Genomic DNA, 55,518 nt, shown 5'->3' on the forward strand with positions numbered 1-55,518 from the left:
CGCGATAGCCGAGGCGGCCGCCCGGCTTCAGCCACGTGAACGTCCAGTTGATCATCCCGAATACCATCATCGTCACCGATGTCTGGTTTTCCTTCGAGATGCGGTCCGGGTACGCGCGGGCGAGCTGGCGCGTGAACGCCGCGACGATGTCGCGCTGGCGGTCGAGCACGATTTCGCGCTGCGCATCCTCGAGATACTTCACGTCGTTGAGCAGCGCGACGTGCCGGCTGTGCGACGTCTCGTACTCGGCGAGGAATGCGCGCACGAGTTCGGCGAACGCGTCGCGCTCGCTGAGGCCGTGCCGCTGGCTCGCACCTTCCACCTCGGCGATGATCAGCATCAGCCGTTTGGTGTAGCGGTCGAGCAGGTCGAACAGGATCGCTTCCTTGCTCTCGTAATAGTGATAGAGGCGTGCCTTCGACGTGCCGCTCGCGGTCGCGAGATCGGACATCGACGTGCTCGGGTAGCTCGTCTGCGCGAATTTCTCGGCGGCCAGATCGAGGATCTGTTCGCGCTGGGATTCGTGGTCGGGCGCTCGGGTACGGGCCATGGTCGAATGCGGAAGATTAGCGGTGCGCGAGAGCCGCGCGGGCCGTGCGCACCTGCGTGGAAGAGAGGGCGTCGGGCGCGTCGTCCTGCAGCTCGAGCCGGCCGGCGGCCGCGAGTTCGCGGCAGCGCCACCAGGCGATCGAATCGCTGACGAACAGCCCGCCGCGGTCGGCGGCAGCCATGATGCTGCCGACGAGGCGTCGTGCGGGCAGCCAGTCGGCTTCCGCGCGCGAGACGATCAGCGCGTCGAGATCGGCGTAGTGGCCGCTCTTGATCGTGTTGCTGACCCAGTAGCGCAGTTCGGCGTTCAGGTGTTTCGCCTCCTGCCATTCGAGTGCGAGGCGGCCGATGCGCAGCACCGAGATCGGCGCGGCCACCGGGCGTTTGCGCGCCAGTTCCGCGGGCGAGAACATCCCGGTCGAGCAGGCCTGGTCGGTGCGCGACAGCGCCGCGCGTTGCGTCGAGTCGAAATCGGCGGCCGACAGCCGTACCTCGTTCAGGCGCTGCGGTACGTTGCGCAGGTGGTAGGCGACGCGGCGCAGCAGCAGCTTGTCGCCGACGCTCGGCGCGTGCCACACGACCACCTGGCCCGACTCCATCGCGAGCTGGTCGAGACGAGCGAATTCATCCTCGATTTCCGCGTTCCAGTCGGGGATCTGGTCGCCGAGCACGTGGTGCCAGAAGGCGGCGCGCGTGTCGGGCGTCTCGTCGGCGCCCTTGAGCGGTCCGACGCCGAGATCGTCGAGCAATCCGACGACGCGCTCGTCGCGTCCGGCTTGCGCGAGTGCCTCGCGCAGCGACGCGGCGGCGGTGCCGCCCTGAATCACATGAATGGTACTCATCGGCCTGTCGTCAACAAAAGAAAACCGCCGGCCGGGCGGACATTGCGATGTCCAGCCGGCCGGCGGCCCCTAGTGTAAGCGAGATGTGTGACGGCGAGAAACCGTTCGGCGGCGCGACGCAACGCCGCTCAACGCTCGTCGTAGCTCACGACGACCTTGTCGCTGATCGGGTGGCACTGGCACGTGAGCACGAAGCCGTCTTTCACTTCATGCTCCTCGAGCGTGTAGTTCTTCTCCATCCGCACCTCGCCCTCGATCACCTTCGCGCGGCACGTGCAGCACACGCCGCCCTTGCACGCGTACGGCAGCGCGAGGCCCGCGCGCAGGCCGACGTCGAGCAGGCTCACGCCCTGGTACGGCAGGCGCAGCTTGCGTTTCTTGCCGTCGAGCACGATTTCGAGGTCGGCGGCCGGTGTCTGGTCGGTGATCTCGACGACCGGTGCGCCGGCTTGCGGCAGCGGCGTGCCGAAGCGCTCGACATGCACCTTCGCCTGCGGCACGCCGGCCGCCTTCAGCGCGGCTTCGGCGGCGTCCATCATCGGCGCGGGGCCGCAGATGAACGCTTCGTCGATCGCATCGGCCGGCGTCAGCGTATCGAGGAATTCCGCGCATTTCGCCTGGTCGAGCACGCCGTTGAACAGCTCGACGTCCTGCAGGTCGTCCGATAGCACGTGATACAGGACGAAGCGGTTCATGTAGCGGTTCTTCAGGTCCTCGAGCTCCTCCGCGAACATGATCGCGTCGACGCTGCGGTTCCCGTAGATCAGCGTGAACGTGCTGCGGGGCTCGAGTTCGAGCGTCGTCTTCACGATCGCGAGCACCGGCGTGATCCCCGAGCCGCCGGAAAACGCGACGTACTGCTTGCCGTGATCGGCGTTCAGGTGCGTGAAGAAGCGGCCGTCCGGCGTCATCACGTCGATCGTGTGGCCAGCCTTCAGCGAGTCGAACGCGAAGTTCGAGAAGCGGCCGCCGCGCACGCGCTTGATGCCGATGCGCAGTTCGCCGTCACGGTCGTAGTCCGTCGTGCCGACGCAGATCGAATACGAGCGGCGCGTTTCCTCGCCGTCGATGTGGGTCTTCAGCGTGACGAACTGGCCCTGCGTGAAGCGGTACGCGTCGCGTAGCTCGGGCGGCACGTCGAAGGAGACGGTCACGGCGTCGGCGGTCTCTGGCCGCACGTCGCGGATACGCAGCGGATGAAATTGCGGGGTCGCCATATTTAATAGGGTTTGAAGTAGTCGAAGGGTTCGCGGCAGTCGACGCAGCGATACAGCGCCTTGCAGGCCGTGGACGCGAATTGCGCGAGACGCTCGGTGCGGGCGGAGCCGCAGCGCGGGCAGGTGGGCGCCGCGACCGGCCGCGGCACGAAACGCACGACGTTTTCCCGCGGTGCGGCGCTGCCGCACTGGCCGACCGGCGGCGCGATGCCGTACGCGCGAAGCTTGTCGCGCGCTTCCTCCGTGATCCAGTCGGTCGTCCAGGCGGGCGCGAGCACCGTCTCGATCCGGTGCGGCGGCAGTTCGGCGGCCTGCAGCGCGGCGGCGATGTCCTCGGCGATCTGCGACATGGCCGGGCAGCCCGAGTAGGTCGGCGTGATCACGACTTCGAGCTGGCCGTCGTCCGCGCGGCGGACGTCGCGCAGGATGCCGAGCTCGCGGATCGACACGACCGGGATCTCCGGATCGGGCACGGCTTCCAGCACGTCCCACGCACGGGCGAGCAGCGGATCGTCGTGGCGCACGGCGGGTGCGGCGTGGGCAGGGGCAGCGGTCTGGACGGACATCGTCGGGCTCCGTGGCGTTGGCCGGTTACCAGGTCGCGCCGGGATGCTGGCGCGCGAGGCTCTGCATTTCGGCGAGCAGGTAGCCCATGTGCTCCGAGTGCTCGCCCTGCTTGCCGGTCGTCACGTGCTTCACGGGCGCCGGCAGTGCGAGCGTCGCCTCGACGAGCGCATCGTCTACGTCAGCGCGCCACGCGGCTTCGATCGCGGCCGGTGCCGGGCCGATGCCAAGGGCGGCGATCGCGTCGTCGATCGCATCGGCCGCGAAGAATTCGCGCGTGTACGGCATCAGGTAGTCGAGCGCATCCTGCGCGCGGCGGTGCGATGCGTCGGTACCGTCGCCGAGGCGCACGAGCCATTCGCGTGCGTGCTGTACGTGATAGCGGGTTTCCTTCACCGATTTCGCGGCGATTGCGGCGAGCTGCGGGTCGGTCGACGTTTCCAGCGCGCTCCATACGTGCAGCATCAGCGCCGCGTACAGGAAGTTGCGCACGATTGTCACCGCGTAGTCCTTGTCGGCGTGCGCGGTGCCGGAGACCGGGCCGTAGTGCGGCAGCTCGGCGAGCGTGAAGTTCGCGAATTCGCGCTCGGTGCGGAAGTACGCGTAGTCGTCCTCGGTCTTCGTCGCGCCGTTGAGCTGGCGCTCGAGCTCGGCCGCGTGCGTATACAGCATGCGCGACTGGCCGATGAGGTCGAGGCTCATGTTGGTGAGCGCGATGTCTTCCTCGAGGATCGGGCCGTGGCCGCACCATTCGGCGTTGCGCTGACCGAGGATCAGCGCGTTGTCCGCGAGGCGCAGCACGTAGGAGAGGTGTTCGGGCGTGATCGTCATGGCGCGGGCGTTACATGTGGTTGACTTCGTCGGGCAGCGTGTAGAACGTCGGGTGGCGGTAGATCTTGTCGCCCGCCGGCTCGAACAGTTCGGCCTTTTCGCTCGGGTCCGACGCGGTGATCGCCGACGACGGCACCACCCAGATGCTCACGCCTTCCTGACGGCGCGTGTAGACGTCGCGCGCCATGCGCAGCGCCATCGTCGCGTCGGCGGCGTGCAGGCTGCCGCAATGCTTGTGGTCGAGGCCCTGCTTGCTGCGCACGAACACTTCCCAGATCGGCCATTCCTTGTTCATCACTTTCTCCTGATTCCTGAATTCGAGTGTTGCCGCTCAGGCGGCGTGCTGTTCGGCGCGGGCCTGGCGCTTCGCTTCGTGCGCGAGCGCGGCTTCACGTACCCAGGCGCCGTCGTCGTGTGCTTTCACGCGGGTCGCGAGGCGTTCCTTGTTGCACGGGCCGTCGCCGTTGACCACGCGCCAGAATTCGTCCCAGTCGATCGTGCCGTAGTCGTGATGGCCGCGCGCTTCGTTCCATTTCAGGTCGGGGTCGGGCAGCGTCACGCCGAGCACCTTCGCCTGGTCGACCGTCGCGTCGACGAATTTCTGGCGCAGGTCGTCGTTCGAGATCCGCTTGATGCCCCATTTCGCGGACTGGCTGCTGTGGACCGAATCGGCGTCGCTCGGGCCGAACATCATCAGCACCGGCCACCACCAGCGGTCCACGGCCTGCTGGACCATCGCGCGCTGCGCGTCGGTACCCTTCATCATCGACAGCAGCGCATCGAAACCCTGGCGCTGGTGGAACGACTCTTCCTTGCACACGCGGATCATCGCGCGTGCGTACGGGCCGTACGTGCAGCGGCACAGCGGGATCTGGTTCATGATCGCGGCGCCGTCGACAAGCCAGCCGATCACGCCGACATCGGCCCAGGTCGGCGTCGGATAGTTGAAGATGCTCGAATATTTCGCCTTGCCGGCGTGCAGTGCGTCGATCAGCGAATCGCGCGACACGCCAAGCGTTTCGGCCGCGCTATACAGATAGAGGCCGTGGCCGGCTTCGTCCTGGACCTTCGCGAGCAGGATCGCCTTGCGCTTCAGGCTCGGCGCGCGCGAGATCCAGTTGCCTTCCGGCAGCATGCCGACGACTTCCGAATGCGCGTGCTGTGAGATCTGGCGCACCAGCGTCTTGCGATAGGCGTCGGGCATCCAGTCCTGTGGTTCGATCTTGCCGTCGGCTGCCATCACCGCGTCGAACCGCGCCTGCTCGGGCGACTCGGCTGCGGCGTCGAGCGGCGCGACGTTGCCGGGGATGTCGAGGGATTGCGTGTACATGGCGAGATTCTCGTCCGGTTGAATGTGTGCGAAGTATAAACCAACCGACCGGTCGGTTAATAAATTTCTTGTGGATTTGCGGCGAGACTCGGGTAAACGAGGGACGTCGGGGCGCGATCGGGCGGCGCAAGCGCGGTCCCGCACGTGAGTCTCGCGCCTTCTGCGGCACAATGCCCGCTTTCCGATGAGGATTTTGCCGATGTCATTCCGAAGCAGTTTCGCCGCGGCCATGTTGGGTGCGGCCGTTTTCGTGTCGCCGCTCGTGGCGTCGGCCGCGCCGGCCGGATGGGTTGCCGCGTGGGCAACCGCGCTGCAGCCGATTCCCGATCTTGCCGCGCCGCCGCCGCTTTACCGCGCGCCCGACGTGGCCGGGCGGACCGTGCGCCAGATCGTGTATCCGACGGTGTCGGGGCGCGCCGCGCGGATTCGCGTCAGCAATGCCTACGGCCGCGCGCCGCTGGTCGTCGAGGCCGCGAGCCTCGCGCGTGCCGGTGAGGGCGCGGTGCTTGCCGGCGGCGCGGTCGTGCCGGTCCGGTTCGGCGGCAAGTCATCGGTGACGCTCGCGCCGGGCCAGGAGCTCGAAAGCGATCCGGCGGCCATCGACGTGATGGCCGCGCAGCCTTATGCGATCAGTCTCCAGATGGGGCCGAACCAGCGGATGACGGTCTGGCACCGCGTGTCGAACCAGTTCAACTATGTGTCCGTACCGGGCGACCACGTGAGCGATCCGGGCGCCGCCGCGTTCCGCACTCGCTTTACGCAATACGCATGGGTGTCCGAACTGGCTGTCGAAGCCGGTACCGCGCACGCCAGTGTCGCTGCGATCGGCGACTCGATCACCGACGGGCTGCGCTCCAGCGTGAACCGGAACCGCCGCTGGCCCGACGCGCTCGCGCGCCGGCTGACGGCGTCGGGAGCCGATTCGGTCGGCGTCGTGAATCTGGGTATCAGCGGGAACCGGCTGCTCAGCGATTCCGCGTGCTACGGCACGTCGCTGGCGTCACGGTTCGAACGCGATGCGCTGTCGCGTGCGGGCGTGAAGGTGGCGGTCGTGCTGATCGGCATCAACGACATCAACTTCGCGGCGATGCCGCCGCGCGCGGGGCTCGATTGCGACAACCCGCATACGCAGGTCACGGCCGCGTCGCTGATCGACGGTTATCGCCGGCTGATCGAGGCGGCGCACCGCCAGGGCGTGAAGGTATACGGCGCGACGCTCACGCCGGCTGCGTTGCCGCCCGGCCGCGAAGCGATCCGGCTCGAGGTGAACCGGTGGATCCGGAGTGGCGGCGGCTTCGACGGCGTGGTCGACTTCGACGCGGTGCTGCGCGATCCGGCGCGTCCGAGCGTGCTGCAGCGCCGATACGATAGCGGCGACGGTATTCACCCGAGCGACGCCGGCTATACGGCGATGGCCGACGCGGTGCCGGTTGAGCAGTTGCAGGCTGCGGCGAGTGGCAAGTGATGCCTCTCTATATATAGAGGGAAGCGTTGCCGGCGGCGTGGAGGTCAGCGGCGTCAGGTCATCCGTCGAGCCCAAAGCTCTCGTGCGCGTCAGCGCACGAGGGCTTTTTCAAACTTTTTTCACAAAGGGGCTTGCGGAGATCGGGGCAGATGCATAGAATCACGCCTCTTTCGCGCTAACGGAAACGCGGCGCGGGAGGAAGGGAAGCGGTGCTGTTGAGGCAGGTGGTACGGGCCTCGGCGGTGCAGGAAGTTGAGCCCCGCAGTCGCAACGATGTAGTAAAAAAGTTGTTGACGAACTGCGAAACACGGTTCATAATCTCGCTTCTCTGCTGCTGAAAACGCAGCGCTGCCGGGAAACACGAAGTTCCTCGCAGATTGCTCTTTAAAAATTAACAGCCGATAAGTGTGGGCGCTTGATGGAAGCGAGCTGATCCTCGGATCAGATAGCGAAAGTATCAAGAGTCTCACACTAAAGTAAGTCAGGTTTATGAAGCAATTCATATTCCTGTCAGCTTTGAGTGAGCGACCGGTTCTTAACTGAACCGAAAACAGTAACAGGTTTAAACTGAAGAGTTTGATCCTGGCTCAGATTGAACGCTGGCGGCATGCCTTACACATGCAAGTCGAACGGCAGCACGGGTGCTTGCACCTGGTGGCGAGTGGCGAACGGGTGAGTAATACATCGGAACATGTCCTGTAGTGGGGGATAGCCCGGCGAAAGCCGGATTAATACCGCATACGATCTATGGATGAAAGCGGGGGACCTTCGGGCCTCGCGCTATAGGGTTGGCCGATGGCTGATTAGCTAGTTGGTGGGGTAAAGGCCTACCAAGGCGACGATCAGTAGCTGGTCTGAGAGGACGACCAGCCACACTGGGACTGAGACACGGCCCAGACTCCTACGGGAGGCAGCAGTGGGGAATTTTGGACAATGGGCGAAAGCCTGATCCAGCAATGCCGCGTGTGTGAAGAAGGCCTTCGGGTTGTAAAGCACTTTTGTCCGGAAAGAAATCCTTGGCCCTAATACGGTCGGGGGATGACGGTACCGGAAGAATAAGCACCGGCTAACTACGTGCCAGCAGCCGCGGTAATACGTAGGGTGCGAGCGTTAATCGGAATTACTGGGCGTAAAGCGTGCGCAGGCGGTTTGCTAAGACCGATGTGAAATCCCCGGGCTCAACCTGGGAACTGCATTGGTGACTGGCAGGCTAGAGTATGGCAGAGGGGGGTAGAATTCCACGTGTAGCAGTGAAATGCGTAGAGATGTGGAGGAATACCGATGGCGAAGGCAGCCCCCTGGGCCAATACTGACGCTCATGCACGAAAGCGTGGGGAGCAAACAGGATTAGATACCCTGGTAGTCCACGCCCTAAACGATGTCAACTAGTTGTTGGGGATTCATTTCCTTAGTAACGTAGCTAACGCGTGAAGTTGACCGCCTGGGGAGTACGGTCGCAAGATTAAAACTCAAAGGAATTGACGGGGACCCGCACAAGCGGTGGATGATGTGGATTAATTCGATGCAACGCGAAAAACCTTACCTACCCTTGACATGGTCGGAATCCCGCTGAGAGGTGGGAGTGCTCGAAAGAGAACCGGCGCACAGGTGCTGCATGGCTGTCGTCAGCTCGTGTCGTGAGATGTTGGGTTAAGTCCCGCAACGAGCGCAACCCTTGTCCTTAGTTGCTACGCAAGAGCACTCTAAGGAGACTGCCGGTGACAAACCGGAGGAAGGTGGGGATGACGTCAAGTCCTCATGGCCCTTATGGGTAGGGCTTCACACGTCATACAATGGTCGGAACAGAGGGTTGCCAACCCGCGAGGGGGAGCTAATCCCAGAAAACCGATCGTAGTCCGGATTGCACTCTGCAACTCGAGTGCATGAAGCTGGAATCGCTAGTAATCGCGGATCAGCATGCCGCGGTGAATACGTTCCCGGGTCTTGTACACACCGCCCGTCACACCATGGGAGTGGGTTTTACCAGAAGTGGCTAGTCTAACCGCAAGGAGGACGGTCACCACGGTAGGATTCATGACTGGGGTGAAGTCGTAACAAGGTAGCCGTATCGGAAGGTGCGGCTGGATCACCTCCTTTCCAGAGCTTCTCGCAAAGTTGAGCGCTCACGCTTATCGGCTGTAAATTAAAGACAGACTCAGGGGTCTGTAGCTCAGTCGGTTAGAGCACCGTCTTGATAAGGCGGGGGTCGTTGGTTCGAATCCAACCAGACCCACCATTGTCTGGCGGTAACACCTGAGGAAATCTGTACTCATGGGGGCATAGCTCAGCTGGGAGAGCACCTGCTTTGCAAGCAGGGGGTCGTCGGTTCGATCCCGTCTGCCTCCACCAATCTTCAATGACAAGCGTTCGACTTGGGTCGAATCTTTGTCATTGGCGATTGAGCCAGTCAGAGGATATCAACAGATATCGGCTGTCGTTCTTTAACAATCTGGAAGAAGTAAGTAATTTGGATAGCGGAAGCGTCTTGAGATGGACGTGAAAACTATCCGGGTTGTGATTGTATCGATGTATCTCAAGATGATTCGAACTCTATGTTTGACTCAATTGGAATACGGCACAACGCGAGAACTCAACCTGTAGCGACTGTCGATGAGACAGACTCGTTATAGGGTCAAGCGAACAAGTGCATGTGGTGGATGCCTTGGCGATCACAGGCGATGAAGGACGCGGTAGCCTGCGAAAAGCTACGGGGAGCTGGCAAACAAGCTTTGATCCGTAGATGTCCGAATGGGGAAACCCACTCCTTTTGGAGTATCCATGGCTGAATACATAGGCCATGTGAAGCGAACGCGGTGAACTGAAACATCTAAGTAACCGCAGGAAAAGAAATCAACCGAGATTCCCAAAGTAGTGGCGAGCGAAATGGGATGAGCCTTGTACTCTTTATTTGTATTGTTAGCTGAACGCTCTGGAAAGTGCGGCCATAGCGGGTGATAGCCCCGTAAGCGAAAACAGTATGAAAGAACTAAGTGTACGACAAGTAGGGCGGGACACGTGAAATCCTGTCTGAAGATGGGGGGACCATCCTCCAAGGCTAAATACTCGTGATCGACCGATAGTGAACCAGTACCGTGAGGGAAAGGCGAAAAGAACCCCGGGAGGGGAGTGAAATAGATCCTGAAACCGCATGCATACAAACAGTCGGAGCCTCGTAAGGGGTGACGGCGTACCTTTTGTATAATGGGTCAGCGACTTACGTTCAGTAGCAAGCTTAACCGTATAGGGCAGGCGTAGCGAAAGCGAGTCCGAATAGGGCGTTCAGTTGCTGGGCGTAGACCCGAAACCAAGTGATCTATCCATGGCCAGGATGAAGGTGCGGTAACACGTACTGGAGGTCCGAACCCACTAACGTTGAAAAGTTAGGGGATGAGCTGTGGATAGGGGTGAAAGGCTAAACAAACTTGGAAATAGCTGGTTCTCTCCGAAAACTATTTAGGTAGTGCCTCGTGTCTCACCTTCGGGGGTAGAGCACTGTCATGGTTGGGGGGTCTATTGCAGATTACCCCGCCATAGCAAACTCCGAATACCGAAGAGTGCAATCACGGGAGACAGACATCGGGTGCTAACGTCCGGTGTCAAGAGGGAAACAACCCAGACCGCCAGCTAAGGTCCCCAAATATAGCTAAGTGGGAAACGAAGTGGGAAGGCTAAAACAGTCAGGAGGTTGGCTTAGAAGCAGCCACCCTTTAAAGAAAGCGTAATAGCTCACTGATCGAGTCGTCCTGCGCGGAAGATGTAACGGGGCTAAGCTATATACCGAAGCTGCGGATGCGTGCTTTGCACGCATGGTAGGAGAGCGTTCCGTAAGCCTGCGAAGGTGCGTTGAAAAGCGTGCTGGAGGTATCGGAAGTGCGAATGCTGACATGAGTAGCGATAAAGGGGGTGAAAGGCCCCCTCGCCGTAAGCCCAAGGTTTCCTACGCAACGTTCATCGGCGTAGGGTGAGTCGGCCCCTAAGGCGAGGCAGAAATGCGTAGCTGATGGGAAGCAGGTCAATATTCCTGCACCATTGTTAGATGCGATGGGGGGACGGATCGCGGAAGGTTGTCCGGGTGTTGGAAGTCCCGGTCGCTGCATTGGAGAAGGCGCTTAGGCAAATCCGGGGCGTAATTCAAGGGTGTGGCGCGAGCTCCTTAGGGAGCGAAGCAATTGGAAGTGGTTCCAAGAAAAGCCTCTAAGCTTCAGTCTAACGATGACCGTACCGCAAACCGACACAGGTGGGCGAGATGAGTATTCTAAGGCGCTTGAGAGAACTCGGGAGAAGGAACTCGGCAAATTGGTACCGTAACTTCGGGATAAGGTACGCCCTTGTAGCTTGATGCCCCTGCGGGCAGAGGGTGAAGGGGTTGCAATAAACTGGTGGCTGCGACTGTTTAATAAAAACACAGCACTCTGCAAACACGAAAGTGGACGTATAGGGTGTGACGCCTGCCCGGTGCCGGAAGATTAAATGATGGGGTGCAAGCTCTTGATTGAAGTCCCGGTAAACGGCGGCCGTAACTATAACGGTCCTAAGGTAGCGAAATTCCTTGTCGGGTAAGTTCCGACCTGCACGAATGGCGTAACGATGGCCACACTGTCTCCTCCCGAGACTCAGCGAAGTTGAAGTGTTTGTGATGATGCAATCTACCCGCGGCTAGACGGAAAGACCCCATGAACCTTTACTGTAGCTTTGCATTGGACTTTGAACCGATCTGTGTAGGATAGGTGGGAGGCTATGAAACCGGAACGCTAGTTTCGGTGGAGCCGTCCTTGAAATACCACCCTGGTTTGTTTGAGGTTCTAACCTTGGCCCGTGATCCGGGTCGGGGACAGTGCATGGTAGGCAGTTTGACTGGGGCGGTCTCCTCCCAAAGCGTAACGGAGGAGTACGAAGGTACGCTAGGTACGGTCGGAAATCGTGCTGATAGTGCAATGGCATAAGCGTGCTTAACTGCGAGACCGACAAGTCGAGCAGGTGCGAAAGCAGGTCATAGTGATCCGGTGGTTCTGTATGGAAGGGCCATCGCTCAACGGATAAAAGGTACTCTGGGGATAACAGGCTGATACCGCCCAAGAGTTCATATCGACGGCGGTGTTTGGCACCTCGATGTCGGCTCATCTCATCCTGGGGCTGTAGCCGGTCCCAAGGGTATGGCTGTTCGCCATTTAAAGAGGTACGTGAGCTGGGTTTAAAACGTCGTGAGACAGTTTGGTCCCTATCTGCCGTGGGCGTTGGATATTTGAAGGGGGCTGCTCCTAGTACGAGAGGACCGGAGTGGACGAACCTCTGGTGTACCGGTTGTCACGCCAGTGGCATCGCCGGGTAGCTATGTTCGGAAGAGATAACCGCTGAAAGCATCTAAGCGGGAAACTCGCCTTAAGATGAGATATCCCTGGGGACTAGATCCCCTTGAAGGGTCGTTCGAGACCAGGACGTTGATAGGTCAGGTGTGTAAGCGCAGTAATGCGTTCAGCTAACTGATACTAATTGCCCGTAAGGCTTGATCCTATAACAAGTCTGCCTTGTAGATCGGCGCCGTGCGCAAGCACTGGCCGCAAGATCCAAGCGACAAGTTGGATTCTCGTGTGTGATACACACAACTCAAAAATTACTGCTTCTTCCAAGATTGGTTGTGCTGCGAAGCAGCGCAACAACCCTCTTTGCCTGATGACCATAGCGAGTCGGTCCCACCCCTTCCCATCCCGAACAGGACCGTGAAACGACTCTACGCCGATGATAGTGCGGATTCCCGTGTGAAAGTAGGTAATCGTCAGGCTCCCTAAGCCAGAAACCCCCGCCCGAAAGGCGGGGGTTTTTGCATTTGAGCGGCAGAAATGCACGCGAGCTGGCCAGGCGCAATGCGGCCGGAACTGAGGCGTTGACGACGTCGATTCGGGCCGAGGTCGCATCCACGCAATCGGCGCAAATTCATTCCGACTACCCGAGTTGGCCAAGCACCAGCAACTGATGTTGCCGAGGCTGCTATCCTCCCGCCCCCTGTTCGAAGTGGCGGCGCTCTCAGTTGGCAGCCGATATGGTCGAGCGCTCGATCGACTATTCGCGGCAACTTCCTCTCGGCGGCTTCGCACAGCACCGCGGCACGGCGCAATACGTCCTGCCGTCCGGCAATCTGCCATCTCATCCCATCTACGCGCTTATTGAGCGCTTTTTCTGCGAAAACTGCGGCATTTACCACTTTGCTACGAGATGCGCTTTGCGTTTCTCGCACCCCAGTTCGCCGCTCGTGTGAGCGGTGTACTCGGTTCGGAGTGTATGAACTCCGACGTTTCTTGTCGAAGGCGCCGAATGATCGTGGCGCAATGAAGCTACGCACCAGAATTGCGTCGGATAACGCGAAGTGGCGTTATCAAGCGCCGTTCTTCGCTTAATCCTTCAGATATCACGCGCAACCTGCTAATCCGAGGCGTTGGGCGCCCGGTTCGCAGCAAAGGCCAGGGATCCGGCCGCAGCGCCGGTTGCAACGTGTGTGTGCGTCGCCGGGCGGACGCCGTCAAAAATCAGTGCTGTTCCTTTTGGCGGGTATCGATTGGCCGTCTCGTAACACGTAGATTTCCTCGATGAGCGAATAGGCGGTACCGCCGAAGCAATCTCTTCCTTCCTCGATCGGCGCAAAGCTTGCGTTGACGCCAATCGATTGCACCGAGCACTCCGTGTTTGGGTCGCTCGGTGCGGAATCTTTGCCTGGCGGAAACCGGCGCATCGCGCTCCGGCCTTGATCCCGGGTCAGCACGAGCATCGCTGAGCAGTGCGTGTCGGACGTCAACGCCACGGAATTGCGGGGCAACTCTCCAGCATCTTCGGAGTTATGCGATGCGGCGAAAGCGCCCGCATCGAACTCCACGCAAATATTCGCATTCAGCTGAACGAGGCGTGCGTCGTACGGGCACGCAGGATGTCGGGTGTGCGCCGAGGATTCGCTGCGATAAGCCGACCGGATGCTGACGTTGTCCGGTTTGCACAACAGGGCGAGGCAATGCGCGCTGCACTGCAGGACGCTTGCCAAGGTCGCGGAGCGGAGCTTGTGAGACAAGCCTGCGTGTGGAGGCATGTCGTCGCCGAGCAAGGGCTGTTAGGCGTCCAGGCAGGCCGCACCGTCGGATTTGGTTGGCGGGGCGCTGTCGCCGGCGGCGATGAGGTAGGCGGACTCATCGTCGAGTAGCCATGCATAGGCTATCGCGTCCTGATCCATTGGCCGTACGGCGGACGAGCTGCTATGTGTCGAGCTCAGGCGTCCGGCATCGAGCGCCGGCTCCAGCCTGTCATATGCAGCGAGCGCTACACCTGCCCTGGGCCGTTTCACAGTGCGGCTGCCTTCCGAGGCTTGATGACGGATCTCTGCGATCGTGCTCGAGCGACACCAGGCGTCAGCCGGGTTGGTGGCATTTGCGGTCAAGGCCATGAAGGCAATCGCAAGAGCAAGCAGGTGCACAAAAAGTCGCACGGGAAGATGATCGGAGGCTTGGGATGGTATCGCGCCGGCCGCCGACGTCGCCAGGGGCGGGGGAAGTCTGTCGGCGTTTCGTGCGAACGCGCTGGAGCCGTTGCGAGGCCCAGGCGCCGGGAGGCGCAAATAAACCCCGCTGGGTACGGCCGGCAGATCGAGCCAGGCAGTCGCGGAATGGATAGCGCGAAACCCCGATTTCCGGCAAACAGCCGGGTACTGAGGCCGTCGCGAACGCCGCAGACGGGATCGACGAAGCCGCCCGGCATGAAATTTGCGGAAATTTGCGTCTACCCGCTTGGCATTGTGCGAAAGAGGTCGTATGATGGCGGTCTTTCGTTTTTAGCGCAGATGCAGATCGGCGCTAAGGGCGGAGTCTGACGAAGATGTGGCGCCGGTCGGCAGCATCTCGTGCTTGCCTTTAGCCGGGCAGGGGCGGGGGATCGGTGGTAAAGCAGGAGTCGGGAAGAGAGTGAAAATAATCTTCCGGATGTGCTTGACACGAGTGCGATGCACCCCCATAATCGTCAGTTCTCTACGGAGGGGTGCCCGAGTGGCTAAAGGGGGCAGACTGTAAATCTGTTGGCTTACGCCTACGTTGGTTCGAATCCAACCTCCTCCACCAAGATATCAGCGCAGTGAGCGGTAAGGAATCGTTAGTGGCCCGTGCGGGTGTAGCTCAATGGTAGAGCAGAAGCCTTCCAAGCTTACGACGAGGGTTCGATTCCCTTCACCCGCTCCAGACCGCTAAGTTGAAGCGTTAAGCGCCCATGTGGCTCAGTGGTAGAGCACTCCCTTGGTAAGGGAGAGGTCGGCAGTTCGATCCTGCCCATGGGCACCAGCAGTAAAAAGTCAGTGTCTTGTTTGCGCGCGGCGCAACCTGTGAAATTCCTTTTGGGAGTCGAAAATGGCCAAGGGTAAATTCGAGCGGACCAAGCCGCACGTGAACGTTGGTACGATTGGTCACGTTGACCACGGCAAGACGACGCTGACGGCAGCGATCACGACGGTTCTGACGAAGAAGTTCGGCGGCGAAGCGAAGGCATACGACCAGATCGACGCGGCACCGGAAGAAAAGGCGCGCGGCATCACGATCAACACGGCACACGTCGAGTACGAAACGGCTAACCGCCACTACGCACACGTTGACTGCCCGGGCCACGCTGACTATGTGAAGAACATGATCACGGGCGCAGCGCAGATGGACGGCGCGATCCTGGTTTGCTCGGCAGCTGACGGCCCGATGCCGCAGACGCGTGAGCACATCCTGCTGGCACGTCAGGTTGGCGTTCCGTACATCATCGTGTTCCTGAACAAGTGCGACATGGTGGACGATGCTGAACTGCTCGAGCTGGTCGAGATGGAAGTTCGCGAACTCCTGTCGAAGTACGACTTCCCGGGCGACGACACGCCGATCGTGAAGGGTTCGGCGAAGCTGGCGCTGGAAGGCGACACGGGCGAGCTGGGCGAAGTGGCGATCATGAGCCTGGCCGACGCGCTGGACACGTACATCCCGACGCCGGAGCGTGCAGTTGACGGCGCGTTCCTGATGCCGGTGGAAGACGTGTTCTCGATCTCGGGCCGTGGTACGGTTGTGACGGGTCGTGTCGAGCGCGGCATCGTGAAGGTCGGCGAAGAAATCGAAATCGTCGGTATCAAGCCGACGGTGAAGACGACCTGCACGGGCGTTGAAATGTTCCGCAAGCTGCTGGACCAAGGTCAAGCAGGCGACAACGTTGGTATCCTGCTGCGCGGCACGAAGCGTGAAGACGTTGAGCGTGGCCAGGTTCTGGCGAAGCCGGGTTCGATCACGCCGCACACGCACTTCACGGCTGAAGTGTACGTGCTGAGCAAGGACGAAGGCGGCCGTCACACGCCGTTCTTCAACAACTACCGTCCGCAGTTCTACTTCCGTACGACGGACGTGACGGGCTCGATCGAGCTGCCGAAGGACAAGGAAATGGTGATGCCGGGCGACAACGTGTCGATCACGGTGAAGCTGATCGCTCCGATCGCGATGGAAGAAGGTCTGCGCTTCGCAATCCGCGAAGGCGGCCGTACGGTCGGCGCCGGCGTCGTCGCCAAGATCATCGAGTAAGCCAGTTATTCGTTGATCGACAGTTTTGGGGCTGGCAACAGCCGGCCCCAACATGGTTTAGGGGTATAGCTCAACTGGCAGAGCGTCGGTCTCCAAAACCGAAGGTTGGGGGTTCGATTCCCTCTGCCCCTGCCAAAAAATAGCCACGTGTCCTACGTGGCATTTGTTTTAAGGTGTTATGGCGAATCCATCCGTCGAAACTGTAAATACCTCCGGCGATAAGCTGATGCTGGCCCTGGGTGTATTGCTGGTGTTGGCCGGATTCGTGGGCTTCTTCTGGCTGGCCAATCAGCAGTGGTATGTCCGCGGTGCCGCGTTGGCGGTAGGTATCATCGCCGGCGTGGCCGTCGGGCTGATGTCCGCCCCTGGCAAGAGCCTCATCGCCTTTGCCAAGGATTCGTACAAGGAAGTCCGGAAGGTCGTTTGGCCCACCCGCAAGGAAGCAACGCAAACCACACTCGTCGTGTTCGGTTTCGTGCTCGTGATGGCGATTTTCCTCTGGTTGAGTGACAAATCGATCGAATGGGTGATTTTCTCGGCGATTCTGGGTTGGAAATGATATGAGCGATACTCCGGCATCCCCGAGCGGAAAACGTTGGTACGTCGTGCACGCCTACTCCGGTATGGAGAAGAGCGTGCAACGTGCGCTTCAGGAGCGCATCGAACGTGCTGGCATGCAGGACAAATTCGGTCAGATCCTGGTCCCGACCGAAGAAGTGGTCGAAGTCAAGGGCGGCCACAAGGCCGTGACCGAGCGTCGTTTCTTCCCCGGCTACGTGCTGGTGGAAATGGAAATGACGGACGAAACGTGGCACCTCGTGAAGAACACCGCGAAGGTCACCGGTTTCGTCGGCGGTGCGCGCAACCGCCCGACCCCGATTTCCCCGAAGGAAGTCGAGAAGATCATGTCGCAGATGCAGGAAGGCGTCGAAAAGCCGCGCCCGAAGACCCTGTTCGAAGTCGGCGAGATGGTGCGCGTCAAGGAAGGCCCGTTCACGGACTTCAACGGCACCGTCGAAGAAGTCAACTACGAAAAATCGCGCGTGCGTGTGTCGGTCACCATCTTTGGTCGATCCACCCCAGTCGAACTCGAGTTCGGCCAGGTCGAAAAAGTTTGATCCCGATTCGGTGGGCAGCCTCGGCTGCCCACCTTCGCGCTTACGGCCCGCGTTATGGCCGTTGAGGAGCGTCAGTAGCCAGCGGCGAACGCGCGTTATTACTCACCGAACGCCCCTCCGGCGTTCCAATGAGGTTCACAAATGGCAAAGAAGATTATCGGCTTTATCAAGCTGCAGATCCCTGCAGGTAAAGCCAACCCGTCGCCGCCGGTCGGTCCGGCACTGGGCCAGCGCGGCCTGAACATCATGGAGTTCTGCAAGGCGTTCAACGCGCAGACTCAAGGCATGGAGCCGGGTCTGCCGGTGCCGGTGGTCATCACGGCATTCGCTGACAAGAGCTTCACGTTCGTGATGAAGACGCCGCCGGCAACCGTCCTGATCAAGAAGGCGGCGAAGGTGGACAAGGGCTCGAGCAAGCCGCACACCGACAAGGTCGGTTCGATCACGCGTGCTCAAGCTGAAGAAATCGCAAAGACCAAGATGCCGGACCTTACGGCAGCTGATCTGGACGCAGCCGTTCGCACCATCGCTGGTAGCGCACGCTCGATGGGCATCACTGTGGAGGGCGTGTAAATGGCTAAGATCTCCAAGCGCCGTCAGGCATTTGCCGCCAAGGTTGATCGTCAGAAGCTGTACGCGATCGAAGACGCACTGAGCCTCGTGAAGGAATGCGCGAGCGCGAAGTTCGACGAGTCGATCGACGTCGCAGTCCAGCTCGGCATCGATGCAAAGAAGTCGGACCAGGTCGTTCGTGGTTCGGTCGTTCTGCCGGCCGGTACGGGCAAGTCGGTTCGCGTTGCCGTGTTCGCGCAAGGCGAAAAGGCCGAGCAAGCTCGTGCAGCAGGCGCGGAAATCGTCGGTATGGAAGACCTGGCTGAGCAGATCAAGGCTGGCCAGATGGACTTCGACATCGTGATCGCTTCGCCGGACACGATGCGTATCGTCGGTACGCTCGGCCAGATCCTCGGCCCGCGCGGCCTGATGCCGAACCCGAAGGTCGGTACGGTCACGCCGGACGTCGCAACCGCCGTCAAGAACGCGAAGGCTGGTCAGGTGCAATTCCGTGTCGACAAGGCCGGTATCATCCACGCGACCATCGGCCGTGCATCGTTCGAGCCGACCGCACTGCGTTCGAACCTGTCGGCACTGATCGAAGCGCTGCAGAAGGCCAAGCCGGCAACGAGCAAGGGCGTGTACCTGCGCAAGATCGCACTGTCGAGCACGATGGGCGTCGGCGTGCGTGTCGACCAGGCTACGCTGGCAGCGCAGTAAGCAAGTATTCGGGCCGCTTCGTTCGCGAAGCGGCCTACATGGGCTTTGGGCGGTTGTTCGTGCAGTGTGGCGGGCAACCGGTTATCAAAGACCGTTGGTGGGGCGCAGCAGTCAGGTGATCCCTTAATTCAAGCCAACGCAGATGGCGAACCCGAAAAAGTTTTGCAGTGGTGAAGCCGCAGGCCGTGAAGCGATTCGTGGCGTGAGGTGGAAATACTCCTAACGAGGTCGGACGCCGTTGTTGAACGAGGTACGTGAGGTTTCGGCCATGCCGGCCGCGCCGAACGTATCGTTTCTGGAGGCTAACCGTGCCGCTTAATAGAGAAGACAAGCAAGCCGTCGTCGCTGAGGTTTCCGCGCAAGTCGCGAAGGCCCAGACCGTTGTGCTGGCTGAGTATCGTGGAATTGCGGTTGGCGATCTGACCAAGCTGCGCGCGAAAGCGCGTGAGCAACAGGTTTACCTGCGCGTGTTGAAGAACACGCTGGCGCGTCGCGCTGTCGAAGGTACGCCGTTTGCTCCGCTGGCAGAGCAGATGACTGGTCCGCTGATCTACGGCATCTCGGAAGATGCAATTGCTGCTGCTAAGGTCGTCAACGACTTCAGCAAGAGCAATGACAAGTTGGTCATCAAGGCTGGTTCGTTCGATGGCAAGGTGATGGACAAGGCTGGCGTGCAAGCGCTGGCAAGCATCCCGAGCCGCGAAGAACTGCTCTCGAAGCTGCTGTTCGTTATGCAATCGCCTGTTTCGGGCTTCGCGCGTGCTCTGGCCGCGCTGGCCGAGAAGAAGCAAGCGGAAGCTGCGTAATCGAGCGTGCATCAGCGTCATTGATCGCTGGCTGTATCCGAATTCAATTTAGGAGTATTTCAAATGGCAATCGCAAAAGAAGACATCCTGGCAGCAGTCGAAGGGATGACCGTTCTGGAACTGAACGAACTGGTCAAGGCGTTCGAAGAGAAGTTTGGCGTGTCGGCAGCTGCAGTGGCAGTCGCTGGCCCGGCAGGCGGCGGCGCTGCTGCTGCAGCTGAAGAACAGACCGAATTCACGGTCGTTCTGGCTGAAGCTGGCGCCAACAAGGTTTCGGTCATCAAGGCCGTTCGCGAACTGACGGGCCTGGGCCTGAAGGAAGCGAAGGACCTGGTTGACGGTGCACCGAAGGCCGTCAAGGAAGGCGTCGCCAAGGCTGCTGCTGAAGAAGCCAAGAAGAAGCTGGAAGAAGCAGGCGCGAAGGTCGAAATCAAGTAAGTTTCGACGCGCTGTGCGAAGGCTGGCGGTATTTTCACCGCCGGCCTTTTTGTGCTTTGTGGGAACGTTATTCTGGCACTCATTCGGGAGCCCGAATAATCGGCCCTAGAGGCCAAAGAAAACCGCCTGATCGTTGTGAAAGGTCACTTACGATTGGCGGTTCTCTTTGTCTTCTGAAGCGACTGCAGAAGGCAAGTTTGGTCGGGTAGCGGGCAACACAGGCATCCGCTGCCGTCAGCCAGCGGTTGGTAGCGGCCAACCACCAAGCTTCTCGGCTCGTTCAAGCCGTCAACGGCCATCGGGTCTCAGTCGGTGAACACTCGGGTTTGAAACGTCCAGGTATTCCGCCTCGATAGCACCCGCCGTGATTCGGAGATCGTATGCAATATTCCTTCACCGAGAAGAAGCGCATTCGCAAGAGTTTCGCGAAGCGCCCCATCGTTCACCAAGTTCCGTTCTTGCTGGCTACCCAGCTTGAATCATTCAGCACGTTTCTGCAAGCCGATGTGCCGGCGACACAACGCAAGCCTGAAGGTTTGCAGGCCGCGTTCACATCGGTATTTCCCATTGTTTCGCACAACGGTTTCGCGCGCCTCGAGTTCGTGAGCTATGCGCTGTCCTCGCCGGCATTCAACATCAAGGAATGCCAGCAGCGGGGCCTGACGTACTGCTCCGCGCTGCGCGCGAAGGTCCGCCTTGTCATTCTCGACAAGGAATCGCCGAACAAGCCGGTCGTCAAGGAAGTGAAGGAGCAGGAAGTGTACATGGGCGAAATTCCGCTCATGACGCCGACGGGCTCGTTCGTCATCAACGGCACCGAGCGTGTCATCGTCTCGCAGCTGCACCGTTCGCCGGGCGTGTTCTTCGAACACGACAAGGGCAAGACGCACAGCTCGGGCAAGCTGCTGTTCTCGGCACGGATCATTCCGTACCGCGGCTCGTGGCTCGACTTCGAATTCGATCCGAAGGACATCCTGTACTTCCGCGTCGACCGTCGCCGCAAGATGCCGGTGACGATCCTGCTGAAGGCCATCGGCCTGACGCCGGAACAGATCCTCGCGAACTTCTTCGTGTTCGACAACTTCACGCTGATGGACGAAGGCGCGCAACTCGAGTTCGTGCCCGAGCGCCTGCGTGGTGAAGTCGCGCGTTTCGACATCACGGACCGTGATGGCAAGGTCATTGTCCAGAAGGACAAGCGGATCAACGCGAAGCACATTCGCGACCTCGAAGCCGCGAAGACCAAGTTCATCTCGGTGCCGGAAGACTATCTGCTCGGCCGCGTGCTGGCGAAGAACGTCGTCGACGGCGACACCGGCGAAGTGATCGCGAGCGCGAACGACGAAGTCACGGAAAGCGTGCTCGAGAAGCTGCGCGAAGCGGGCATCAAGGACATCCAGACGCTCTACACGAACGACCTGGACCAGGGCCCGTACATCTCGTCGACGCTGCGTGTCGACGAAACGACCGACCGTACGGCCGCTCGTATCGCGATCTACCGCATGATGCGTCCGGGCGAGCCGCCGACCGAAGAAGCGGTCGAGGCACTGTTCAACCGTCTGTTCTACAGCGAAGAAGCGTACGACCTGTCGAAGGTCGGCCGTATGAAGTTCAACCGCCGCGTCAGCCGTGATGAAATCACCGGCCCGATGACGCTGCAGGACGACGACATCCTCGCGACGATCAAGATCCTCGTCGAGCTGCGCAACGGCAAGGGCGAAGTGGACGACATCGACCACCTCGGCAACCGTCGCGTGCGTTGCGTCGGCGAACTGGCGGAGAACCAGTTCCGCGCCGGTCTCGTGCGTGTCGAGCGCGCGGTCAAGGAACGCCTCGGCCAGGCCGAAAGCGAAAACCTGATGCCGCACGACCTGATCAACTCGAAGCCGATTTCGTCGGCGATCCGCGAGTTCTTCGGTTCGTCGCAGCTGTCGCAGTTCATGGACCAGACCAACCCGCTGTCGGAAATCACGCACAAGCGCCGTGTTTCCGCACTGGGCCCGGGCGGTCTGACGCGCGAACGCGCAGGCTTCGAAGTCCGCGACGTGCACCCGACCCACTATGGCCGCGTGTGCCCGATCGAAACGCCGGAAGGTCCGAACATCGGCCTGATCAACTCGCTCGCACTGTACGCGCACCTGAACGAGTACGGCTTCCTCGAAACGCCGTACCGCAAGGTCGTGGACAGCAAGGTGACCGACCAGATCGACTACCTGTCGGCGATCGAGGAAGGCCGCTACATGATCGCGCAGGCAAACGCCGCGATCGACGAGAACGGCCAGCTGATCGACGAACTCGTGTCGTCGCGTGAAGCCGGCGAAACGATGATGGTCACGCCGGACCGTATCCAGTACATGGACGTCGCGCCGTCGCAGATCGTGTCGGTTGCAGCCTCGCTGATTCCGTTCCTCGAGCACGATGACGCGAACCGTGCACTGATGGGTTCGAACATGCAGCGTCAGGCCGTGCCGTGTCTGCGTCCGGAAAAGCCGGTCGTCGGGACGGGCATCGAGCGCACCTGTGCGGTCGACTCGGGTACGACGGTTCAGGCGTTCCGTGGCGGCGTCGTCGACTATGTCGACGCAGGTCGTATCGTGATTCGCGTGAACGACGAAGAAGCGGTCGCAGGTGAAGTCGGTGTCGACATCTACAACCTGATCAAGTACACGCGTTCGAACCAGAACACGAACATCAACCAGCGTCCGATCGTGAAGATGGGCGACAAGGTCTCGCGCGGCGACGTGCTGGCCGACGGCGCCTCGACGGACCTGGGCGAGCTCGCGCTCGGCCAGAACATGCTGATCGCGTTCATGCCGTGGAACGGCTACAACTTCGAGGATTCGATCCTGATCTCGGAGAAGGTGGTCGCGGACGATCGCTACACGTCGATCCACATCGAAGAGCTGAACGTCGTTGCACGTGACACGAAGCTCGGGCCGGAAGAAATCACGCGCGACATCTCGAACCTGGCGGAAATCCAGCTCGGCCGTCTCGACGAATCGGGCATCGTGTACATCGGTGCGGAAGTCGAAGCGGGCGACGTGATGGTCGGCAAGGTCACGCCGAAGGGCGAGACCCAGTTGACGCCGGAAGAGAAGCTGCTGCGCGCGATTTTCGGCGAGAAGGCTTCGGACGTGAAGGACACGTCGCTGCGCGTGCCGTCGGGCATGAGCGGCACCGTGATCGACGTCCAGGTGTTCACGCGTGAAGGCATCCAGCGCGACAAGCGTGCGCAACAGATCATCGACGACGAACTGAAGCGCTATCGTCTCGACCTGAACGACCAGCTGCGCATCGTGGAAGGCGACGCGTTCCAGCGTCTCGCACGCATGCTCGTGGGCAAGGTCGCGAACGGCGGTCCGAAGAAGCTCGCGAAGGGTACGAAGATCGACCAGGCTTACCTGGAAGACCTCGACCACTACCACTGGTTCGACATCCGCCTCGCGGACGACGAAGCAGCGGCGCAGCTCGAAGCGATCAAGAACTCGATCGAGGAAAAGCGTCACCAGTTCGACCTCGCGTTCGAAGAGAAGCGCAAGAAGCTCACGCAAGGCGACGAACTGCCGCCGGGCGTGCTGAAGATGGTCAAGGTGTACCTCGCGGTGAAGCGTCGTCTGCAGCCTGGCGACAAGATGGCAGGCCGTCACGGTAACAAGGGTGTCGTGTCGAAGATCGTCCCGATCGAAGACATGCCGTACATGGCCGACGGCCGTCCGGCAGACGTCGTGCTGAACCCGCTCGGCGTGCCGTCGCGGATGAACGTGGGTCAGGTTCTGGAAGTGCACCTCGGCTGGGCCGCGAAGGGTCTCGGCTGGCGTATCGGCGAAATGCTGCAGCGTCAGGCGAAGATCGAGGAAATGCGCGCGTTCCTGACGAAGATCTACAACGACTCGGGCCGCCAGGAAGATCTGGAAAGCTTCACCGACGAAGAGATCCTCGAACTCGCGAAGAACCTGCGCGAAGGCGTGCCGTTCGCAACGCCGGTGTTCGACGGTGCGACCGAGGAAGAAATGGGCAAGATGCTCGACCTCGCGTTCCCGGACGACATCGCTGAACAGCTCGGCATGAACCCGTCGAAGAACCAGGTCCGTCTGTACGACGGCCGCACGGGTGAAATGTTCGAACGTCGCGTGACGCTCGGCTACATGCACTACCTGAAGCTGCACCACTTGGTCGACGACAAGATGCACGCGCGTTCGACCGGCCCGTACTCGCTCGTCACGCAGCAGCCGCTGGGTGGTAAGGCGCAGTTCGGTGGCCAGCGTTTCGGTGAAATGGAAGTGTGGGCACTCGAAGCGTACGGCGCGTCCTACGTGCTGCAGGAAATGCTGACGGTGAAGTCGGACGACGTGAACGGCCGGACCAAGGTCTATGAGAACCTGGTCAAGGGTGATCACGTCATCGATGCAGGCATGCCGGAATCCTTCAACGTGCTCGTGAAGGAAATCCGCTCGCTCGGTATCGACATCGATCTCGACCGCAATTAATCGGACTACGGAGAGAAAGCAATGAAAGCTCTGCTCGATCTATTCAAGCAAGTCCAACAGGAAGAAGTTTTCGACGCGATCAAGATCGGTCTGGCTTCGCCTGACAAGATCCGTTCGTGGTCGTTCGGCGAAGTGAAGAAGCCGGAGACCATCAACTACCGTACGTTCAAGCCTGAACGCGATGGTCTCTTCTGCGCGAAGATCTTCGGGCCGATCAAGGACTACGAGTGCCTGTGCGGCAAGTACAAGCGTCTGAAGCACCGCGGCGTGATCTGCGAGAAGTGCGGCGTCGAAGTGACGTTGGCGAAGGTGCGTCGTGAACGGATGGGCCACATCGAACTGGCCTCGCCGGTCGCGCACATCTGGTTCCTGAAGTCGCTGCCGTCGCGTCTGGGCATGGTGCTCGACATGACGCTGCGCGACATCGAACGCGTGCTGTACTTCGAAGCATATGTGGTGATCGAACCGGGCATGACGCCGCTGAAGGCGCGGCAGATCATGACCGAAGAGGATTACTACAACAAGGTCGAGGAATACGGCGACGAATTCCGTGCCGAGATGGGCGCGGAAGGCGTGCGTGAACTGCTGCGCGCGATCAACATCGACGAGCAGGTCGAGACGCTGCGCACCGAGCTGAAGAACACCGGCTCGGAAGCGAAGATCAAGAAGTACGCGAAGCGCCTGAAGGTCCTCGAGGCATTCCAGCGCTCGGGCATCAAGCCCGAGTGGATGATCCTCGAAGTGCTGCCGGTGCTGCCGCCGGAACTGCGTCCGCTCGTGCCGCTGGACGGCGGCCGTTTCGCGACGTCGGACCTGAACGACCTGTATCGCCGCGTGATCAACCGTAACAACCGGTTGAAGCGTCTGCTCGAGCTGAAGGCGCCTGAAATCATCGTCCGCAACGAAAAGCGGATGCTGCAGGAAGCCGTCGACTCGCTGCTCGACAACGGTCGTCGCGGCAAGGCGATGACGGGCGCGAACAAGCGTCCGCTGAAGTCGCTCGCCGACATGATCAAGGGCAAGGGCGGTCGTTTCCGTCAGAACCTGCTGGGCAAGCGCGTCGACTACTCGGGCCGTTCGGTCATCGTGGTCGGCCCGACGCTGAAGCTGCACCAGTGCGGTCTGCCGAAGCTGATGGCGCTCGAGCTGTTCAAGCCGTTCATCTTCAACAAGCTGGAAGTGATGGGCGTCGCGACGACCATCAAGGCTGCGAAGAAGGAAGTCGAGAACCAGACGCCGGTGGTGTGGGACATCCTCGAAGAGGTGATCCGCGAGCACCCGGTGATGCTGAACCGTGCGCCGACGCTGCACCGTCTCGGTATCCAGGCGTTCGAGCCGGTGCTGATCGAAGGCAAGGCAATCCAGCTGCACCCGCTCGTCTGCGCGGCGTTCAACGCCGACTTCGACGGTGACCAGATGGCCGTTCACGTGCCGCTGTCGCTCGAAGCGCAGATGGAAGCGCGTACGCTGATGCTGGCGTCGAACAACGTGCTGTTCCCGGCCAACGGCGATCCGTCGATCGTGCCGTCGCAGGATATCGTGCTGGGTCTGTACTACGCGACCCGCGAAGCGATCAACGGCAAGGGCGAAGGCCTGTCGTTCACGGGCGTGTCGGAAGCGATCCGCGCGTACGAGAACAAGGAAGTCGAGCTCGCATCGCGCGTCAACGTGCGGATCACCGAAATGGTCCGCAACGAAGACACGTCGGAAGGCGCGCCGGAATTCGTGCCGAAGATCTCGCTGTACGCGACGACCGTTGGCCGCGCGATCCTGTCGGAGATCCTGCCGCACGGCCTGCCGTTCTCGGTGCTGAACAAGCCGCTGAAGAAGAAGGAAATCTCGCGCCTGATCAACACGGCATTCCGCAAGTGCGGTCTGCGCGCGACGGTGGTGTTCGCCGATCAGCTGATGCAGTCGGGTTTCCGTCTTGCGACGCGTGCCGGCATTTCGATCTGCGTGGACGACATGCTCGTGCCGCCGCAGAAGGAAACGATCGTCGGCGACGCCGCGAAGAAGGTGAAGGAGTACGACCGTCAGTACATGTCGGGTCTCGTCACCGCGCAGGAACGCTACAACAACGTGGTCGACATCTGGTCGGCAACGTCGGAAGCGGTCGGCAAGGCGATGATGGAGCAGCTGTCGACGGAGCCGGTGACGGACCGCGACGGCAAGGAAACGCGCCAGGAATCGTTCAACTCGATCTACATGATGGCCGACTCGGGCGCCCGGGGTTCGGCGGTTCAGATTCGTCAGCTGGCCGGTATGCGAGGCCTGATGGCGAAGCCGGACGGCTCGATTATCGAGACGCCGATTACCGCGAACTTCCGCGAAGGTCTGAACGTGTTGCAGTACTTCATCTCGACCCACGGTGCACGTAAGGGTCTGGCTGATACGGCACTGAAGACCGCGAACTCGGGTTACCTGACGCGTCGTCTCGTCGACGTCACGCAGGATCTGGTCGTGGTGGAAGACGATTGCGGCACGTCGAACGGCGTCGCGATGAAGGCGCTGGTCGAAGGCGGTGAAGTCGTCGAAGCGCTGCGCGACCGTATCCTCGGCCGCGTCGCGGTTGCGGACGTCGTGAACCCGGAAACGCAGGAAACGGTGTACGAATCGGGCATGCTGCTCGACGAAACGGCGGTCGAGGAAATCGAACGCCTCGGCATCGACGAAGTGCGCGTGCGCACGCCGCTGACCTGCGAAACGCGTTACGGTCTGTGCGCAGCCTGCTACGGCCGTGACCTCGGCCGCGGCTCGCTCGTGAACGTCGGCGAAGCAGTCGGCGTGATCGCGGCACAGTCGATCGGTGAACCGGGCACGCAGCTGACGATGCGTACGTTCCACATCGGTGGTGCGGCATCGCGTGCGGCAGTGGCTTCGTCGGTCGAAGCGAAGAGCAACGGTATCGTGCGCTTCACGGCGACGATGCGCTACGTCACGAACGCGAAGGGCGAGCAGATCGTCATTTCCCGTTCTGGCGAAGCGATGATCACCGACGACTTCGGTCGCGAGCGCGAGCGTCACAAAGTGCCGTACGGCGCGACGCTGCTGCAGCTCGACGGCGTGACGATCAAGGCAGGCACGCAGCTCGCCACGTGGGATCCGCTGACGCGTCCGATCATCACCGAGTACGGTGGTACGGTGAAGTTCGAGAACGTCGAGGAAGGCGTGACCGTCGCGAAGCAGATCGACGACGTGACCGGCCTGTCGACGCTGGTCGTGATCGACGTGAAGCGTCGCGGTTCGCAGGCTTCGAAGAGCGTGCGTCCGCAGGTGAAGCTGCTCGACGCGAACGGCGAAGAAGTGAAGATTCCGGGCACGGAGCACGCAGTGCAGATCGGCTTCCAGGTCGGCGCACTGATCACCGTGAAGGATGGCCAGCAGGTGCAGGTCGGTGAAGTGCTCGCACGTATCCCGACCGAAGCGCAGAAGACGCGTGACATTACCGGCGGTCTGCCGCGGGTGGCGGAACTGTTCGAAGCGCGTTCGCCGAAGGATGCCGGCATTCTCGCGGAAGTCACCGGTACGACGTCGTTCGGTAAGGACACGAAGGGCAAGCAGCGTCTCGTCATCACGGATCTCGAGGGCAACCAGCACGAGTTCCTGATCGCGAAGGAAAAGCAGGTTCTGGTTCACGATGCACAGGTCGTCAACAAGGGCGAAATGATCGTGGACGGTCCGGCCGATCCGCACGACATCCTGCGTCTGCAGGGTATCGAGGCGCTGTCGCGCTACATCGTCGACGAAGTGCAGGACGTGTATCGTCTGCAGGGCGTGAAGATCAACGACAAGCACATCGAGGTGATCGTTCGCCAGATGCTGCGTCGTGTGCAGATCACCGACAACGGTGATACGCGCTTCATCCCGGGCGAACAGGTCGAGCGTTCCGACATGCTGGACGAGAACGATCGCATGATCGCCGAGGACAAGCGTCCGGCTTCGTACGACAACGTGCTGCTCGGTATCACGAAGGCGTCGCTGTCGACCGACTCGTTCATCTCCGCGGCATCGTTCCAGGAAACGACCCGCGTGCTGACCGAAGCGGCGATCATGGGCAAGCGCGACGATCTGCGTGGCCTGAAGGAAAACGTGATCGTCGGCCGTCTGATTCCGGCCGGTACGGGTCTCGCGTTCCACAAGGCACGCAAGGCGAAGGAATCGTCGGATCGCGAGCGTTTCGACCAGATCGCAGCGGAAGAGGCATTCGACTTCGGCACGCCGAGCGCGCCTGCTGCGGAAGAGCCGCAACAGCACCCGGCAGCCGAGTAAGCGCGGGCGGCGCGAGCCGCCTTGCCTCACCACGCTGTCACCGAAACCGCCCGGTTCTGCCGGGCGGTTTTTTTTCATCCGTCGTTCACGTGCATGACGTGCCTGCGCAGTAACGCCGCATGCCCGGCGATTGCTTGCGGCGCGGCCGCGGCAGGCCCGTGATGCACGCGAACGAACCCTGGCCGAACGACCAACTTCGTACGATTCGCCACGCGCTGCGCGAGCGGGTTGTTAAAATTGCGGTCATCGTTTAGCCGTCCTTGTTCTCATTCATGTCCCGCGCCCTCGAAATTCTCGACGAAGTCTTTGGTTATTCCGCCTTTCGCGGCCAGCAGGGCGAGATCGTCGAGCACGTCGCCGGCGGCGGCGATTGTCTCGTGCTGATGCCGACCGGCGGCGGCAAGTCGCTGTGCTACCAGATTCCCGCGCTGCTGCGTCGCGAGGCCGGACAGGGTGCCGGTATCGTAGTGTCGCCGCTGATCGCGCTGATGCAGGACCAGGTCGCCGCACTGAGGGAAGTGGGCGTACGCGCGGCGTATCTGAATTCGACACTGTCGGGCGCCGAGGCCGCGGCCATCGAGCGCGCGCTGCGCGAAGGCGAAATCGACCTGCTGTATGTCGCGCCGGAGCGGTTGATGACGGGGCGCTTCCTCGACCTGCTCGAGCGCGCGAAAATCGGCCTGTTCGCGATCGACGAAGCGCACTGCGTGTCGCAATGGGGGCACGATTTCCGTCCGGAATACATCCAGCTGTCGGTACTGCACGAGCGGTTCCCGGCGGTGCCGCGCATCGCGCTGACGGCCACGGCCGACGCGATCACGCGCGACGAGATCATCCATCGTCTCGCGCTCGACGACGCGCGCGTGTTCGTGTCGAGCTTCGACCGCCCGAACATCCGCTACCGGATCGTCGAGAAGGACAACGCGCGCTCGCAGCTGCTCGACTTCATCCGCGCCGAACACACGAACGCCGACGGCACGACGGACGCCGGCGTCGTCTATTGCCTGTCGCGCCGCAAGGTAGAGGAAACGGCCGAGTGGCTGAAGGCGCAGGGCGTGCGCGCGCTGCCGTATCACGCGGGGATGGAGTTCGAGGTGCGACAGAAGCACCAGGAAATGTTCCAGCGCGAAGAGGGCATCGTGATGTGCGCGACGATCGCGTTCGGCATGGGCATCGACAAACCCGACGTGCGCTTCGTCGCGCACCTGGATCTGCCGAAGAGCGTCGAAGGCTACTACCAGGAAACGGGCCGGGCGGGCCGCGACGGGATGCCCGCGAACGCATGGATGGCGTACGGTCTCGGCGATGTCGTCCAGCAGCGCAAGATGATCGACGAGTCCGATGCGGACGACGCGCACAAGCGCGTGCAGACGTCGAAACTCGATGCGCTGCTCGGGCTGTGCGAGACGATCTCGTGCCGCCGCGTGCGGCTGCTGAACTACTTCGGCGAAGAGAGCCAGCCGTGCGGCAACTGCGACACGTGCCTCGAGCCGCCCGCATCGTGGGATGCCACGCGCGAGGCGCAGATGGCGCTGTCTTGCGTGTTCCGCGCGCAGCGCGCGAGCGGCTTCAATTTCGGCTCGAGCCACCTGATCGAGATCCTGCGCGGCGGGCGCACCGAGAAGGTGTTGCAGCGCGGCCACGACCAGCTCACGACGTTCGGGATCGGCGCATCGCTGTCCGAGCCCGAATGGCGCGCGATTTTCCGGCAACTCGTCGCGTACGGCTACCTGGCCGTCGATCATGGCGGCTTCGGCGCGCTGGTGCTGACCGAGGCCGCGAAGCCCGTGCTGAAGAACGAGGAGAAGGTCACGCTGCGCCGCTACGTCAAGCCGCAACGCACGCGCCAGTCGTCGAGCCGCAGCGGCACGCGTGTCGACCCGACGGCCGGCATGGGCACGCGCGAGCGCGCGCGGTGGGACGCGCTGCGTGCGTGGCGTGCGGAAACCGCCAAGACCGACGGCGTGCCGGCCTACGTGATCTTCCACGATGCGACGCTCGCGGAAATCGCGCGCAACGCGCCGGAGTCGATCGACGACCTGCGCCACATCCCCGGCATGGGCGTACGCAAGCTCGAACGCTTCGGCGACGAGATCATCGACGTCGTTGAATCGGCCTGACACAGGCGTTCCGACCCTTCCAGTAAACCACGCGGTCGACCGGCAAATCACGCAAGCCGTTGACTTAGTTGGCATTTCCGGAATATGATGCTGGGTTCCGGTATTCGGTGGGCTGTGTCGCGTTCGAAAGCTCGCACCCGATTCGCCAGTTCGGAAGTCAACTGTGCGCCGATTCTCGCTTTGCCCGAAATCGATGCGCAGATTTTGTTCAATTTCAGGAATAAACAATGCCAACCATCAACCAACTGGTTCGCAAAGGCCGTCAGTCGGAAACGACGAAGAGCAAGAGCCCGGCCCTGCAGGACTGCCCCCAGCGTCGCGGCGTGTGCACCCGTGTGTACACGACGACGCCGAAGAAGCCGAACTCGGCACTCCGTAAGGTCGCCAAGGTTCGTCTGACGAACGGCTTCGAAGTGATTTCGTACATCGGCGGTGAAGGCCACAACCTGCAGGAACACTCGGTTGTGCTGATCCGCGGCGGCCGTGTGAAGGACTTGCCGGGTGTGCGTTACCACATGGTTCGCGGCTCGCTGGATACCCAGGGCGTCAAGGACCGTAAGCAAGCGCGCTCGAAGTACGGCGCGAAGCGTGCAAAGGCTGCCAAGTAAGCAGTTTTTGATCAGGGATCGCCGCAGGGCGGTCAAGGCGGGAGTACCGGATTGCCGGTGCTGTCGAGTAAGTGGTCACCCGGCCAAGCTGGTTAGTCGTGAAGATGTGATCGGGTTTGTTGGTGGCCGCGGAGCTGGAACCAGCTCCAACTGAACAAGTAAAGGAAGAATCATGCCGCGTCGTCGCGAAGTCCCCAAGCGGGAAGTGTTGCCGGATCCGAAGTTCGGTAACGTTGATGTTGCCAAGTTCATGAACATGCTGATGCTGTCCGGCAAGAAGTCGGTCGCAGAGCGCATCGTTTATGGCGCATTCGAACAAATCCAGACCAAGGGTGGCAAGGACCCGCTGGAAGTGTTCACGGTTGCGCTCAACAACGTGAAGCCGGTGGTCGAAGTGAAGAGCCGCCGCGTTGGTGGTGCCAACTATCAAGTTCCGGTCGAAGTGCGCCCGTCGCGTCGTATGGCATTGGCGATGCGCTGGCTGCGTGAGGCTGCGAAGAAGCGTAGCGAGAAGTCGATGGCCCTGCGCCTGGCAGGTGAACTCTCCGAAGCGGCCGAAGGCCGTGGCGGCGCGATGAAGAAGCGCGACGAAGTTCACCGCATGGCAGAAGCCAACCGCGCGTTCTCGCATTTCCGTTTCTAAGCGCCTGGCTGGGCTGTTAGCGGAAATAAATTCCGGGCGGGTGCGCTTTTCAGGCGCCTCGCCCGTTTGTGTTGAAGCATGATGCAGCCGGGCTGCATCGTGTCATCCCAGTAGAGGATCAAAGTGGCTCGCAAGACTCCTATCGAGCGCTACCGCAATATCGGTATTAGCGCTCACATCGACGCCGGCAAAACGACGACGACCGAGCGCATTCTGTTTTACACCGGTGTGAACCACAAGATCGGTGAAGTCCACGACGGCGCAGCCACGATGGACTGGATGGAGCAGGAACAGGAACGTGGCATCACGATCACGTCCGCTGCTACCACGGCCTTCTGGAAGGGCATGGGCGGCAACTATCCGGAACACCGCATCAACATCATCGACACCCCGGGCCACGTCGACTTCACGATTGAAGTCGAGCGCTCGATGCGCGTGCTCGACGGCGCATGCATGGTGTACTGCGCAGTCGGCGGCGTGCAGCCGCAGTCGGAAACGGTGTGGCGCCAGGCGAACAAGTACAAGGTGCCGCGTCTCGCGTTCGTCAACAAGATGGACCGTACCGGCGCGAACTTCTTCAAGGTCTACGACCAGCTCCGTCTGCGCCTGAAGGCGAACCCGGTTCCGGTCGTGGTGCCGATCGGTGCGGAAGAAGGCTTCAAGGGCGTCGTCGATCTGATCAAGATGAAGGCGATCATTTGGGACGAAGCGTCGCAAGGTACCAAGTTCGACTACGTCGACATCCCGGCGGAACTCGTCGACACGTGCAACGAATGGCGTGAAAAGATGGTCGAGGCGGCTGCAGAGTCGAGCGAAGACCTGATGAACCAGTACCTGGAAGCAGGTTCGCTGACGGAAGACGAGATCGTGAAGGGTCTGCGTGACCGTACGATCGCGTGCGAAATCCAGCCGATGCTGTGCGGTACCGCGTTCAAGAACAAGGGCGTGCAGCGTATGCTCGACGCCGTGATCGACTTCCTGCCGTCGCCGGTCGACATTCCGCCGGTTACGGGCGAACTCGAAAACGGCGAGAAGACGGAGCGTCGTGCTTCCGACGACGAAAAGTTCTCGTCGCTCGCGTTCAAGATCATGACCGACCCGTTCGTCGGCCAGCTGATCTTCTTCCGCGTCTACTCGGGCGTCGTCAATTCGGGCGACACGCTGCTCAATGCGACCAAGGGCAAGAAGGAACGTCTCGGCCGTATTCTGCAGATGCACGCGAACCAGCGCGAAGAAATCAAGGAAGTGCGCGCAGGCGACATCGCTGCAGCGGTCGGCCTGAAGGAAGCGACCACGGGCGACACGCTGTGCGATCCGGCACATCCGATCGTGCTCGAACGCATGATCTTCCCGGAGCCGGTGATTTCGCAGGCCGTCGAGCCGAAGACGAAGGCTGACCAGGAAAAGATGGGCCTGGCGCTGAACCGTCTGGCTCAGGAAGATCCGTCGTTCCGCGTGCAGACCGACGAAGAATCGGGTCAAACGATCATTTCGGGCATGGGCGAGCTCCACCTCGAAATTCTGGTTGACCGGATGAAGCGTGAATTCGGCGTGGAAGCGACCGTCGGCAAGCCGCAGGTTGCTTACCGCGAAACCATCCGCAAGTCGGCCGCGGACGTCGAAGGCAAGTTCGTCAAGCAGTCGGGCGGTCGCGGTCAGTACGGCCATGCGGTCATCACGCTCGAGCGCAGCGAACTGGGCAAGGGCTACGAGTTCATCGACGCGATCAAGGGCGGCGTGATTCCGCGTGAATACATCCCGTCGGTTGACAAGGGTATCCAGGAAACGCTGAAGAGCGGCGTGCTGGCAGGCTTCCCGGTCGTCGACGTGAAGGTCACGCTGACGTTCGGTTCGTACCACGACGTTGACTCGAACGAAAATGCGTTCCGCATGGCCGGTTCGATGGCGTTCAAGGAAGCAATGCGCCGCGCTGATCCGGTTCTGCTCGAGCCGATGATGGCAGTGGAAGTGGAAACGCCGGAAGACTTCATGGGTAACGTGATGGGCGACCTGTCGGGTCGTCGCGGCATTATCCAGGGCATGGACGACATGGTTGGCGGCGGCAAGATCGTGCGCGCCGAAGTGCCGCTGTCGGAAATGTTCGGCTATTCCACGTCGCTGCGCTCGCTCACGCAAGGTCGTGCAACGTACACGATGGAGTTCAAGCACTACGCTGAAGCTCCGAAGAACGTTGCAGAAGCGATCATCAGCGCGAAGTCGAAGTAATTCGCTATCACAATCGATTATTTTTGAAAGAAGAGAATCATGGCAAAAGGTAAATTCGAGCGGACCAAGCCGCACGTGAACGTTGGTACGATTGGTCACGTTGACCACGGCAAGACGACGCTGACGGCAGCGATCACGACGGTTCTGACGAAGAAGTTCGGCGGCGAAGCGAAGGCATACGACCAGATCGACGCGGCACCGGAAGAAAAGGCGCGCGGCATCACGATCAACACGGCACACGTCGAGTACGAAACGGCTAACCGCCACTACGCACACGTTGACTGCCCGGGCCACGCTGACTATGTGAAGAACATGATCACGGGCGCAGCGCAGATGGACGGCGCGATCCTGGTTTGCTCGGCAGCTGACGGCCCGATGCCGCAGACGCGTGAGCACATCCTGCTGGCACGTCAGGTTGGCGTTCCGTACATCATCGTGTTCCTGAACAAGTGCGACATGGTGGACGATGCTGAACTGCTCGAGCTGGTCGAGATGGAAGTTCGCGAACTCCTGTCGAAGTACGACTTCCCGGGCGACGACACGCCGATCGTGAAGGGTTCGGCGAAGCTGGCGCTGGAAGGCGACACGGGCGAGCTGGGCGAAGTGGCGATCATGAGCCTGGCCGACGCGCTGGACACGTACATCCCGACGCCGGAGCGTGCAGTTGACGGCGCGTTCCTGATGCCGGTGGAAGACGTGTTCTCGATCTCGGGCCGTGGTACGGTTGTGACGGGTCGTGTCGAGCGCGGCATCGTGAAGGTCGGCGAAGAAATCGAAATCGTCGGTATCAAGCCGACGGTGAAGACGACCTGCACGGGCGTTGAAATGTTCCGCAAGCTGCTGGACCAAGGTCAAGCAGGCGACAACGTTGGTATCCTGCTGCGCGGCACGAAGCGTGAAGACGTTGAGCGTGGCCAGGTTCTGGCGAAGCCGGGTTCGATCACGCCGCACACGCACTTCACGGCTGAAGTGTACGTGCTGAGCAAGGACGAAGGCGGCCGTCACACGCCGTTCTTCAACAACTACCGTCCGCAGTTCTACTTCCGTACGACGGACGTGACGGGCTCGATCGAGCTGCCGAAGGACAAGGAAATGGTGATGCCGGGCGACAACGTGTCGATCACGGTGAAGCTGATCGCTCCGATCGCGATGGAAGAAGGTCTGCGCTTCGCAATCCGCGAAGGCGGCCGTACGGTCGGCGCCGGCGTCGTCGCCAAGATCATCGAGTAATATCGACGATCCGCGGATCCCGACGGGGTCCGCGATTCCGCGGTATGCCGTTGTACCGCCGAAACCGGGTGTCCAGCTTGCGCTGGCACCCGGTTTTGTTTTTGGGCGACGCGTTGCGCTGCTCGAGAAATGCTCGCCACGGTTTCAGAATTTCGTGTAGAATCGCGGGCTTAGCAGTGGAAGTGCCGTTAGGAACATGATGTCTCGCTCCCCGCAGGCGTCGTGTTTCACGTTCTTTTAGTGTCCGGCGATGCAACATCGCCTCGCTCTTTTCAAGGAATCGTCATGCAGCAACAGAAAATCCGCATTCGTCTGAAGGCATTCGACTATCGTCTGATCGATCAATCGGCTGCCGAGATCGTCGATACCGCGAAGCGGACTGGCGCAATCGTCCGTGGCCCGGTGCCGCTGCCGACGCGCATTCAGCGTTTTGACATCCTGCGTTCGCCGCACGTCAACAAGACGTCGCGCGATCAGCTCGAAATCCGCACCCACCAGCGCCTGATGGACATCGTCGACCCGACGGACAAGACCGTTGACGCGCTGATGAAGCTCGATCTGCCGGCTGGCGTCGACGTGGAAATCAAGCTGCAGTAAGGCTTTCGGCGCCAACCGGCTCGCCGGACGGTGCTAAGTCTTTGTATTGCTTGCGGAAATCGCGAAGTCGGGCTATACTGCTTGGCTTTTCGCGTATTCGCGTAAAAAAGTTGGGCCTTGCGTGCCCGGCATTTTGTAAATCAGCCCCGACCAATCGCAGTCGGGAATGGAGAAAATGATGAGCCTTGGACTCGTAGGTCGCAAGGTTGGCATGACCCGTATCTTCACGGCTGAAGGGGATTCGATTCCCGTCACCGTGCTGGACGTGTCGGACAACCGCGTGACGCAGATCAAGACTGTTGAAACCGACGGCTACACGGCCGTGCAGGTTGCATTCGGCTCCCGTCGTGCATCGCGCGTGACGAAGCCGCTGGCAGGTCATCTCGCCAAAGCCGGTGTCGAAGCCGGTGAAATCCTCAAGGAATTCCGCATTGACGCGGCCAAGGCAGCTGAGCTGTCGAATGGCGCCGTTGTCGGTGCTGATCTTTTCGAAGTGGGCCAGAAGGTCGACGTGCAAGGCGTGTCGATCGGTAAGGGCTACGCCGGTACGATCAAGCGTTACAACTTCTCCTCCGGCCGTGCCACGCACGGTAACTCGCGCTCGCACAACGTGCCGGGCTCGATCGGTATGGCGCAGGATCCGGGTCGTGTTTTCCCGGGTAAACGCATGACGGGTCACATGGGTGACGTGACGGTGACGGTGCAGAACCTCGAAATCGCTCGTATCGACGCAGAGCGCAAGCTGCTGCTCGTGAAGGGTGCGATTCCGGGCGCGAAGGGCGGCAAGGTCTTCGTGACGCCGGCCGTCAAGACCAAGGGGGCGAAATAATGGAACTCAAGCTCCTGAACGAAAATGGTCAGGAAGGTGCAGTGGTCAACGCATCGGACGTCGTGTTCGGTCGTGACTACAACGAAGCGCTGATCCACCAGGTCGTCGTCGCTTACCAGGCGAATGCTCGCCAGGGTAACCGCGCACAGAAGGACCGTGAGCAAGTCAAGCACACGACCAAGAAGCCGTGGCGCCAGAAGGGTACGGGCCGCGCTCGTGCCGGTATGTCGTCGAGCCCGTTGTGGCGTGGCGGTGGTCGTATCTTCCCGAATTCGCCGGAAGAAAACTTCTCGCACAAGGTCAACAAGAAGATGCATCGCGCAGGTCTCTGCTCGATCTTCTCGCAGCTGGCCCGTGAAGGCCGTCTGTCGGTCGTCGAGGACATCATCCTCGAAGCGCCGAAGACCAAGCTGCTGGCCGACAAATTCAAGACCATGGGTCTCGACTCCGTGCTGATCATCACCGACACGGTTGACGAAAACCTGTACCTGGCATCGCGCAACCTGCCGCACGTGGCAATTGTCGAGCCGCGCTACGCTGACCCGCTGTCGCTGATCTACTTCAAGAAAGTGCTGGTCACGAAGGCTGCGGTCGCCCAGATCGAGGAGTTGCTGTCATGAGCGAGATTCGCAAGAACGATCATCGTTTGATGCAGGTCCTGCTCGCACCGGTGATCTCGGAAAAGGCGACGCTGGTTGCCGACAAGAACGAGCAAGTCGTGTTCGAAGTCGCACCGGATGCCACGAAGCAGGAAGTGAAGGCGGCTGTCGAGCTGCTGTTCAAGGTTGAAGTTGATTCCGTCAACGTGCTGGTTCAGAAGGGCAAGCAAAAGCGCTTTGGCCGTTCGATGGGCCGTCGCAAGGACGTGAAGAAGGCGTACGTTTGCCTGAAGCCCGGCCAGGAAATCAACTTTGAAGCGGAGGCCAAGTAATCATGGCAATCGTTAAAGTTAAGCCGACATCGCCGGGTCGCCGCGCGATGGTCAAGGTGGTCAACAAGAACCTGCACCAGGGCAAGCCGTTCGCGGCACTGCTCGACTCGCAGAGCTCGACCGCCGGCCGTAACAACAACGGTCGTATCACCACGCGTCACAAGGGTGGTGGTCACAAGCAGCACTATCGTATCGTCGATTTCCGTCGCACGAAGGATGGCATTCCGGCAAAGGTCGAACGTCTCGAGTACGACCCGAACCGTAGCGCGAACATCGCGCTGGTGCTCTACGCAGACGGCGAGCGTCGCTACATCATCGCCCCGAAGGGCCTGACGGTCGGCCAACAGCTGATGTCGGGTTCGGAAGCGCCGATCCGTGCAGGCAACACGCTGCCGATCCGCAACATTCCGGTCGGTACGACGATCCACTGCATCGAGATGCTGCCGGGCAAGGGCGCGCAAATGGCGCGTTCGGCTGGTACGTCGGCCATGCTGCTCGCACGTGAAGGCGTCTACGCGCAGGTTCGTCTGCGTTCGGGCGAAATCCGCCGCGTGCACATCGAGTGCCGTGCAACGATCGGTGAAGTCGGCAACGAAGAGCATAGCCTGCGCCAGATCGGCAAGGCTGGCGCGAACCGCTGGCGCGGTATCCGCCCGACGGTGCGTGGCGTTGCGATGAACCCGGTTGATCACCCGCACGGTGGTGGTGAGGGCAAGACGGCTGCAGGTCGCGATCCGGTTAGCCCGTGGGGTACGCCGGCTAAGGGTTATCGCACCCGTAGCAACAAGCGCACGACGACGATGATCGTCCAGCGCCGTCACAAGCGTTAAGGAGTAGGCAATGGCACGTTCTGTTAAAAAAGGTCCGTTCTGCGACGCCCATTTGCTGAAGAAAGTTGAGGCGGCTGCAGCTTCGCGCGACAAAAAGCCGATCAAGACCTGGTCGCGTCGCTCGACGATTCTGCCGGATTTCATCGGCCTGACGATCGCTGTTCACAACGGCCGTCAACACGTTCCGGTGTACATCTCGGAAAACATGGTCGGCCACAAGCTTGGCGAGTTCGCACTGACCCGTACGTTCAAGGGTCACGCAGCCGACAAGAAGGCCAAGAAATAAGGGGCAATCAAGATGGAAGTGAAAGCAATTCATCGCGGTGCCCGCATCTCGGCGCAAAAAACGCGCCTTGTGGCTGACCAGATCCGCGGTTTGCCGGTCGACAAGGCGCTGAACGTTCTGACGTTCTCGCCGAAGAAGGCGGCTGGCATCGTGAAGAAGGTTGTGCTGTCGGCAATCGCGAATGCGGAGCACAACGAAGGCGCCGATATCGACGAGCTCAAGATCAAGAGCATCTACGTCGACAAGGCTGCATCGCTCAAGCGTTTCACCGCGCGCGCCAAGGGCCGCGGTAACCGCATCGAGAAGCAATCCTGTCACATCACTGTGACGGTCGGGAATTAAGGAGCCATACGATGGGACAGAAAATTCATCCGACTGGCTTCCGCCTGGCTGTCAGCCGTAATTGGGCTTCGCGTTGGTACGCGAACAACAACAATTTCGCGGCGATGCTGCAGGAAGACATCGGTGTTCGTGAATACCTGAAGAAGAAGCTGAAGAACGCTTCGGTCGGTCGGGTCGTCATCGAGCGTCCGGCGAAGAACGCGCGCATCACGATTTACAGCTCGCGTCCGGGTGTTGTCATCGGCAAGAAGGGCGAGGATATCGAGCAGCTGAAGACGGAACTGCAACGCCGCATGGGCGTTCCGGTTCACGTCAACATCGAAGAAATCCGCAAGCCGGAAACCGATGCTCAGCTGATCGCTGACTCGATCACGCAACAGCTCGAGCGCCGGATCATGTTCCGTCGCGCGATGAAGCGTGCGATGCAGAACGCGATGCGTCTGGGTGCTCAAGGCATCAAGATCATGAGCGCGGGCCGTCTGAACGGTATCGAAATCGCTCGTACGGAGTGGTATCGCGAAGGTCGCGTGCCGCTTCACACGCTGCGTGCCGATATCGACTACGCGACTTCGGAAGCGAAGACGACTTACGGGATCATCGGCGTCAAGGTGTGGGTCTACAAGGGCGATACGCTCGGCCGCAACGACGCACCGGTGGTGGAAGAAGTAGCCGAAGACAAGCGTCCGCGTCGCAATGCGCGTCCGGGCGACCGTCGTCCGCGCCGTGATGGCGAAGGCGGCGCTCCGGGTGCTCGTCGTGGCGCACCGCGCCGTGGCGCCGGCAAGCCCGAAGACGGCAAGACTGGAGAATAACGATGCTGCAACCGAAACGCAGAAAGTATCGTAAAGAGCAGAAGGGTCGTAACACCGGCAAGGCGACGCGCGGTAACGCAGTGTCGTTCGGTGACTTCGGCCTGAAGGCTATCGGTCGCGGTCGTTTGACCGCACGCCAGATTGAAGCGGCGCGTCGTGCAATGACGCGTCACATTAAGCGTGGCGGCCGCATCTGGATCCGGATCTTCCCGGACAAGCCGATTTCGCAGAAGCCGGCCGAAGTACGTATGGGTAACGGTAAGGGTAACCCGGAGTACTACGTCGCCGAGATTCAGCCGGGCAAGATGCTCTATGAAATGGACGGCGTAACCGAAGAACTGGCACGCGAAGCGTTCCGTCTGGCTGCAGCCAAGCTGCCGCTGAAGACGGCATTCATCGTGCGCCAGCTCGGCGCCTAAGGAGAAAACATGAAGGCTTCCGAACTTCTCCAGAAAGACCAGGCCGCGCTCAACAAGGAGCTGGCGGACCTGCTGAAGGCGCAATTCGGCCTGCGCATGCAACTCGCGACCCAGCAGCTCACGAACACGAGCCAGCTGAAGAAGGTTCGTCGCGACATCGCACGTGTGCGGACCGTCATGACTCAGAAGGCGAACCAGAAATGAACGATAGCGTGAAAACCTCGCTGAAGCGGACGCTGGTCGGTCGGGTCGTCAGCAACAAGATGGACAAGACCGTCACCGTGCTGATCGAGCACCGCGTCAAGCATCCGATCTACGGCAAGTATGTCGTGCGCTCGAAGAAGTACCATGCGCATGACGAAGCGAACACCTGCAACGAAGGCGATCTCGTCGAAATCCAGGAAACTCGTCCTGTTTCGAAGACGAAGGCCTGGACGGTGTCGCGCCTCGTCGAAGCCGCTCGCGTCATCTAAGCGGGCAGCGCAGTAGGCAGTAACGGGCACTTCTCCACGAAGTGCTTGAAATCGCAAAGTTTTTGCTTGCGTGACCAGGATTATTTGTTATAATCCTGGTCTTCCCTCTTTATGGGAGCCCCGTCGCGGGCGAAGTTGGTGGGGGAAGCGGACTGGCGCCTGCCTGTCCGAAAGATTCACCGAATTGCGATGGCGGGTTTCGTTTGCCGTCGCTGCTGTTCCAACCCAAGCAGCCGATTGGCTGACGGGACCAAGACTGACCGAATGCATCATGGTGGTGCATCCGGATTAAGTTGGGAAAGACAAACCATGATCCAGACCGAATCTCGGCTCGAAGTAGCCGACAACACGGGTGCACGTGAAGTCATGTGCATCAAGGTGCTCGGCGGCTCGAAGCGTCGTTATGCCGGCATTGGCGACATCATCAAGGTGACCGTCAAAGAGGCAACGCCGCGCGGGCGCGTGAAGAAAGGCGAAATTTACAACGCCGTGGTGGTCCGCACCGCCAAGGGCGTGCGCCGTCAAGACGGCTCGCTGATCAAGTTCGACGGCAACGCCGCTGTGCTTTTGAATAACAAGCTCGAGCCGATCGGCACCCGTATCTTCGGGCCGGTGACGCGTGAGCTGCGTAGCGAACGATTCATGAAGATCGTTTCGCTGGCGCCGGAAGTGCTGTAAGGAGTCGCGATGAACAAGATTCGCAAGGGTGACGAAGTCATCGTCGTCACTGGCAAGGACAAGGACAAGGGCAAGCGCGGCGTCGTGCTGGCTGTCGGTGCTGAACATGTGACGGTTGAAGGTATCAACCTCGTCAAGAAGCATGTGAAGCCGAACCCGATGAAGGGTACGACGGGTGGCGTGGAAGCGAAGACGATGCCCCTGCATATTTCGAACGTCGCACTGGTCGACGCGAATGGCAAGGCGTCGCGTGTTGGCATCAAGGTCGAGGAAGGCAAGAAGGTTCGCTTCCTGAAGACGACCGGTGCCGTACTGAGCGCCTGACGCAGCGGAGTAAAAAATGGCTCGTTTTCAAGAGTTTTACAAAGAAAAGGTTGTGCCCGGCCTGATCGAGAAGTTCGGTTACAAGTCGGTCATGGAAGTGCCGCGCATCACCAAGATCACGCTGAACATGGGTCTTGGCGAAGCGATCGCTGACAAGAAGATCATCGAGAACGCCGTTGGCGACCTCACGAAGATCGCCGGCCAGAAGCCGGTCGTCACGAAGGCTCGCAAGGCAATCGCAGGCTTCAAGATCCGCCAGGGTTACCCGATCGGCGCGATGGTGACGCTGCGTGGCCAAGCGATGTACGAATTCCTCGACCGTTTCGTAACGGTTGCCCTGCCCCGCGTGCGAGATTTCCGCGGCGTGTCGGGTCGTGCTTTCGATGGCCGTGGCAACTACAACATCGGTGTGAAAGAGCAGATCATTTTCCCCGAAATCGACTACGACAAGATCGACGCACTGCGTGGGCTGAACATCAGCATCACGACGACTGCGAAGACCGACGACGAAGCAAAGGCTCTGCTCGCCAGCTTCAAGTTCCCGTTCAGAAACTGAGGTTACCGTGGCTAAACTGGCACTGATCGAACGTGAAAAGAAGCGCGCCCGCCTGGTCGCGAAGTTCGCAGCAAAGCGCGAAGCGCTGAAGGCGATCGTCGAAGACCAAAGCAAGTCGGAAGAAGAGCGCTACGAAGCACGCCTTGAGCTGCAGCAACTGCCCCGCAACGCAAACCCGACCCGCCAGCGTAACCGCTGCGCGATCACGGGCCGTCCGCGTGGCACGTTCCGTAAATTCGGCCTCGCGCGTAACAAGATTCGTGAAATCGCATTCCGTGGCGAGATTCCTGGCCTGACCAAGGCGAGCTGGTAATAGGAGAAACGTAAATGAGCATGAGTGATCCTATCGCCGATATGCTGACTCGCATCCGCAACGCGCAGATGGTCGAGAAGGTATCGGTTGCGATGCCCTCGTCGAAGGTCAAGGTTGCAATCGCGCAAGTCCTCAAGGACGAAGGTTATATCGACGATTTCGCCGTGAAGGCGGAAGGTGCGAAGTCCGAACTGAATATCGCGCTGAAGTACTACGCAGGTCGCCCGGTCATCGAACGCCTCGAGCGCGTTTCGAAGCCTGGTCTGCGCGTGTACCGCGGCCGTAACGACATTCCGCAGGTCATGAACGGCCTCGGCGTGGCTATCGTGTCGACGCCGAAGGGCGTGATGACTGATCGCAAGGCGCGCGCTACCGGCGTCGGCGGCGAAGTCATCTGCTACGTCGCTTAAAGCCGAGGAGAGAGAAACATGTCTCGAGTAGGTAAGAGCCCGATCGCGCTGCAAGGCGCGGAAGTCAAGCTGGCCGACGGTGCTATCACCGTCAAGGGCCCGCTGGGCACCATCACGCAAGCGATCAATCCGCTCGTGAACGTGGCGAACAACGACGGCACGCTGAATCTGGCGCCGGTCGACGAAAGCCGCGAAGCAAATGCACTGTCGGGCACGATGCGCGCGATTATCGCGAATGCCGTGCACGGCGTGACCAAGGGTTTCGAGCGCAAGCTGACGCTGGTTGGCGTCGGTTACCGTGCGCAAGCGCAAGGCGACAAGCTGAACCTGTCGCTGGGTTTCTCGCACCCGGTGGTGCACCAGATGCCGGAAGGCGTCAAGGCTGAAACCCCGACGCAAACCGAAATCGTGATCAAGGGGATCAACAAGCAACAAGTCGGTCAAGTGGCTGCGGAAGTCCGCGGTTACCGTCCGCCGGAGCCCTACAAGGGCAAGGGCGTGCGTTATTCCGACGAGGTTGTGATCCTCAAAGAAACGAAGAAGAAGTAAGGGTGCGCAATCATGGATAAGACTCAATCTCGCCTGCGCCGCGCTCGCCAGACGCGTATCAAGATCGCTGAGCTGCAGGTCGCGCGTCTCGCCGTGCATCGCACGAACACGCACATCTACGCTCAAGTGTTCTCGCCCTGCGGCACCAAGGTGCTCGCCAGCGCGTCGACGCTCGAAGCTGAAGTGCGCGCCGAGCTCGCTGACAAGTCGGGCAAGGGCGGCAACGTTAATGCTGCGACGCTGATCGGCAAGCGTATTGCCGAGAAGGCAAAGGCCGCCGGCATCGAATCCGTCGCCTTCGACCGCTCGGGCTTCCGCTACCATGGCCGCGTCAAGGCGCTGGCTGAGGCAGCTCGCGAAGCTGGGCTCAAGTTCTAAGGAAGGAATTCGTCATGGCAAAGATGCAAGCGAAAGTTCAGGCTGACGAGCGCGACGACGGCCTTCGTGAAAAGATGATTTCGGTCAATCGCGTGACCAAGGTCGTGAAGGGTGGCCGTATTCTCGGCTTCGCCGCACTGACCGTGGTTGGCGACGGTGATGGCCGCATCGGTATGGGCAAGGGCAAGGCGAAGGAAGTGCCGGTCGCTGTCCAGAAGGCAATGGAACAAGCTCGCCGCAACATGTTCAAGGTGCCGCTCAAGAACGGCACGCTGCAGCACGAAGTGCACGGCAAGCACGGTGCATCCGCTGTCCTCCTCGCTCCGGCGAAGGCAGGTACGGGCGTGATCGCCGGCGGCCCGATGCGCGCAGTGTTCGACGTGATGGGCGTTCAGAACGTCGTGGCGAAGAGCCACGGTTCGACGAACCCGTACAACCTCGTTCGCGCCACGCTGGACGGCCTGCGCAAGCAGTCGACCCCGGCAGACATCGCGGCGAAGCGCGGCAAGTCCGTCGAAGATATTTTGGGCTAAGCCCGGGTGGTCACCATGTCTGAAAAAACTGTCAAGGTTCAGCTCGTTAAGAGCCTGATCGGGACCCGCGAATCGCACCGCGCGACCGTGCGTGGCCTGGGCCTGCGCCGACTCAACTCGGTCAGCGAGCTCCAGGACACGCCGGCGGTCCGCGGCATGATCAACAAGGTCTCGTACCTCGTTAAGGTCATCGCGTAAGCGGCCCTACGGATCAAGGAGTTGATATGGAATTGAATAACCTGAAGCCGGCCGCTGGTGCCAAGCACGCCAAGCGTCGCGTCGGTCGTGGCATCGGTTCGGGCCTCGGCAAGACGGCTGGCCGTGGTCACAAGGGTCAGAAATCGCGTTCGGGCGGCTTCCACAAAGTCGGTTTCGAAGGCGGTCAGATGCCGCTGCAACGTCGTCTGCCGAAGCGCGGCTTCACGTCGCTGACGAAGGAATTCGTCGGTGAAGTGCGCCTGGGCGACCTCGAGAAGCTGCCGGTCGACGAGATCGATCTGCTCGCACTGAAGCAAGCCGGCCTGGTCGGCGAGCTGACGAAGAGCGCAAAGATCATCGCGACGGGCGAACTGAAGCGCAAGATCGTCGTGAAGGGTCTCGGTGCCACCAAGGGTGCGCGCGCTGCGATCGAAGCGGCTGGCGGTTCGTTCGCCGAGTGACACGCGTAGCGCGTCGTCACTTGCATTCATCGGAGAAGGTACTTGGCTAACAGCCCGAGTCTTGCAAAACCCGGTCGAAGCACGGCGAAATTCGGCGATCTGCGTCGGCGAGCGATGTTCCTGCTCCTGGCGCTGATCGTCTATCGCATCGGCGCGCACATCCCCGTGCCGGGCATCGATCCGGATCAACTGGCTAAGCTGTTCCAGAGCCAGGCGGGCGGCATCCTGGGCATGTTCAACATGTTCTCGGGTGGCGCGCTTTCCCGCTTCACGATCTTTGCGCTGGGGATCATGCCGTACATCTCGGCGTCGATCATCATGCAGTTGCTGGCGATCGTATCGCCGCAGCTCGAGGCGCTGAAGAAGGAAGGGCAGGCAGGGCAACGGAAGATCACGCAGTACACGCGGTACTTCACCGTGGTGCTCGCGACCTTCCAGGCGTTCGGTATCGCGGCTGCGCTGGAAAACCAGCCGGGCCTCGTCACCGATCCCGGCATGCTGTTCCGTCTGACGACGGTCGTGACGCTGGTTACCGGTACGATGTTCCTGATGTGGCTCGGCGAGCAGATTACCGAGCGTGGTCTGGGCAACGGTATCTCGATCATCATCTTCGGCGGGATCGCAGCAGGGTTCCCGAATGCCGTGGGTGGGTTGTTCGAGCTGGTGCGTACGGGTTCGATGAGCATCATTTCGGCGATCATCATCGTCGTTCTGATTGCCGCGGTGACTTACCTGGTCGTGTTCATCGAACGCGGTCAGCGCAAGATCCTCGTGAACTACGCGAAACGCCAGGTCGGCAACAAGATCTACGGTGGGCAGTCGTCGCATCTGCCGCTGAAGTTGAACATGTCGGGCGTGATTCCGCCGATCTTCGCATCGTCGATCATTCTGTTCCCGGCAACGATTCTCGGCTGGTTCAGTACCGGTCAGCCGACGGGAAGCTGGATTTCCAATACGTTGCATAACGTAGCGGAAGCGCTGAAGCCGGGCCAGCCGGTCTATGTGCTGCTGTACACGCTGGCGATCGTGTTTTTCTGCTTCTTCTACACCGCTCTGGTGTTCAATAGCAGGGAAACCGCGGACAACCTGAAGAAGAGCGGCGCGTTTGTTCCGGGCATCCGTCCGGGCGATCAAACCGCACGATATATCGACCGCATCCTCACGCGTCTGACGCTGGCCGGTGCGATCTACATCGTCTTCGTGTGTCTGCTGCCGGAATTTCTGGTGCTGCGCTGGAACGTGCCGTTTTATTTTGGTGGAACGTCGCTGCTGATCATTGTCGTCGTCACGATGGACTTTATGGCGCAGGTGCAGTCGTACGTTATGTCGCAACAGTATGAGTCACTGCTCAAGAAGGCGAACTTCAAGGGCGGCAACATCCCGATGCGTTAAGGACTATGGCCAAAGACGATGTAATCCAGATGCAGGGCGAGGTGATTGAAAACCTCCCGAATGCGACCTTCCGTGTGAAGCTGGAAAACGGCCATGTCGTGTTGGGACATATTTCCGGAAAGATGCGGATGCACTACATCCGCATCCTGCCGGGCGACAAGGTGACGGTTGAGTTGACGCCTTACGATCTGTCTCGTGCGCGGATCGTGTTCCGGGCGAAGTGATTTGAAAAAAGGGTATTATCATGAAAGTGATGGCATCGGTTAAGCGCATTTGCCGCAATTGCAAGATCATCAAGCGCAAAGGCGTCGTTCGCGTGATCTGCAGCTCGGATCCGCGCCACAAGCAGCGCCAAGGCTGACCGCGCGTTTGTTTGCGCTTTTTGTTTGAGGAAAAACAATGGCTCGTATCGCAGGGGTTAACATCCCGAATCACCAGCACACCGAGATTGGCCTGACGGCTATCTTTGGTGTCGGCCGCACCCGTTCGCGCAGCATCTGCGTGGCAGCTGGCGTCGATTTTTCGAAGAAGGTCAAGGATCTGACCGACGCAGACCTGGAAAAGCTGCGTGAAGAAGTGGGCAAGTTTGTCGTCGAAGGCGATCTGCGCCGTGAAGTGACGATGAACATCAAGCGCCTGATGGACCTCGGTTGCTACCGTGGCGTCCGTCATCGCAAGGGCCTGCCGATGCGCGGTCAGCGTACGCGTACGAACGCACGTACCCGTAAGGGTCCGCGTCGTGCAGCGCAAGCGCTGAAGAAGTAAGCGGAACTGACAGTTACAGGAAAACGTAATGGCTAAGGCTTCGAATACCGCGGCGCAACGCGTTCGCAAAAAGGTTAAGAAGAACGTCGCTGAAGGCGTGGTTCACGTTCACGCGTCGTTCAACAACACGATCATCACGATCACCGATCGCCAAGGCAACGCTCTGGCATGGGCGACGTCGGGCGGTCAGGGCTTCAAGGGCTCGCGCAAATCGACGCCGTTCGCTGCTCAGGTCGCAGCCGAGTCGGCTGGCCGCGTCGCGATGGAATACGGCGTGAAGAATCTGGAAGTGCGGATCAAGGGCCCGGGCCCGGGTCGTGAGTCGGCAGTGCGCGCACTGCACGGCCTCGGCATCAAGATCACCGCGATTTCGGACGTCACCCCGATTCCGCACAACGGCTGCCGCCCGCCGAAGCGTCGTCGTATCTAAGAATGTGCTGGCACGTTCGTGCTAGCGCATTGCCTGTCGCCGCTCAGCGTCGACGGGCGTTGCTTTTTTGATTGACTAAGCCCACCGTTCGCCCCAAAGGGAGCGGACTAGCGCGGATTTTGATCCGCGTGACTGATTGATAAAGGAATGCAAAGTGGCACGTTATATCGGCCCCAAAGCCAAGCTGTCCCGCCGTGAAGGCACCGACCTGTTCCTGAAGAGCGCACGCCGCTCGCTCGCCGACAAGTGCAAGCTCGACAGCAAGCCGGGTCAGCACGGCCGTACCTCGGGCGCACGTACGTCCGACTACGGTACGCAGCTGCGTGAAAAGCAGAAGGTCAAGCGCATCTACGGCGTGCTGGAGCGTCAGTTCCGCCGCTACTTCGCCGAAGCCGACCGCCGCAAGGGCAACACGGGTGAAAACCTGCTGCAACTGCTCGAGTCGCGCCTCGACAACGTCGTGTATCGCATGGGCTTCGGCTCGACCCGCGCTGAAGCGCGTCAGCTGGTGAGCCACAAGTCGATCACCGTGAACGGCGTCGTCGCAAACGTCCCGTCGCAGCAAGTGAAGGCAGGTGACGTCGTCGCGATCCGCGAAAAGGCGAAGAAGCAAGCGCGTATCGTCGAAGCGCTGTCGCTGGCCGAGCAAGGCGGCATGCCGAGCTGGGTTGCAGTCGATGCGAAGAAGTTCGAAGGCACGTTCAAGCAAATGCCGGAACGCGTTGAGATCGCAGGCGACATCAACGAAAGCCTGATCGTCGAATTGTATTCGCGTTAATCCGATTGACGGCCGAGGTACCCCGATTGCGTTGCGCAAGGAGGGGCCTCGGCTGTTTATTTTCTGGTTGTTACCGGTCAGCCTTATCGGTGTAACGAGCCGAGGGTATTGAAAAGGAAAGCCCATGCAAACCAGTTTGCTGAAACCCAAGATCATCGCCGTGGAATCGCTTGGCGAGAACCACGCGAGGGTGGTCATGGAACCGTTCGAACGCGGTTACGGCCATACCTTGGGCAATGCGCTTCGCCGCGTGCTGCTGTCGTCGATGGTTGGCTACGCGCCGACCGAAGTCACGATCGCAGGCGTGGTGCACGAGTACTCGACGCTGGATGGCGTGCAGGAAGACGTCGTCAACCTGCTGCTGAACCTGAAGGGCGTGGTGTTCAAGCTGCATAACCGTGACGAAGTGACGGTTACGCTGCGCAAGGAAGGTGAAGGCGTTGTCACGGCCGGCGATATCGAGCTGGCCCACGATTGCGAAGTCATCAACCCGAATCACGTGATTGCGCACCTGTCGAAGGGCGGCAAGCTCGACGTTCAGATCAAGATCGAAAAGGGTCGCGGCTATGTGCCCGGCAACGTCCGTCGCTACGGCGAAGACACGGCCAAGATCATCGGCCGCATCGTCCTCGACGCATCGTTCTCGCCGGTTCGCCGCGTGAGCTACGCTGTCGAGAGCGCACGTGTCGAGCAGCGTACCGACCTCGACAAGCTCGTGATGAACATCGAAACGAGCGGTGTGATCACGCCGGAAGAAGCGATCCGTCAATCGGCTCGCATCCTGGTCGACCAGCTGTCCGTGTTCGCGGCGCTGGAAGGCACGGAAACGGCAGCCGAAGCGCCGTCGCGCGCTCCGCAGATCGACCCGATCCTGCTGCGTCCGGTGGACGATCTCGAGCTGACGGTTCGTTCGGCGAACTGCCTGAAGGCCGAGAACATCTACTACATCGGCGATCTGATCCAGCGCACGGAAAACGAGCTGCTGAAGACGCCGAACCTCGGTCGCAAGTCGCTCAACGAGATCAAGGAAGTGCTTGCTTCGCGCGGTCTCACGCTGGGCATGAAGCTCGAAAACTGGCCGCCGGCTGGTCTCGACAAGTAAGCCCGCTTGTAGCGCTGCTGTTGCTGTAGTTGGCAAAGATGCGGATTTTCCTTTAAAATCCGCATCTTGCTTTTTTCGCTACCGGCCCGTGCACCCTCGAGGTGCGATAGAAGAGCTGGATCAAAACTTTGAATCAAGGAAACTGAAATGCGCCATCGTCATGGTCTGCGGAAACTGAACCGCACGAGCAGCCACCGTCTGGCTATGCTCCGTAACATGTCCAACTCGCTGATCGAGCACGAAGTCATCAAGACGACGCTGCCGAAGGCGAAGGAACTCCGTAAAGTCGTCGAGCCGCTGATCACGCTCGGCAAGAAGCCGTCGCTGGCAAACCGTCGCCTGGCGTTCAACCGCCTGCGCGATCGTGACTCGGTCGCGAAGCTGTTCGACGTCCTCGGTCCGCGTTTCGCGAACCGTCCGGGCGGCTACCTGCGCGTGCTGAAGTTCGGCTTCCGCGTGGGCGACAACGCACCGATGGCACTGGTCGAACTGCTCGACCGTCCGGAAGTCGACGAAACGGAAAACGTGCAAGAAGCTGAGTAAGCTTCCGGTACGCTGCAGTATCTGAAAAGGGCCGAGCGATTGCTTGGCCCTTTTTGTTTTTGAGGCGCCGGCTGCGATCGATTGTCGCAGGCCGGCGCCGGCAGCATTGCGCGGGCTGCGCTACGATACGGGCAGCCGGCGTGATCCGAGGATATGCAATTCGCGCCGGCCGGAGCCGGTAGACCAGTCAGGAGGGCGCGGATGATAGTGGTGCTGATGCTGACGACGGTGCCCGATGCGGCGACGGCCGCGGCGCTGTCCGACGGCGCGCTCGACGCGCGGCTGGCCGCGTGCGTGTCGGAGCTCGGTGCGATCAAGTCGCGCTATCACTGGCAGGGCAAGGTCGAAACGGCCGACGAGATCCAGTTGTTGTTCAAGACGAGCCCCGTGCGGGCGCTCGAACTGGAGCGATTTATTCTCGCGCATCATCCATACGAGACGCCCGAAATCGTCTCGTGGCAAACGACGGCATCGGCCGCGTACGGCCAGTGGGTGACCAGCGAAACTCAACGTCTATTTCATGTTTAACGGTATGGCGCTTTCCGTGCGCGTGCGCGCGCTGCGGTTCCTTGCAGTCCTGTTGTCGTTCGCGGTCATGCTGGGCGGCCTGTCGGTCGCGCGCGCGGCCGACGATTTCCTCGATCCGTCGGTCGCGTTCAAGTTCAGCGCGAGCGAATCGCCCGGACAGGTGGACGTCCGCTTCAAGGTTGCCAACGGCTATTACATGTACCGCGAGCGGTTTGCGTTCGCGGTGAAGGGCGGACAGGCGACGCTCGGCGAACCGCAATTCCCGGCCGGCCACGTCAAGTTCGACCAGACGTTCCAGAAGAACGTCGAGACCTATCGTGACGAGGTCGTCATCCACGTGCCGGTGAAGCAGGCGGCCGGGCCGTTCGAGCTCGCGGTGACGTCGCAGGGGTGTGCGGACGAAGGAATCTGCTATCCGCCGGCCGAGCACGTCGTGAAGGTCGACGGCGCCGCGCTCGGCGCGGCATCGTCGTCCGGCGGCGACACGGCGGCCGCGGGCAACTGGTTCGACAAGGTCACAAGCGCCGATTTCGCTCAGTCGCTGCTCGAAGGGCACGGCTTCTTCACGATCGTCGCACTGTATTTCGTCGCGGGCGTCGTACTGAGCCTCCTGCCCTGCTCGTACCCGATGATTCCGATCGTGTCCGCGATCATCATCGGCCAGGGCACGCGCGCGACGCATGCACGCGGCTTCGCGCTGTCGCTGACCTATGTGGTCGGCATGGCGCTCGTCTACACGGTGCTCGGCATCGCCGCGGCGCTGGTCGGCCAGAGCCTCGGCGCGTGGCTGCAGAACCCGTGGGTGCTCGGCGCGTTCGGCGTGCTGCTGACCGCGTTTGCGGTGTCGCTGATCTCGGGCAAGGACATCGCGTTGCCCGCACGCTGGCAGAACGGTGCGGCCGAAGCAACGAGCATGCGCCAGGGCGGCCACTTCATCGCGGTTGCGGCGATGGGCGCGCTGTCGGCGCTGGTGGTCGGCGCATGCATGACGGCGCCGCTGTTCGCGGTGCTCGCCTTCATTGCGCACACCGGCAATGCATTGCTCGGCGGTGCGGCGCTGTTCGCGATGGGGCTGGGGCTCGGTGTACCGCTGCTGGTCGTCGGCGTGGGCGCCGGGACGGTGCTGCCGCGCGCAGGCGCATGGATGGACGGTGTGAAAGTGTTCTTCGGCATCGTGCTGCTCGCGGCCGCGCTGTGGATCGTGTGGCCGGTGCTGGCGGGCGGCTTGAAGATGGTGCTCGCCGCGTTGTGGCTGCTGATCGCAGCCGCGGCGCTCGGCCTGTTCACGCCGAATGCCGGCGCCGCGTCGATCTGGCGCCGCCTGGGCCGCGGCGTGGGCGCCGCGCTCGCGATCTGGGCCGCGACGCTGCTCGTCGGTCTGGCTGCCGGCTCGACGGATCCCGTGAAGCCGCTGGCCGTGCTGGCGACGCGCACGGTGGCGTCCGGCGGGGCTGCGACGGCCGGCGCGGCCGCTGCGCAGGACGGTCCGGCGTTTGCATCGGTGCGCTCCAGCGGTGAGCTCGACACGCTGCTGAAGACGTCGGGCCAGCCCGTGATGCTCGACTTCTATGCCGACTGGTGCGTGAGCTGCAAGGAGATGGAGCATCTGACGTTCACCGATGCCCGTGTGCAGGCGCGCCTCGCGCAGCTCCACCTCGTGCGCGCGGACGTCACCGCGAACAACCCGGACGACCAGGCGCTGCTCAAGCGCTTCAACCTGTTCGGGCCGCCGGGCATCATCTTCTTCGATCGCAACGGCAACGAGATCGGGCGCGTGGTCGGTTATCAGGCGGCCGAGACGTTCCTGCGCAGCCTGGATCGCGCCGCTGTCCCGACGGTATAGCGGCCCGGGGCGCTCGACGCGGCTACGGCCTCGATCGACGGTAAACGAAAAACGGCGGAACACCGAGGTGTCTCGCCGTTTTTTCTTGGGCCTGCCAGCGCGCGATCAGCGCTGCGCTTTCAGCAGGCGCGCCGCGTCGAGCGCGAAGTACGTGAGTACGCCGTCGGCGCCCGCACGCTTGAACGCGAGCAGCGATTCGAGCACGACCTTGTCGTGGTCGAGCCAGCCGTTCATCGCGGCCGCCTTCAGCATCGCGTATTCGCCGCTCACCTGGTACACGTAGGTCGGGAAGCGGAATTCGTCCTTCACGCGGCGCACGATGTCGAGATACGGCATGCCGGGCTTGACCATCACCATGTCGGCGCCTTCGTCGATGTCGAGGCGCACCTCGCGCAGCGCTTCGTCGCTGTTCGCCGGATCCATCTGGTAGGTCATCTTGTTGCCCTTGCCCAGGTTGGATGCCGAGCCGACCGCGTCGCGGAACGGGCCGTAGAACGCCGACGCGAACTTGGCCGAGTAAGCCATGATCCGCGTGTGGATGTGGCCGTCGCTTTCCAGCATTTCGCGGATCGCGCCGATGCGGCCGTCCATCATGTCCGACGGCGCGACGATGTCGACGCCGGCTTCGGCCTGCGCGCGCGCCTGCTCGATCAGGATCTCGATCGTGTCGTCGTTGATCACGTAGCCGTTCTCGTCGAGCACGCCGTCCTGGCCGTGGCTCGTGTACGGGTCGAGCGCGACGTCGGTCAGCACGCCGAGCTCGGGGAAGCGCTTCTTCAGCTCGCGCACCGCGCGCGGAATCAGGCCTTCCGGATTGGCTGCCTCGCGACCGTCGGGCGTCTTCACCGACGGGTCGATGGCCGGGAACAACGACAGCACGGGCACGCCGAGTTCGACGCATTGCTCGGCGACCTGCATCAGCAGATCGACCGATACGCGCTCGACGCCGGGCATCGACGGCACCGGCTGCCGCTCGTTGGTGCCTTCGACGACGAACACCGGATAGATCAGGTCGTCGGTGGTCAGGCGGTTTTCGCGCATCAGGCGGCGGGAGAAGTCGTCGCGGCGCATCCGGCGCGGACGATGAAGCGGATGGAAGCTCATGGCGATTTGGCAGAAATCAGGGCGGTAAGGACCTTACGGAACCCTTAGGTGATTTTTGGGAGCGTTGGTATATGATAGCGATCGAGCGGCACGCGTCGCGTGCCGCTCCCCGCTTCTCCTCCCTGAGCGGGTGCCTGTCGTTTTTCGATTAGGCTGTTTGACCCGCCGTTTAACGGCGGGTTTTTTTATGAGCCGGCCGAATCCGCAGGCGCCGTCAGGTGCGCGCCGCCGAACCCGGCCGCGCGTTGCCCGATCATTGTGCTACAGGCTCGCTTTCTTCGTCGGCGACGGACGGCCGCAGCCAGCTCTCGATCAGCTCGTGCGCTTCGTCGAGCCCCGTGCGCTTCAGCGCGGAGAACAGCTGGACCGTCAGCTTGCCCTGGACGCCCTGGTCGCGATACGCATCGAGCCCCTTTTGCGTGGTCCGCAGCGCATTGATGCTTTCCTGGCGCGTCAATTTGTCGCACTTGGTCAGCAGCGTGTGGATCGGCTTGCCGGTCGGCGTGAACCACTCGATCATGCGGCGATCGAGGTCGGTCAGCGGACGGCGCGAATCCATCATCAGGATCAGGCCGCAGAGCTGCGAGCGCGTCGCGAGGTAGGACGACAGCAGCATCTCCCAGTGCGCCTTGGCGGCGCCGGGCACTTCCGCGTAGCCGTAGCCGGGCAGGTCGACGAGGTTCGCGACGGGCTCGGCGGCCGGGCCGACGGAGAAGTAGTTGATATGCTGCGTGCGGCCGGGCGTCTTCGACGCGAAGGCCAGCCGCTTCTGGTTGCACAGCACGTTGATCGCCGTCGACTTGCCGGCATTCGAGCGGCCCGCGAACGCGATTTCCGGCTGGACCGTCGGCGGCAGGTCGCGCAGATGGTTGACGGTCGTGTAGAAACGGGCTTGATGGAGCAGAAAGGCCATGGGAACCGGAAGGACGGGCGGCGCAAGCCGCTTGGTGGAGGCGGGGTAGCCCCGATAGGCGCCGGAGCTTTCAACACGATATTGTACAATACGGCGGTTTTACCGAAGGCTACCGGGCGCCTGCCTCGCGCTTTTATGTAGCTTCTGCGGTAGACTGAACGCCGTCGTTTTTTGCAGAACCTCAAATTCCCACAAGACGAAACAGGGTGTGCGAATGAATCGACTGTGCAAGTCTCTGATGGTGCTTCAGGTTGCAGCAGGGTTCGTAGGTTTCGTAGCGGAGGCAAACGCGGCAGATGCGGCAAAGCCGGATCTCGACCGCGGCAAGGCGATTGCCGGGCAGGTTTGCGCGTCGTGTCACGGCGCCGACGGCAATAGCGCGTCGGGCAGCTTCCCGAAGCTGGCCGGCCAGCATCCCGAATATCTGGTCAAGCAGTTGAACGACTTCAAGGCGCAGCCGGGCGCGAAGGGGCCGGTGCGTAACAACGCGGTGATGGTCGGATTCGCGAGCGCGTTGAGCGCGGACGACATGCGCAACGTCGCCGCGTACTACGGGTCGCAGACGACGAAGCTCGGTACCGCACGCGATGCGGCGACCGTGCCGGTCGGCCAGAAGATCTATC

At 61.1% G+C, this 55,518-nt stretch carries 58 protein-coding genes, 6 tRNA genes and 3 rRNA genes (2 of these 67 cut by a window edge); 57 read left to right on the forward strand and 10 right to left on the reverse strand.

Annotated elements, in window-relative coordinates:
• The 7 genes from KEC55_RS01245 to paaA form a co-directional block, all read right to left on the reverse strand.
• Positions 1-550, reverse strand: the 5' portion of a protein-coding gene (locus KEC55_RS01245; RefSeq protein WP_282506417.1) for a TetR/AcrR family transcriptional regulator. It extends 56 nt beyond the left edge of the window; only the first 550 of its 606 coding nucleotides appear in the window; it begins with the start codon at positions 548-550; the stop codon falls past the left edge of the window.
• A gap of 16 nt (positions 551-566) precedes the next feature.
• Positions 567-1,391, reverse strand: a complete 825-nt coding sequence (locus KEC55_RS01250; protein WP_282506418.1) for a DUF1835 domain-containing protein — start codon at positions 1,389-1,391, stop codon at positions 567-569.
• 128 nt (positions 1,392-1,519) lie between these two features.
• Complete coding sequence (gene paaE / locus KEC55_RS01255) at positions 1,520-2,608, reverse strand: 1,2-phenylacetyl-CoA epoxidase subunit PaaE (protein WP_282506419.1); 1,089 nt, start codon at positions 2,606-2,608, stop codon at positions 1,520-1,522.
• A gap of 2 nt (positions 2,609-2,610) precedes the next feature.
• Positions 2,611-3,174: a 1,2-phenylacetyl-CoA epoxidase subunit PaaD gene (gene paaD / locus KEC55_RS01260; RefSeq protein ID WP_282506420.1), complete on the reverse strand. Its 564-nt coding sequence runs from the start codon at positions 3,172-3,174 to the stop codon at positions 2,611-2,613.
• A 25-nt stretch (positions 3,175-3,199) separates the two neighbouring features.
• Positions 3,200-4,003 carry a 1,2-phenylacetyl-CoA epoxidase subunit PaaC gene (gene paaC, locus KEC55_RS01265; protein ID WP_282506421.1) on the reverse strand — a complete coding sequence of 268 codons (804 nt, stop codon included), beginning with the start codon at positions 4,001-4,003 and terminating at the stop codon, positions 3,200-3,202.
• A gap of 10 nt (positions 4,004-4,013) precedes the next feature.
• Entirely contained in the window at positions 4,014-4,298 is a 285-nt protein-coding gene (gene paaB, locus KEC55_RS01270) for a 1,2-phenylacetyl-CoA epoxidase subunit PaaB (RefSeq protein ID WP_006482881.1), read from the reverse strand.
• A 36-nt stretch (positions 4,299-4,334) separates the two neighbouring features.
• Positions 4,335-5,333, reverse strand: coding sequence for a 1,2-phenylacetyl-CoA epoxidase subunit PaaA (gene paaA, locus KEC55_RS01275; protein ID WP_176048840.1), 999 nt, complete (start codon positions 5,331-5,333; stop codon positions 4,335-4,337).
• 199 nt (positions 5,334-5,532) lie between these two features.
• On the opposite strand from paaA, the gene KEC55_RS01280 reads away from it, so the two are divergent.
• The 7 genes from KEC55_RS01280 to KEC55_RS01310 all read left to right on the forward strand — a co-directional run bounded on the left by KEC55_RS01280 (position 5,533) and on the right by KEC55_RS01310 (position 13,051).
• A complete protein-coding gene (locus tag KEC55_RS01280) occupies positions 5,533-6,798 on the forward strand; it encodes an SGNH/GDSL hydrolase family protein (protein WP_282506422.1) in 1,266 nt (421 codons plus the stop codon).
• Between the two features lie 564 nt (positions 6,799-7,362).
• Positions 7,363-8,895 (forward strand): 16S ribosomal RNA (locus KEC55_RS01285).
• 62 nt (positions 8,896-8,957) lie between these two features.
• Positions 8,958-9,034 (forward strand) — tRNA-Ile (locus tag KEC55_RS01290).
• Positions 9,035-9,071: 37 nt separating this feature from the next.
• Positions 9,072-9,147, forward strand: a tRNA-Ala gene (locus KEC55_RS01295).
• A gap of 281 nt (positions 9,148-9,428) precedes the next feature.
• A 23S ribosomal RNA gene (locus tag KEC55_RS01300) occupies positions 9,429-12,309 on the forward strand.
• Positions 12,310-12,464: 155 nt separating this feature from the next.
• A 5S ribosomal RNA gene (gene rrf, locus KEC55_RS01305) occupies positions 12,465-12,577 on the forward strand.
• The 16S, 23S and 5S rRNA genes sit together here with 2 tRNA genes alongside, the layout of an rRNA operon.
• A gap of 246 nt (positions 12,578-12,823) precedes the next feature.
• A complete protein-coding gene (locus KEC55_RS01310; RefSeq protein ID WP_282506423.1) occupies positions 12,824-13,051 on the forward strand; it encodes a hypothetical protein in 228 nt (75 codons plus the stop codon).
• Between the two features lie 261 nt (positions 13,052-13,312).
• Here the strand turns inward: KEC55_RS01310 and KEC55_RS01315 are convergent, their stop codons facing one another.
• Positions 13,313-13,825 (reverse strand): hypothetical protein, encoded by a 513-nt coding sequence (locus KEC55_RS01315; protein WP_282506424.1) that lies wholly within the window; start codon positions 13,823-13,825, stop codon positions 13,313-13,315.
• Between the two features lie 977 nt (positions 13,826-14,802).
• Between KEC55_RS01315 and KEC55_RS01320 the strand changes: the two genes are divergently transcribed.
• The 49 genes from KEC55_RS01320 to dsbD all read left to right on the forward strand — a co-directional run bounded on the left by KEC55_RS01320 (position 14,803) and on the right by dsbD (position 52,878).
• Positions 14,803-14,888: transfer RNA gene (locus KEC55_RS01320), tRNA-Tyr, on the forward strand.
• Positions 14,889-14,931: 43 nt separating this feature from the next.
• Positions 14,932-15,005: transfer RNA gene (locus KEC55_RS01325), tRNA-Gly, on the forward strand.
• A 24-nt stretch (positions 15,006-15,029) separates the two neighbouring features.
• A tRNA-Thr gene (locus tag KEC55_RS01330) sits at positions 15,030-15,104 on the forward strand.
• Positions 15,105-15,170: 66 nt separating this feature from the next.
• Positions 15,171-16,361 (forward strand): elongation factor Tu, encoded by a 1,191-nt coding sequence (gene tuf / locus KEC55_RS01335; RefSeq protein WP_011350666.1) that lies wholly within the window; start codon positions 15,171-15,173, stop codon positions 16,359-16,361.
• A gap of 59 nt (positions 16,362-16,420) precedes the next feature.
• A tRNA-Trp gene (locus KEC55_RS01340) sits at positions 16,421-16,496 on the forward strand.
• A gap of 43 nt (positions 16,497-16,539) precedes the next feature.
• Complete coding sequence (secE, locus tag KEC55_RS01345) at positions 16,540-16,920, forward strand: preprotein translocase subunit SecE (RefSeq protein WP_006482892.1); 381 nt, start codon at positions 16,540-16,542, stop codon at positions 16,918-16,920.
• Between the two features lies 1 nt (position 16,921).
• Positions 16,922-17,479, forward strand: coding sequence for a transcription termination/antitermination protein NusG (gene nusG / locus KEC55_RS01350; RefSeq protein ID WP_006400672.1), 558 nt, complete (start codon positions 16,922-16,924; stop codon positions 17,477-17,479).
• A 141-nt stretch (positions 17,480-17,620) separates the two neighbouring features.
• A complete protein-coding gene (gene rplK / locus KEC55_RS01355) occupies positions 17,621-18,052 on the forward strand; it encodes a 50S ribosomal protein L11 (protein ID WP_006477201.1) in 432 nt (143 codons plus the stop codon).
• Positions 18,053-18,751 (forward strand): 50S ribosomal protein L1, encoded by a 699-nt coding sequence (gene rplA, locus KEC55_RS01360; RefSeq protein WP_006482906.1) that lies wholly within the window; start codon positions 18,053-18,055, stop codon positions 18,749-18,751.
• Positions 18,752-19,059: 308 nt separating this feature from the next.
• Complete coding sequence (gene rplJ / locus KEC55_RS01365; protein ID WP_021161756.1) at positions 19,060-19,557, forward strand: 50S ribosomal protein L10; 498 nt, start codon at positions 19,060-19,062, stop codon at positions 19,555-19,557.
• Positions 19,558-19,620: 63 nt separating this feature from the next.
• Positions 19,621-19,995, forward strand: a complete 375-nt coding sequence (rplL, locus tag KEC55_RS01370; protein WP_176051128.1) for a 50S ribosomal protein L7/L12 — start codon at positions 19,621-19,623, stop codon at positions 19,993-19,995.
• Between the two features lie 380 nt (positions 19,996-20,375).
• On the forward strand, positions 20,376-24,482 hold the full coding sequence (gene rpoB, locus KEC55_RS01375; protein ID WP_282506426.1) for a DNA-directed RNA polymerase subunit beta: 4,107 nt from the start codon (positions 20,376-20,378) through the stop codon (positions 24,480-24,482).
• A 21-nt stretch (positions 24,483-24,503) separates the two neighbouring features.
• Positions 24,504-28,751 carry a DNA-directed RNA polymerase subunit beta' gene (rpoC, locus tag KEC55_RS01380; RefSeq protein WP_176051126.1) on the forward strand — a complete coding sequence of 1,416 codons (4,248 nt, stop codon included), beginning with the start codon at positions 24,504-24,506 and terminating at the stop codon, positions 28,749-28,751.
• A 272-nt stretch (positions 28,752-29,023) separates the two neighbouring features.
• On the forward strand, positions 29,024-30,871 hold the full coding sequence (gene recQ / locus KEC55_RS01385; protein WP_282506427.1) for a DNA helicase RecQ: 1,848 nt from the start codon (positions 29,024-29,026) through the stop codon (positions 30,869-30,871).
• A gap of 227 nt (positions 30,872-31,098) precedes the next feature.
• Entirely contained in the window at positions 31,099-31,479 is a 381-nt protein-coding gene (gene rpsL / locus KEC55_RS01390; protein ID WP_006400662.1) for a 30S ribosomal protein S12, read from the forward strand.
• 172 nt (positions 31,480-31,651) lie between these two features.
• On the forward strand, positions 31,652-32,122 hold the full coding sequence (rpsG, locus tag KEC55_RS01395; protein ID WP_006477195.1) for a 30S ribosomal protein S7: 471 nt from the start codon (positions 31,652-31,654) through the stop codon (positions 32,120-32,122).
• 123 nt (positions 32,123-32,245) lie between these two features.
• Positions 32,246-34,348: an elongation factor G gene (gene fusA, locus KEC55_RS01400; protein ID WP_176051124.1), complete on the forward strand. Its 2,103-nt coding sequence runs from the start codon at positions 32,246-32,248 to the stop codon at positions 34,346-34,348.
• A 39-nt stretch (positions 34,349-34,387) separates the two neighbouring features.
• Positions 34,388-35,578, forward strand: coding sequence for an elongation factor Tu (tuf, locus tag KEC55_RS01405; protein ID WP_011350666.1), 1,191 nt, complete (start codon positions 34,388-34,390; stop codon positions 35,576-35,578).
• A gap of 285 nt (positions 35,579-35,863) precedes the next feature.
• A complete protein-coding gene (gene rpsJ / locus KEC55_RS01410; RefSeq protein ID WP_004199280.1) occupies positions 35,864-36,175 on the forward strand; it encodes a 30S ribosomal protein S10 in 312 nt (103 codons plus the stop codon).
• Between the two features lie 178 nt (positions 36,176-36,353).
• Positions 36,354-37,004 carry a 50S ribosomal protein L3 gene (rplC, locus tag KEC55_RS01415; protein ID WP_006482922.1) on the forward strand — a complete coding sequence of 217 codons (651 nt, stop codon included), beginning with the start codon at positions 36,354-36,356 and terminating at the stop codon, positions 37,002-37,004.
• Positions 37,004-37,624, forward strand: coding sequence for a 50S ribosomal protein L4 (rplD, locus tag KEC55_RS01420; protein WP_006477192.1), 621 nt, complete (start codon positions 37,004-37,006; stop codon positions 37,622-37,624). The genes rplC and rplD overlap by 1 nt, the downstream gene beginning before the upstream one ends.
• Positions 37,621-37,935 carry a 50S ribosomal protein L23 gene (rplW, locus tag KEC55_RS01425; protein WP_004199275.1) on the forward strand — a complete coding sequence of 105 codons (315 nt, stop codon included), beginning with the start codon at positions 37,621-37,623 and terminating at the stop codon, positions 37,933-37,935. The genes rplD and rplW overlap by 4 nt, the downstream gene beginning before the upstream one ends.
• A gap of 2 nt (positions 37,936-37,937) precedes the next feature.
• The gene (rplB, locus tag KEC55_RS01430) at positions 37,938-38,765 is read left to right on the forward strand and encodes a 50S ribosomal protein L2 (RefSeq protein WP_006482900.1); all 828 of its coding nucleotides are present in this window, start codon (positions 37,938-37,940) and stop codon (positions 38,763-38,765) included.
• A 10-nt stretch (positions 38,766-38,775) separates the two neighbouring features.
• The gene (gene rpsS / locus KEC55_RS01435; RefSeq protein WP_004199273.1) at positions 38,776-39,051 is read left to right on the forward strand and encodes a 30S ribosomal protein S19; all 276 of its coding nucleotides are present in this window, start codon (positions 38,776-38,778) and stop codon (positions 39,049-39,051) included.
• Positions 39,052-39,063: 12 nt separating this feature from the next.
• Positions 39,064-39,393 (forward strand): 50S ribosomal protein L22, encoded by a 330-nt coding sequence (gene rplV / locus KEC55_RS01440; RefSeq protein ID WP_004199272.1) that lies wholly within the window; start codon positions 39,064-39,066, stop codon positions 39,391-39,393.
• Positions 39,394-39,404: 11 nt separating this feature from the next.
• Entirely contained in the window at positions 39,405-40,205 is an 801-nt protein-coding gene (rpsC, locus tag KEC55_RS01445; protein WP_006482899.1) for a 30S ribosomal protein S3, read from the forward strand.
• A gap of 2 nt (positions 40,206-40,207) precedes the next feature.
• Positions 40,208-40,624 carry a 50S ribosomal protein L16 gene (gene rplP, locus KEC55_RS01450; RefSeq protein ID WP_006752927.1) on the forward strand — a complete coding sequence of 139 codons (417 nt, stop codon included), beginning with the start codon at positions 40,208-40,210 and terminating at the stop codon, positions 40,622-40,624.
• A gap of 9 nt (positions 40,625-40,633) precedes the next feature.
• Entirely contained in the window at positions 40,634-40,828 is a 195-nt protein-coding gene (rpmC, locus tag KEC55_RS01455; protein ID WP_006400652.1) for a 50S ribosomal protein L29, read from the forward strand.
• Positions 40,825-41,097, forward strand: a complete 273-nt coding sequence (gene rpsQ / locus KEC55_RS01460) for a 30S ribosomal protein S17 (protein WP_006752928.1) — start codon at positions 40,825-40,827, stop codon at positions 41,095-41,097. Before rpmC ends, rpsQ begins: the two co-directional genes overlap by 4 nt.
• Positions 41,098-41,406: 309 nt before the next feature.
• Positions 41,407-41,775, forward strand: a complete 369-nt coding sequence (rplN, locus tag KEC55_RS01465) for a 50S ribosomal protein L14 (RefSeq protein WP_006752929.1) — start codon at positions 41,407-41,409, stop codon at positions 41,773-41,775.
• A 9-nt stretch (positions 41,776-41,784) separates the two neighbouring features.
• On the forward strand, positions 41,785-42,099 hold the full coding sequence (rplX, locus tag KEC55_RS01470) for a 50S ribosomal protein L24 (protein ID WP_282506432.1): 315 nt from the start codon (positions 41,785-41,787) through the stop codon (positions 42,097-42,099).
• A 16-nt stretch (positions 42,100-42,115) separates the two neighbouring features.
• Positions 42,116-42,655: a 50S ribosomal protein L5 gene (rplE, locus tag KEC55_RS01475; RefSeq protein ID WP_006477186.1), complete on the forward strand. Its 540-nt coding sequence runs from the start codon at positions 42,116-42,118 to the stop codon at positions 42,653-42,655.
• A gap of 7 nt (positions 42,656-42,662) precedes the next feature.
• Complete coding sequence (rpsN, locus tag KEC55_RS01480) at positions 42,663-42,968, forward strand: 30S ribosomal protein S14 (RefSeq protein ID WP_006482884.1); 306 nt, start codon at positions 42,663-42,665, stop codon at positions 42,966-42,968.
• 14 nt (positions 42,969-42,982) lie between these two features.
• A complete protein-coding gene (gene rpsH / locus KEC55_RS01485; RefSeq protein WP_006477185.1) occupies positions 42,983-43,378 on the forward strand; it encodes a 30S ribosomal protein S8 in 396 nt (131 codons plus the stop codon).
• Positions 43,379-43,396: 18 nt separating this feature from the next.
• Complete coding sequence (gene rplF, locus KEC55_RS01490) at positions 43,397-43,927, forward strand: 50S ribosomal protein L6 (protein ID WP_011350678.1); 531 nt, start codon at positions 43,397-43,399, stop codon at positions 43,925-43,927.
• A 12-nt stretch (positions 43,928-43,939) separates the two neighbouring features.
• Positions 43,940-44,305 (forward strand): 50S ribosomal protein L18, encoded by a 366-nt coding sequence (gene rplR / locus KEC55_RS01495; protein WP_006477183.1) that lies wholly within the window; start codon positions 43,940-43,942, stop codon positions 44,303-44,305.
• 14 nt (positions 44,306-44,319) lie between these two features.
• On the forward strand, positions 44,320-44,838 hold the full coding sequence (gene rpsE / locus KEC55_RS01500; RefSeq protein ID WP_006752931.1) for a 30S ribosomal protein S5: 519 nt from the start codon (positions 44,320-44,322) through the stop codon (positions 44,836-44,838).
• A 15-nt stretch (positions 44,839-44,853) separates the two neighbouring features.
• Positions 44,854-45,036, forward strand: coding sequence for a 50S ribosomal protein L30 (gene rpmD / locus KEC55_RS01505; protein WP_006400644.1), 183 nt, complete (start codon positions 44,854-44,856; stop codon positions 45,034-45,036).
• Positions 45,037-45,062: 26 nt separating this feature from the next.
• The gene (rplO, locus tag KEC55_RS01510; RefSeq protein ID WP_006482880.1) at positions 45,063-45,497 is read left to right on the forward strand and encodes a 50S ribosomal protein L15; all 435 of its coding nucleotides are present in this window, start codon (positions 45,063-45,065) and stop codon (positions 45,495-45,497) included.
• Positions 45,498-45,539: 42 nt separating this feature from the next.
• Entirely contained in the window at positions 45,540-46,889 is a 1,350-nt protein-coding gene (gene secY, locus KEC55_RS01515) for a preprotein translocase subunit SecY (RefSeq protein WP_006482915.1), read from the forward strand.
• A gap of 5 nt (positions 46,890-46,894) precedes the next feature.
• On the forward strand, positions 46,895-47,113 hold the full coding sequence (gene infA, locus KEC55_RS01520; protein WP_004521905.1) for a translation initiation factor IF-1: 219 nt from the start codon (positions 46,895-46,897) through the stop codon (positions 47,111-47,113).
• A 20-nt stretch (positions 47,114-47,133) separates the two neighbouring features.
• The gene (rpmJ, locus tag KEC55_RS01525; protein ID WP_004199844.1) at positions 47,134-47,250 is read left to right on the forward strand and encodes a 50S ribosomal protein L36; all 117 of its coding nucleotides are present in this window, start codon (positions 47,134-47,136) and stop codon (positions 47,248-47,250) included.
• Between the two features lie 38 nt (positions 47,251-47,288).
• Complete coding sequence (rpsM, locus tag KEC55_RS01530; RefSeq protein ID WP_006477178.1) at positions 47,289-47,654, forward strand: 30S ribosomal protein S13; 366 nt, start codon at positions 47,289-47,291, stop codon at positions 47,652-47,654.
• Positions 47,655-47,682: 28 nt separating this feature from the next.
• Positions 47,683-48,084 carry a 30S ribosomal protein S11 gene (gene rpsK / locus KEC55_RS01535; protein ID WP_004197937.1) on the forward strand — a complete coding sequence of 134 codons (402 nt, stop codon included), beginning with the start codon at positions 47,683-47,685 and terminating at the stop codon, positions 48,082-48,084.
• A gap of 154 nt (positions 48,085-48,238) precedes the next feature.
• The gene (gene rpsD / locus KEC55_RS01540) at positions 48,239-48,862 is read left to right on the forward strand and encodes a 30S ribosomal protein S4 (RefSeq protein WP_047899585.1); all 624 of its coding nucleotides are present in this window, start codon (positions 48,239-48,241) and stop codon (positions 48,860-48,862) included.
• A 124-nt stretch (positions 48,863-48,986) separates the two neighbouring features.
• The gene (locus tag KEC55_RS01545) at positions 48,987-49,964 is read left to right on the forward strand and encodes a DNA-directed RNA polymerase subunit alpha (RefSeq protein WP_006477176.1); all 978 of its coding nucleotides are present in this window, start codon (positions 48,987-48,989) and stop codon (positions 49,962-49,964) included.
• Between the two features lie 147 nt (positions 49,965-50,111).
• Complete coding sequence (gene rplQ / locus KEC55_RS01550) at positions 50,112-50,507, forward strand: 50S ribosomal protein L17 (RefSeq protein ID WP_006477175.1); 396 nt, start codon at positions 50,112-50,114, stop codon at positions 50,505-50,507.
• 201 nt (positions 50,508-50,708) lie between these two features.
• Entirely contained in the window at positions 50,709-51,035 is a 327-nt protein-coding gene (cutA, locus tag KEC55_RS01555) for a divalent-cation tolerance protein CutA (protein WP_034189858.1), read from the forward strand.
• Positions 51,028-52,878, forward strand: coding sequence for a protein-disulfide reductase DsbD (gene dsbD, locus KEC55_RS01560; RefSeq protein ID WP_282506435.1), 1,851 nt, complete (start codon positions 51,028-51,030; stop codon positions 52,876-52,878). Before cutA ends, dsbD begins: the two co-directional genes overlap by 8 nt.
• A 105-nt stretch (positions 52,879-52,983) precedes the next feature.
• On the opposite strand, the gene hemB is transcribed toward dsbD, so the two are convergent.
• On the reverse strand, positions 52,984-53,982 hold the full coding sequence (gene hemB / locus KEC55_RS01565) for a porphobilinogen synthase (protein WP_176051121.1): 999 nt from the start codon (positions 53,980-53,982) through the stop codon (positions 52,984-52,986).
• A gap of 253 nt (positions 53,983-54,235) precedes the next feature.
• Positions 54,236-54,895, reverse strand: coding sequence for a ribosome biogenesis GTP-binding protein YihA/YsxC (gene yihA, locus KEC55_RS01570; protein ID WP_282506436.1), 660 nt, complete (start codon positions 54,893-54,895; stop codon positions 54,236-54,238).
• Between the two features lie 214 nt (positions 54,896-55,109).
• On the opposite strand from yihA, the gene KEC55_RS01575 reads away from it, so the two are divergent.
• Positions 55,110-55,518 carry the 5' portion of a c-type cytochrome gene (locus KEC55_RS01575; RefSeq protein ID WP_176051134.1) on the forward strand. It continues 245 nt past the right edge of the window, so 409 of the gene's 654 nt are visible here — the first part of the coding sequence; the start codon lies at positions 55,110-55,112; its stop codon lies off the right edge, out of view.

The sequence above is a fragment of the Burkholderia cepacia genome (assembly GCF_029962485.1).
In the GTDB taxonomy this organism is placed as follows: domain Bacteria; phylum Pseudomonadota; class Gammaproteobacteria; order Burkholderiales; family Burkholderiaceae; genus Burkholderia.

What these genes read in the sequence shown, in the direction of transcription:
- rpsJ (WP_004199280.1), top strand. Translation starts at nt 35,864, where the DNA reads ATGCAGCAACAGAAAATCCGCATTCGTCTGAAGGCATTCGACTATCGT.
- rpsL (WP_006400662.1), top strand. Translation starts at nt 31,099, where the DNA reads ATGCCAACCATCAACCAACTGGTTCGCAAAGGCCGTCAGTCGGAAACG.
- rpsM (WP_006477178.1), top strand. Translation starts at nt 47,289, where the DNA reads ATGGCTCGTATCGCAGGGGTTAACATCCCGAATCACCAGCACACCGAG.
- rplQ (WP_006477175.1), top strand. Translation starts at nt 50,112, where the DNA reads ATGCGCCATCGTCATGGTCTGCGGAAACTGAACCGCACGAGCAGCCAC.
- rplK (WP_006477201.1), top strand. Translation starts at nt 17,621, where the DNA reads ATGGCAAAGAAGATTATCGGCTTTATCAAGCTGCAGATCCCTGCAGGT.
- KEC55_RS01280 (WP_282506422.1), top strand. Translation starts at nt 5,533, where the DNA reads ATGTCATTCCGAAGCAGTTTCGCCGCGGCCATGTTGGGTGCGGCCGTT.
- rpmJ (WP_004199844.1), top strand. Translation starts at nt 47,134, where the DNA reads ATGAAAGTGATGGCATCGGTTAAGCGCATTTGCCGCAATTGCAAGATC.
- rplA (WP_006482906.1), top strand. Translation starts at nt 18,053, where the DNA reads ATGGCTAAGATCTCCAAGCGCCGTCAGGCATTTGCCGCCAAGGTTGAT.
- infA (WP_004521905.1), top strand. Translation starts at nt 46,895, where the DNA reads ATGGCCAAAGACGATGTAATCCAGATGCAGGGCGAGGTGATTGAAAAC.
- yihA (WP_282506436.1), bottom strand. Translation starts at nt 54,895, where the DNA reads ATGGCCTTTCTGCTCCATCAAGCCCGTTTCTACACGACCGTCAACCAT.
- rpoB (WP_282506426.1), top strand. Translation starts at nt 20,376, where the DNA reads ATGCAATATTCCTTCACCGAGAAGAAGCGCATTCGCAAGAGTTTCGCG.
- tuf (WP_011350666.1), top strand. Translation starts at nt 15,171, where the DNA reads ATGGCCAAGGGTAAATTCGAGCGGACCAAGCCGCACGTGAACGTTGGT.
- rplP (WP_006752927.1), top strand. Translation starts at nt 40,208, where the DNA reads ATGCTGCAACCGAAACGCAGAAAGTATCGTAAAGAGCAGAAGGGTCGT.
- rplW (WP_004199275.1), top strand. Translation starts at nt 37,621, where the DNA reads ATGAGCGAGATTCGCAAGAACGATCATCGTTTGATGCAGGTCCTGCTC.
- paaC (WP_282506421.1), bottom strand. Translation starts at nt 4,003, where the DNA reads ATGACGATCACGCCCGAACACCTCTCCTACGTGCTGCGCCTCGCGGAC.
- nusG (WP_006400672.1), top strand. Translation starts at nt 16,922, where the DNA reads ATGAGCGATACTCCGGCATCCCCGAGCGGAAAACGTTGGTACGTCGTG.
- tuf (WP_011350666.1), top strand. Translation starts at nt 34,388, where the DNA reads ATGGCAAAAGGTAAATTCGAGCGGACCAAGCCGCACGTGAACGTTGGT.
- rpmD (WP_006400644.1), top strand. Translation starts at nt 44,854, where the DNA reads ATGTCTGAAAAAACTGTCAAGGTTCAGCTCGTTAAGAGCCTGATCGGG.
- rplF (WP_011350678.1), top strand. Translation starts at nt 43,397, where the DNA reads ATGTCTCGAGTAGGTAAGAGCCCGATCGCGCTGCAAGGCGCGGAAGTC.
- rplX (WP_282506432.1), top strand. Translation starts at nt 41,785, where the DNA reads ATGAACAAGATTCGCAAGGGTGACGAAGTCATCGTCGTCACTGGCAAG.
- KEC55_RS01250 (WP_282506418.1), bottom strand. Translation starts at nt 1,391, where the DNA reads ATGAGTACCATTCATGTGATTCAGGGCGGCACCGCCGCCGCGTCGCTG.
- rpoC (WP_176051126.1), top strand. Translation starts at nt 24,504, where the DNA reads ATGAAAGCTCTGCTCGATCTATTCAAGCAAGTCCAACAGGAAGAAGTT.
- rplL (WP_176051128.1), top strand. Translation starts at nt 19,621, where the DNA reads ATGGCAATCGCAAAAGAAGACATCCTGGCAGCAGTCGAAGGGATGACC.
- KEC55_RS01545 (WP_006477176.1), top strand. Translation starts at nt 48,987, where the DNA reads ATGCAAACCAGTTTGCTGAAACCCAAGATCATCGCCGTGGAATCGCTT.
- secE (WP_006482892.1), top strand. Translation starts at nt 16,540, where the DNA reads ATGGCGAATCCATCCGTCGAAACTGTAAATACCTCCGGCGATAAGCTG.
- paaB (WP_006482881.1), bottom strand. Translation starts at nt 4,298, where the DNA reads ATGAACAAGGAATGGCCGATCTGGGAAGTGTTCGTGCGCAGCAAGCAG.
- rpsG (WP_006477195.1), top strand. Translation starts at nt 31,652, where the DNA reads ATGCCGCGTCGTCGCGAAGTCCCCAAGCGGGAAGTGTTGCCGGATCCG.
- rpsQ (WP_006752928.1), top strand. Translation starts at nt 40,825, where the DNA reads ATGAACGATAGCGTGAAAACCTCGCTGAAGCGGACGCTGGTCGGTCGG.
- dsbD (WP_282506435.1), top strand. Translation starts at nt 51,028, where the DNA reads ATGTTTAACGGTATGGCGCTTTCCGTGCGCGTGCGCGCGCTGCGGTTC.
- rplB (WP_006482900.1), top strand. Translation starts at nt 37,938, where the DNA reads ATGGCAATCGTTAAAGTTAAGCCGACATCGCCGGGTCGCCGCGCGATG.
- paaE (WP_282506419.1), bottom strand. Translation starts at nt 2,608, where the DNA reads ATGGCGACCCCGCAATTTCATCCGCTGCGTATCCGCGACGTGCGGCCA.
- rplE (WP_006477186.1), top strand. Translation starts at nt 42,116, where the DNA reads ATGGCTCGTTTTCAAGAGTTTTACAAAGAAAAGGTTGTGCCCGGCCTG.
- paaA (WP_176048840.1), bottom strand. Translation starts at nt 5,333, where the DNA reads ATGTACACGCAATCCCTCGACATCCCCGGCAACGTCGCGCCGCTCGAC.
- rpsH (WP_006477185.1), top strand. Translation starts at nt 42,983, where the DNA reads ATGAGCATGAGTGATCCTATCGCCGATATGCTGACTCGCATCCGCAAC.
- rpsK (WP_004197937.1), top strand. Translation starts at nt 47,683, where the DNA reads ATGGCTAAGGCTTCGAATACCGCGGCGCAACGCGTTCGCAAAAAGGTT.
- recQ (WP_282506427.1), top strand. Translation starts at nt 29,024, where the DNA reads ATGTCCCGCGCCCTCGAAATTCTCGACGAAGTCTTTGGTTATTCCGCC.
- hemB (WP_176051121.1), bottom strand. Translation starts at nt 53,982, where the DNA reads ATGAGCTTCCATCCGCTTCATCGTCCGCGCCGGATGCGCCGCGACGAC.
- rplV (WP_004199272.1), top strand. Translation starts at nt 39,064, where the DNA reads ATGGAAGTGAAAGCAATTCATCGCGGTGCCCGCATCTCGGCGCAAAAA.
- rpsC (WP_006482899.1), top strand. Translation starts at nt 39,405, where the DNA reads ATGGGACAGAAAATTCATCCGACTGGCTTCCGCCTGGCTGTCAGCCGT.
- rplN (WP_006752929.1), top strand. Translation starts at nt 41,407, where the DNA reads ATGATCCAGACCGAATCTCGGCTCGAAGTAGCCGACAACACGGGTGCA.
- rpsS (WP_004199273.1), top strand. Translation starts at nt 38,776, where the DNA reads ATGGCACGTTCTGTTAAAAAAGGTCCGTTCTGCGACGCCCATTTGCTG.
- rpmC (WP_006400652.1), top strand. Translation starts at nt 40,634, where the DNA reads ATGAAGGCTTCCGAACTTCTCCAGAAAGACCAGGCCGCGCTCAACAAG.
- rplC (WP_006482922.1), top strand. Translation starts at nt 36,354, where the DNA reads ATGAGCCTTGGACTCGTAGGTCGCAAGGTTGGCATGACCCGTATCTTC.
- rpsE (WP_006752931.1), top strand. Translation starts at nt 44,320, where the DNA reads ATGGCAAAGATGCAAGCGAAAGTTCAGGCTGACGAGCGCGACGACGGC.
- rplD (WP_006477192.1), top strand. Translation starts at nt 37,004, where the DNA reads ATGGAACTCAAGCTCCTGAACGAAAATGGTCAGGAAGGTGCAGTGGTC.
- rplO (WP_006482880.1), top strand. Translation starts at nt 45,063, where the DNA reads ATGGAATTGAATAACCTGAAGCCGGCCGCTGGTGCCAAGCACGCCAAG.
- cutA (WP_034189858.1), top strand. Translation starts at nt 50,709, where the DNA reads ATGATAGTGGTGCTGATGCTGACGACGGTGCCCGATGCGGCGACGGCC.
- rplR (WP_006477183.1), top strand. Translation starts at nt 43,940, where the DNA reads ATGGATAAGACTCAATCTCGCCTGCGCCGCGCTCGCCAGACGCGTATC.
- paaD (WP_282506420.1), bottom strand. Translation starts at nt 3,174, where the DNA reads ATGTCCGTCCAGACCGCTGCCCCTGCCCACGCCGCACCCGCCGTGCGC.